Below are 54,892 nucleotides of genomic sequence, written 5' to 3' on the forward strand. Positions count from 1 at the left end.
CCGTTTCACGGATATTGACGGAAAGCAGATCGAAGCCAGCGCCTATTCCCCCCTCGATGTCCTCAGCCTCGGCGTTGCCACCGGCGCGCACTCCATCCGCTTCGACATGGCGTATGGCGAATCGGCCAGCCGCCGCCGGGGCGAGCCCTTTTCCACCGAGATCGTCATTGAAATCAGTGGCGAATTGAACACCGGCGAGCAGACAACAGCCCGCCTCGATATCGTCCATCCGCAGGGCCAGGCGCCCCTCACCGCCCTGCATGTGGCATTGGCAGTCGAGCGCCTGCTTGGCCTTTCCAGCGGGGAAAAGGTGGCGCCGGGGCTGTATTTCCTCGACGGGCTGATGGAGCCGGATTATGTGGTGGCGCGGATGCAGGAGTTCGGCGCGGTGTTCCGCCGCACCGATGCGGAAAACCATCTGTGGGTTTCCGGGGAGAAGCGGCATATCGCTCGCGCATGAGCGGAAAAGGAATGCTAAGGAGGTCCGCGCGCGTTTGACCGTGCGCGGAATCACCACCGGTCTGGAGAAGCAATGAAGGTCGACATCGACATGGGAGCGGCGCCCGCAGGCGCAAAAGCCATGCTCGACCTGGAAGAGCTTCTGGCCACGCGCCTGCTGGTGCAGGGCAATTCCGGTTCGGGCAAATCCCATCTGCTGCGCCGGCTGCTCGAACAGAGCGCCCAGTGGGTGCAGCAATGCGTCATCGATCCGGAAGGCGACTTTGTCACCCTTGCCGACAAATACGGCCATGTGGTCGTCGACGGCGCCCGCACCGAGAATGAATTGACCCGCATTGCCGCGCGCATCCGCCAGCACCGGGTGTCCGTGGTGCTCGATCTCGAAGGCCTCGATGTCGAACAGCAGATGCGCTGCGCCGCGGCGTTTCTCGGTGGCCTGTTCGATGCCGAGCGCGACTACTGGTATCCCATGCTTGTCGTGGTCGACGAGGCGCAGCTCTTTGCCCCGGCGGTTGCCGGCGAGGTGTCCGACGAGGCGCGCAAATTGTCGCTCGGGGCCATGACCAACCTGATGTGCCGCGGGCGCAAACGCGGACTTGCCGGAGTCATCGCCACGCAGCGGCTGGCCAAGCTGGCCAAGAACGTTGCCGCTGAAGCCTCCAACTTCCTGATGGGCCGCACCTTCCTCGATATCGACATGGCCCGCGCGTCCGACCTGCTCGGCATGGAGCGTCGGCAGGCCGAACAGTTCCGCGATCTGGCGCGCGGACACTTCGTTGCCCTTGGCCCCGCGCTGTCGCGCCGCCCGCTGCCCGTCACCATCGGCCCGGTCGAAACCTCCGCCCGCTCATCCAGCCCGAAGCTGACCCCGCTGCCGCAGCAGGCCGACGATGCGCATGAGCTGATCTTCACGCCGGCGCCTGAAGAGCGGCGCCCGGTCGTGCGGCGCGCGCCCACGCCGCCACCACCCACCCCAACGGCCGACATCCTGGCACAGTTGACCCAAGCCAAGGCAATGGCCGAAGCGGAAGCACCCGCCCTGACGCTGTTCCCGGAAATCGATGAAGCCGAACGCAGCGCGCTGATCGATGCGGTCATGCAGGAAATGCTGGGCGATCCGGATGCCGGTTTCCGCACCGACGCGGTGCTCTATCAGGATTTTCTGGTCCGCTGCCGCATCCGCCGCGTCCCCGGCGACGCGCTGTCGCTGCCAGCCTTCCGCCGCAAGCTGGCTGTCGCCCGCGCCGGTATCGATGGCGAAACCGCACAGAGCGAGCCCTGGCAGCAGGCGCTGGAACTGTCCAAGAGCCTGCCCGACGATGTGCAGGGTGTGTTCTTCATTGTCGCGCAGGCGGCGGTCACCGGCAATCCCTGCCCGTCCGATGCAACGCTCGCCCGCGCCTATGGCACCCATTCCGCCCGGCGCGCCCGGCGTCTCCTGACCTATTTCGAGGAGCAGGGACTGGTGGTGGTCCGCACCGATTTTGCCGGAAACCGCGTCGTCGCCTTCCCCGATCTCGGCTGCGAGACAATGGCGGGCGATCCCAACGGTCCCGATGACGGCGCACAGGAGCAGCACGCCGCCGAATGATCAGCCGATATCGGCGAGCAGCGGTGCGAGATCGCCCAGGTGCTCGATCTGGCGGAAGCGCGGCTCCGCCACCGGCGCATCCACATGTTCGAGCACCCAGGTGAGCGCATGCGGGACATAGATGCCCCAGCCGCCGGCCTGAATGGCCGGAACCACATCCGATTTCAGCGAATTGCCGATCATCATGCTGTGCTGCGGGCCATCGCCATGGCGGCTGAAAATCCGCTCATAGGTGGCCCGGTCCTTGCTGCTGACGATCTCAACCGCATCAAAAAAATCGCCAAGGCCCGATTGCGCCAGCTTGCGCTCCTGATCGAAGAGGTCACCCTTGGTGATCAGGACCAGCCGGTAGCGCCCGGCCAATTGCTCCAGCGTGTCCTGCACATGCGGCAGGGTTTCGATGGGATGACGCAGCATGTCCCGCCCCGCCGCCAGGATTTCGCCGAGAACCGATGACGGTATCTTGCCATCCGTCACCTCCAGCGCCGTCTCGACCAGCGACAGGGTGAAACCCTTGATGCCGAAGCCATAGAGATCGAGATTGCGCCGCTCCACCTCCAGAAGCCGGTCCGACAGGTCAGGCACATCCGTGTGGGGAGCAAGCAGCGTCTCGAAATGCTTTTCCGACAGCCGGAAGAACTGTTCGTTTTCCCAGAGCGTATCGTCTGCGTCAAAACCGATGGTAGTGAGGGAGGACATTCTCGAACTCTCATGCATGTCTCAATGGTGGTGCCAACTGTGTAGCGCCAGCCGCCGGCAAAATCCACCGGCCTGCGGCATGGTATTGCCTTGTTTCGCCACAAATCAAACCCCACCTGCGGCGGACTGCAAACCGGAGCACCAGCCTGTTGACCCAAGCCAAACCGCGACGACGCGCCCTGTTCATCGTCAATCCCAATGCGCGCAGCGGCCGGAAGCCGATCGATCCCATCCGCAAGGCATTGGAAACCGGTGGACTGACGCTTGTCGATGCGGCACCGGACAAGGACGAATCCATCTCCGACGTGATCAGGCGCATGCAGGATGCCTGCGATCTGGTGATCATCGGCGGCGGTGATGGCACGCTGAACGCCGCCGCTGCCGGTCTTGTCGAGACCGGCCTGCCGCTGGGTGTCCTGCCATTGGGCACGGCCAATGATTTCGCCCGGACGATCGGCCTGCCGCCCGTCCCGCTCAAGGCGGCGGAACTGATCCTTTCCAGCGAACCGCGTCCCATTGATCTGGGCGAAGTCAACGGCAACCTGTTCTTCAATGTCGCCAGCATCGGCTTCAGCGCCGAACTGGCCGCGGAATTGACGGAAAAGGCCAAGAAGCGCTGGGGCAAGCTCGGCTATGCCATTGTTGCCGCCCGCCTCCTCGCCCGCTCCCGGCTGTTCACCGCCTATGTCGAGCATGACGGCTCGGTCGAAACAATCCGGACAATGCAGGTTTCCGTCGGCAATGGCCGCCACTATGGCGGCGGCATGACCGTGGAGGAAACCGCGACCGCCGACGACGGGCGGCTGGATTTCTACAGCCTGGAGGTGGATCACTGGTGGCGGCTGCTCGGCCTCCTGCCCAGCCTGCGCAAAGGCACCCACGGCCGCTGGGACGATGTGCGGGCCTTCCAGACCACGCAAGTCACCATCAAAACAAGCAAACCGCGCCCCGTGAACACCGACGGCGACCTTACCACCTGGACACCGGCGCATTTCCGCATCCGGGAGAAGGCAATCCGGGTCTTTGCGCCGCAAACAGACCAAATGTAAACGCGCAGCCATCCCAGTCTTTCATCCGGAATTGCTCTGTGCTTTATGCTCATCAGTGGAATGCGTGACGAATGGGGGCTGGGTGAACGCGCTTTGTAAGATCGCTCTGGGTGCATCTCTCGCCATGCTGACCGCATCGATCGTGCTTGCGGCCGATAACCCGTCCGTACCGGCACCGCCGCAGCCGCCCGCCCCGACCGTCAGCCAGATATGCGCCGCCATCGCCACCCAGGCCGACGGCCACGGCGTGCCGCGCGACTTCTTTGCCCGCCTGATCTGGAAGGAAAGCCGCTTCGATGACCAGGCGGAAAGCCCGGTCGGCGCGCAAGGCATCGCCCAGTTCATGCCGGGCACCGCCCGGGAGCGGCAGCTGGCCAATCCCTTCGATTTCGCCCAGGCGCTTCCGGCATCGGCGGCGCTGCTCAAGGACCTGCGCGCCACCTTCGGCAATTGGGGACTGGCAGCGGCCGCCTACAATGCCGGACCGACACGCGTGGCGAAATGGCTGTCGAGCGGCGGCTTTCTGCCACTCGAAACCGAGGACTATGTGCTTGATATCACGGGGCGTCCGGCCGATGACTTTGCGGCGGGCGCGGAGATCGGCGCTGCGCCGCTCAATGTCAAACTGGGCTTCGATGCCGCCTGCCGCCAATTGCCGGTTGTCCGTTCGGCGACGATCTCGATGGCCCAGATCAAGCCGAAACCCTGGGGCATCCAGATTGCCGGAAACTTCCGCCGCTCGGCCGCCGTGAACCAGATGGAACGGTTGCGCCGCGCCTTTCCTGCCATCCTGAACCAGCACGAGCCGGTCATCAGCCGCTATCGCACGCCGATGGGTCGGCGCGGCATCTATGCCGTGCGCATCGGCGCCGATACGCGCGGCGAAGCCAATGCCATCTGCGCCAAGCTGCATGGCGCGGGCGGCGCATGTATTGTTCTGCGCAACCGTTAGGGCCAGACGTCAATATTTGACCATTTGGACAGTTTTATGCGGCATCACTACCACGTACAACCTCGAATTGCGGTGGCCGGCGCGGTTAATACATGGGTTGCAGGCAACGATTTTGCGCGGCGAAGTATGTCGGCTGCACAGCTGTTCGATATAGTCGCCTAAACGATGGAAAAACTTTTGCTTGCCAAAAAACACTTATTCTAGCAGTCTCAAAGCGTTCGGGCATCTGCGAACACTGGAAGACTGGAAGAACGGCGCGCCGGAACCGCAAGAATACCGGGTCGGGGGAAATCCCGGCAATGATCGGCTCCTTTCCTGAATTCGAGAACTGCCTGCATGATTTACGCCGGATGTATCTTACAAAAGGCGGCACTACCAATCCCGCAAGCCCGGAGGGGAACGCGGTAAGTAAGGAAAAGGAACGGAGCATGGCACAGACCGGTACGGTCAAATTCTTCAACAGTGAAAAAGGCTTTGGCTTTATCAAACCGGATGACGGCGCAGCGGACATTTTTGTCCATATCTCCGCTGTTCAGGCATCCGGCCTCACAGGTCTCGCAGACAATCAGAAGGTTTCCTTCGATACCGAGCCTGACCGTCGTGGCAAGGGCCCCAAGGCCGTCAACATCACGGTTACGGAATAATTCAGGCGGCGCAAGCCGCTTCGGGACCCCCGGACACGCCCGGGGGTTTTCCCTGAAAGTCCACCTCCCCGGTCGCGGCGATGGCTGCGCGTCCGCAAAGCGGATGCTTTGCGTGGAAATCCCCCCCCCCAATATCCGATTTCGGCACCCTTCGCTCGTTCCTTGCCATGGATTTGCTGATATTATGATGTCGATGTGCTTTTCCCGCATGGGATGCAGGGAACGAAAGTGCCCGCTTTCCGTTCAGCTTGCATTCATTCTGGAACGTTTAAAACACACATCACGGCTGGCGCCCCCACTGAAAGTCCAGCCCAACACGATCAGGCGGTTCCAAAAGTTCCGCCAAGGATGCTTCAAAGGAGGCACAGATGTTTAAAGGTATGAAGATTGCCATTCTTGCGACGGCAGCTTTTGCAACGATCGCCGTTCCGCTTGCTTCGTCAGCATCGGCTGATGATTGGGGCTGGCGCCGTCATCATCATCGCGGCGGCGGCGATGCGCTCGCAGCCGGCGCCATTGGCCTTGCCGCAGGTGCGCTCATCGGCGGCGCGCTCGCCCAGCCACGCGAACCCGACGTGATCTATCGCGACTACGATGATCGTCCCGTCTATCGCGCCGCGCCGGTTCGCGTCTATCGCGAAGTGCGCCCGGTCTATTATGGCAGCGCCCAGCCGTGGTCACGCGCCTGGTATCGCTATTGCGCCGACCGCTACCGCTCCTTCAATCCAGAAACCGGTACGTTCCGCGGCTATGACGGACGTGCATATTTCTGCAACGCCAACTGATCGCTGATCAGCCGGATTGAAAAAAGGCCGCCGGATCGCTCCGGCGGGCTTTTTGTCAGGTCAGGAACGGATTGGTGCGGCGCTCTTCGCCGAAACGGCCGCCGGGGCCATGCCCGCAGATGAAGCCGATATCGTCGCCAAGCGGAAACAGCTTGTTCTTGATCGAGTTGACCAGGGTCTCGTGGTCGCCACCCGGCAAATCCGTGCGGCCGACCGAGCCGTTGAACAGGACATCGCCGACATGGGCGAACTTGGCGGCCCGGTTGTAGTAAACCACGTGCCCCGGCGCATGGCCCGGACAATGCAGCACCTCGAACACATGCGACCCGAAGGACACCGTATCGCCATCCGCAAGCCAGCGGTCCGGCGTGCAGTTGCGCACGCCGCTGCCCTGGATGCCGTACTGGACCGCCTTCTCCTCCATAGAATCCAGAAGGAATTTATCCGCCTCGTGCGGACCAATGATATCGACGCCGAGCGCCTCCTTCATATCCATGGCCCCTGCCGCATGATCAATATGGCCATGGGTGATCCAGATGGCGTCGATGGTGATGCCGTTGGAGCGGATGGCATGGAGCACCTGATCATTGTCACCGCCCGGATCGATCAGGACGCCATGCTTGTCATCGCTGTCGAAGAGGATCGTGCAGTTCTGCTGAAAGGCCGTCACGGGGATGATACCGGCCTGCAATTGTCCCATTTTGTTCCAACCCTATGCTTTCGGAAATCTCGTACATCAGGCTTTAGCCCAAATAAAAAGGGCGGCCAATGGGACCGCCCTTGAAAATCGCTTGCATCCTGTGATGATCAGGACTTGGCCAGCGCGTTCTTGATCGCACCAACGATTGCAGTGAGGATAAGACCGCCAACACCGCCACCGGCAACATTGCCGATGATTGAGCCGAGATCCAATCCCGACGATGATGCTGCGTTTGCCACGAGCTGGGCACCACCGGCGCCAAGGTATTGCGTCAAGTAGCCACCCACTAGTCCACCAACGCCGCCGGCAATCGTGTTGCCAGTCGGGCCAAGAGTCAGGTTCTTGAGAATACCGCCGACAACATTGCCGCCGACAGCCCCTGAGATCAGTTGGATGATGAGAGGAAGAAGTGCACCCATAATTGACACCCCGTCAACGTTTCGCGCCAGACTCATGCCTGACACTGGCATGTTGACTAAGTTTTGGGCAATGTCAAACCGGTTGATGCCTCAATAAAGAGGTATCAACCGGTTGTTTTCGTTAGCAAGCTTGCAGTATCGGGCTGAGCGCGCCTTATTTGCGCTCTGATACTGCGAGTTATTCCGCTGCTGCTTTCTTCGGTGTTACTTCGGCGGCGTAATCGTTCATCAGGTTGATCGCGATCTCGCCAACGGTGAAGCGGTATGGCCCGACCTCCGAAACCGGCGTCACTTCCGCAGCCGTCCCGGTCAGGAAGCACTGTTCGAAACCTTCCAGTTCTTCCGGCATGATCGCCCGTTCGACAACCTCATAGCCGCGGCGCTTGGCCAGCTCGATGACCGTGCGGCGGGTGATGCCGTCGAGGAAGCAATCCGGCTTCGGCGTGTGAATGACACCGTCCTTGACGAAGAACACGTTGGCGCCGGTGGCTTCGGCCACCTGGCCGCGCCAGTCGAGCATCAGCGCGTCCGCATAGCCCTTGGCTTCGGCAGCATGCTTGGAGATCGTGCAGATCATGTACAGGCCGGCGGCCTTGGACTTGGACGGGGCCGTCTTCGGATCCGGGCGGCGATATTCCGCCATATCCAGACGGATCCCCTTGAGCTTCTGCGCCGGGTCGAAATAGCTTGGCCACTGCCAGATGGCGATGGCCACGTTGATCCTGTTGTTCTGGGCCGAAACGCCCATCGACTCGCTGCCGCGCCAGGCGATCGGGCGCACATAGGCATCCTGAAAGCCCTGCTTGGCAAGAAGCTTGCGGCAGGCATCGTTCAGTTCTTCGACCGAATAGGGAATGGTGAAGCCAAGAATACGCGCCGATTCGTGCAGACGCTCCGTGTGTTCGTTGAGCTTGAAGATTTCGCCGCCATAGGCGCGCTCACCTTCAAAGACCGAGCTTGCATAGTGCAGGCCATGAGTCAGCACGTGAACCTTAGCATCTGCCCAGCGAACGAATTCGCCATTCATCCAGATGTAACCTTCAAGCTGATCAAATGGTACGGATGCCATGTTTTCCTCCAGGCGTTTGATTCCTGATCGTTTGACGGGTTTGAGACGACGCCAATTGTTCCCGTTTCACAATTGGTGAACCTTGGCTCCCGACAGCGCCGCGCGTTCTTCTTGAACGCGCAAAGGACGCTGTCCATTTCGAATTCACGCCTGATCCCCCGATGAAAATCGTGCCGATTTTCGGGACCATGCGTGGCAGCAATAGGCGTTTCGATGAGGAAAAATGTCCCGGAAACACTTATTGGCTTTTCGTTTCATTCAAAATGCGGCCAACAGCTTGCCAAAAATTATCAGCAGTCTAAAATTAAGTCAACAAGACTGACATATTATTCGGCGACACATGAATGAGAGCGGGAGCCCTGCATGAAACCTTATACACCGGATCGGCATATTGAGACAGCCCTGACCAAGGCGGATGCGCGCGAACTCGACCTCATCGAGCTGTTTTTCTTTGCCTACCGTGACTTCACCGCCGACCCGGATCTGATTCTGGAAAAGCTGACTTTCGGCCGCGCCCATCACCGGGTTCTCTACTTCATCAACCGTAAGCCGGGCATGACCGTTGCGGAACTGCTGGATGTGCTGCAAATCACCAAGCAGAGTCTCGCCCGTGTTCTCAAGCAGCTGATCGACACGGGCCATGTCGTGCAGATACCCGGCCCGCGCGACCGGCGGCAGCGCGAACTCTATCCCACCATGAAGGGCAGAGAACTCGCGCTTGAGCTTGCCGCACCGCAATCACGCCGCATTGGCAGTGCATTGGAGCAAATCGGTCTGGCTGACCGGGCCGTGATCGAACATTTCCTCAAAGCGATGGTCAATCCAGGCCAAAGGCAACAGATCGACAGTCTGCCACAGGCAGGTTAGTTTATGCCGGATAGGGACGTCCGGGGACCAAGGGCGGGCGCCAATGCCCGGAGAGAGAAGGAATGATTTTGGTGAGTGAAGAACTTCCGCTTTCAGACGATGCGCCGCACCTGCTCATTGTCGACGATGACACCCGGATTCGAAACTTGCTGTCGCAATATCTGACCGGCAGCGGCTTTCGCATTACGGTGGCTGCCAATGCGGACGAGGCCAGGCGCAAGCTTGCCGGCATTGACTACGATCTGCTGATCCTCGATGTGATGATGCCGGGTGAAAGCGGCGTGGCCCTCACCCAGTCCCTGCGCCAGGAAAAGAGCGTTCCCATCCTGATGCTCACGGCCCTGTCGGAAACCGACAGCCGCATCAGCGGTCTCGAAGCCGGTGCGGATGATTATCTGCCGAAACCCTTCGATCCGCGCGAACTGATCCTGCGCATCAACAATATCCTGCGCCGCGGCGCCCCGGCATCGCAGGCCAAGATCGAGCAGATCGTTTTCGGCCCCTATACCTTCGTCATCGCCAAGCGCGAGTTGAAGCGTTCGGGCGAACTGATCCGGCTGACCGACCGCGAGCAGGATATCATGGCGATCTTTGCGGCCCGTGCCGGTGAAACCGTGCCCCGGCATGAGCTGACCGGCCAGGAAGGCGATGTCGGCGAACGGACGATCGACGTGCAGATCAACCGGCTGCGCCGCAAGATAGAAAATGATCCGGCCAATCCGGTTTGGTTGCAGACGGTGCGCGGCGTCGGCTATAAATTGAGCGTGGAGTAAACGTCCCGATCCGCGGGATCAGGACGCAATAACCAATGCGCGAGTGGGCACCGATCATATGGCACAAACGGACAGTGCAAAACGCGCATTGGCAGTCAGGCAGCGGCATTGGCGCCGCCGCCGCAGCACGCTGCTCGGCCCCTGGCGGAAGTTTTCCCGCTGGCTGGCGCAGTGGATGCCGAAACGGCTCTATGCCCGCTCGCTGATCATTATCATCGCACCCATGGTGTTGCTGCAGTCGGTCATCGCCTTCGTGTTCATGGAGCGCTACTGGCAGACGGTCACCCAGCGCCTGTCGACGGCCGTGGTGCGCGACATCTCCGGCATCATCGACCTGATGGACTCCTATCCGCAGGACCCCGGCTATGAAAACCTCATCCGCATTGCGCGCGAGAGATTGTCGCTCAACATCTCCATCCTGCCGCCCGACCCCTTGCCTGCACCCGGTCCGAAGCCGTTTTTTTCCATTCTTGACGAACCGCTGAGCGCCGAGATCACCAAGCAGATCAACCGGCCGTTCTGGATCGACACAATAGGCGATTCCGATCTCGTCGAAATCCGCATCCAGCTGGAAGGCAAGGTCCTGCGGGTCTTTGCCCGCCGCAGCCAGGCCTATGCCTCCAACACGCTGATTCTCCTGGTCTGGATGTCCGGCTCGGCGCTGGTGCTGCTGGCCATCGCCATCCTGTTCCTGCGCAACCAGATCAAGCCGATCCAGCAGCTGGCCGCGGCCGCCGACAGTTTCGGCAAGGGCCGGGCGACACCGCCCGATTTCAAGCCGCGCGGCGCGGAGGAAGTCCGGCGGGCGGGCGCGGCCTTCATCGTCATGCGCGAGCGCATCGAACGCCAGATCGAGCAGCGCACCACCATGCTGAGCGGCGTCAGTCACGACCTGCGGACAATCCTCACCCGCTTCAAGCTGCAGCTTGCGCTGGTCGGCCACAAGGTCGATACCGAAGCGATGGAGCAGGACATCGAGGACATGCAGTCCATGCTTGAGGGCTATCTCGCCTTCGCCCGCAGCGAGGCGGAGGAAGAAACCGGCACCTTCAACCTGGAACGCCTCTTCACCAAACTGAAAGAGGAAGGCACCCTGCTGGAGCGCGGCTTCAAGTCCAGCATTCGCGGCGAACCGGAGATTCAGGTCCGGCCCAATGCCTTCTCGCGCCTGATCTCCAACCTGGTATCGAACTCGTTCCGCTACGCCAAGAATGTCGTCGTCACCGCCGATCACCGCGACGGCTGGCTGAGCATCACCATCGACGATGACGGCTCCGGCATCCCCAAGGAGATGCGCGATGAGGTGTTCAAGCCATTCTTCCGGCTGGATGAGGCGCGCAATCAGGATGCCAGCGGCACCGGCCTCGGGCTTGCCATCGCGCTTGACATTGCCCGCAGCCATGGCGGCGATATCACCCTGGACGAAAGCCCCATGGGCGGCCTGCGCGCCGTCGTGCGTATTCCCGCCTGATCGTCAGGCGGCCCGGTTGCCGATCGGCGTCACGCAGGAGGTTTCGGCGGTTGCCTGGACACCGCGCAAATACAGCGCGCAGGTGGTGCGCAGCATCGAGGCGAAATTCGGAATCTCGCCATTGGCCTGCAGGGCCTCATCGTAAAGCGTCGAGATGAAGCGCGGCGTCGTCATGTTCTGGCTGACGGCGATCTCGTCCAGAAGCTTCCAGAACGTGACTTCCAGCTGGATGCTGGTGGAATGCCCGGCAATGCGCACAGAACGGTTGATCTGCCGGTAGCCTTCCGGATCCTGTTCTGCAAATACCTTACACATCCAACGAACCTCCCTTTTCTGCTTCGCCCTCGGCCATCCCCTTGATGCGCTTCATCCCGGCAGGTGAAATTTTGCGCACCGGATCGGTTGCCGGCGAAAATTATTCCGCTCTTCCGGCGGTGTGGTAGCCGATTGCCACCCATTCTGTTTTCCCGGGTCCATAATCGCCGACATGTCCTGCAACTGCAACCAAAGTTTTGCCGCGGGGCGCAACGTCAAAGGAGGTCTTTTTGGCAAAAGCCATCCATTCCATGATCCGCGTGCTCGATGAGGACAGGTCCGTATCATTCTATCAACAGGCATTCGGCCTCGAAGTCGCCGACCGGCTGGATTTCGACAGTTTCACGCTCGTCTATCTGAGGAACAGCGAAACGGCATTCGAGCTCGAACTGACAATCAACAAGGGCCGCACCGAACCCTACAATCTCGGTGACGGCTACGGCCATCTCGCGGTCAGCGTCGCTGATCTCGACGCCCAGCACACCCGGCTGAAAGATCTCGATTTCAAAATCCGTGACATTGTCGAATTCAAGCGTGAGGGCGCGCTGCTGGCCCGGTTCTTTTTCGTCGAAGACCCGGACGGCTACAAGATTGAAGTCCTGCAACGACAGGGCCGGTTTGTCTGAAACCGGCTGAACGGCGTTGGAGGACGCCATCAGCCAGCAAGGGCGCGCTCGGGGGAGAGCGCCGATAGCAAGCAAGGGAGGAAATCCATGGTAACGATATTCAACCGCAAGGCCGCGGAGCCGGGCAAATCCGGCAGCGCCACGCAGGCAGGCCTGTCACGGCGTGAACTGCTCAAACGGGGCGGCATGGCCAGCCTCGGCGCTCTGCTGGTCATCAGCGGCAATTCCATCATCCATCCGCAGCAGGCCTGGGGCCTCGAGACATCCAATCTCAAGCCCGAGACCATGGCGACGCTGATCCAACTGGCGCGCGATATCTACCCGCATGACAACATTCCGGACCGCTTCTACGCCATTGCCGTCAAACCCTACGACGCCAAGGCAGGGTCCGATCCCAAGCAGAAGGAGCTGATAGAAACCGGCATCGCCGACCTCGACAAGCGGGCCGGCAAAGGCGGCTATCTCGGTCTCGACTGGGAAGAGCACCGGTTGAAACTGCTGCGCCAGATCGAGGACACGCCGTTCTTCCAGACAATTCGAGGTGGTCTTGTCACCGGGCTCTACAACCAGAAGGAGCTGTGGCCGCTCTTTGGTTATGAAGGCGAATCCTACTCGAAGGGCGGCTATATCGCCCGCGGCTTCAGCGACATCGAGTGGCTTTGAGCCGTCTCGGCCATCGCACATTGTTCTTCAGCCTATCGGGAGGAAACCATGGCTGCACCTTATGATCTCAAGGACGACCACGTTGTCGTCATCATCGGTTCCGGCGCCGGCGGCGGTACGCTTGGCAACGAACTCGCGCAGAAGGGCATCGACGTCGTCATACTCGAAGCCGGCGCCCGGCACGAATATGAAGACTTCATCAATGACGAATGGGACAGTTTCGGCCAGCTTGCCTGGGTCGACAAACGCAGCACATCCGGCGACTGGCGGGTCGCCAAGGATTTTCCCAACCTTCCCGCGTGGATCGTCAAGTCGGTTGGCGGCACCACCACCCATTGGGCCGGTGCCTCGCTGCGTTTGCAGGAGCACGAGTTCCGCACGCTGAGCCATTACGGCAAGCTCGAGGGCGCCAACCTGCTCGACTGGCCTCTCACCCTGAAGGAGCTCGAGCCCTATTACGCCAAGGCCGAGGACAAGATGGGCGTGACCCGCACCAATGGCATTGCCGGCCTGCCGGGCAACAACAACTTCAAGGTGCTGAAGGCCGGAGCCGACAAGCTCGGCTACAAGGAATGCCACACCGGCAACATGGCGATCAACTCCGCCGAGCGGGATGACCGCATGGCGTGCCAGCAGACAGGGTTCTGTTTCCAGGGATGCAAATGGGGCGCCAAATGGTCGACGCTCTATACGGAAATCCCCAAGGGGGAAGCCACCGGCAGGCTGGAAGTGCGCCCCAATGCGATGGTGCAGAAGATCGAGCACGACAAGAGCGGCAAGGTGACCGGCGTGCTCTATGTCGACAAGGACGGCAAGCAGCATGTGCAGAAGGCCCGCATCGTTGCCGTTGCCGGCAATTCGATCGAGAGTCCGCGCCTGCTGCTGAATTCCGCCTCGACGATGTTCCCGGATGGACTGGCGAACTCCTCCGGCCAGGTCGGGCGCAACTACATGCGCCACACCACCGGCTCGGTCTACGGCATCTTCGAAAAGCCCGTGCACATGTATCGCGGCACCACCATGGCCGGTATCATCCGCGACGAGGCACGGCATGACCCGGCGCGCGGCTTTGTCGGCGGCTATGAAATGGAAACGCTGTCGCTCGGCCTGCCCTTCATGGCAGCGTTTCTCGATCCGGGCGGCTGGGGCCGTTCCTTCACCTCGGCGCTTGATGAATATGCCAACATGGCCGGCCTGTGGATCGTCGGCGAGGACATGCCGCACGAGAACAACCGCATCACCCTGCACAAGGAGGAGAAGGACCAGTACGGCCTGCCCATTGCCAATGTGAACTTCAGCGACCACCCCAACGACACCGCGATGCGCAACCATGCCTACAAACAGGGTCAGGCCCTTTACAAGGCCGTCGGCGCAACCCGCACCCTGCCGACACCGCCCTACCCGTCAACCCACAATCTGGGCACCAACCGCATGAGCGAGAAGCCGAAGGATGGCGTGGTCAACAAGTTCGGCCAGAGCCACGACATCAAGAATCTCTTCGTCTCCGACGGCAGCCAGTTCACCTCGGGCGGGGCGGAAAACCCGACATTGACGATTGTCACGCTTGCCATCCGGCAGGCGGACTACATCGCCAAGGAGATGGCGGCGAAGACGATCTAGATTGGATCATCGCGTGAAGTAGAAGCACACTGCCAATGGCGTAATTTCTCTTGCGGAATTGCGCCATTGGCGTATTATTGATCATGAAAATCGTCCGCACCAAACGCTATCTCAAAGATTTGAAACGGCTTGGCGTCTCCGATGCGGAAATCAGCAAGCTGGAGCATGCAATCGCTCTGGACCCTTTTTCAGGCGATGTCATACAAGGCTTGGAAGGGTTGCGGAAAATACGCTTTGCGCTTGGCAACAAGGGAAAAAGCGGAGGTGGCCGCGCCATTTACTATGTGATGGTGACGGATGATCTGGCGATCATGCTCTTTGCCTACCGAAAATCAGAACAGGCCGACCTCACGCCCGATCAGCGCAAGGCAGCACTGACAATGCTCAGGGAACTCAGGGATGACCAGTAAAAAGAGCGAATTTGGCGACGGCCTCCTGGAGGGACTGCAAGAGGCTCTCGCATGGAAGCGCGGTGAGGTCGCGCTTGAGACCATCAATATCGATCCCATGCCGCCGGAACGGATCAAGGAAATTCGCAAGCGCTATGCCAAATCGACCAAGGATTTCGAGCGCCGTTTTGGCATTCCGGCTGCAACCATGAACAACTGGGAGCAAGGGCGCCGCAAGCCCGATCCGGCAGGACGATTGCTTTTGAAAGTCATCGAGGAGTCGCCGGACGCGGTGGAGAAAGCCCTGCGCGCAGCCTAGAACAGCTTGCCGCCGTTCGGCACCGGCTTGCTGATGGCGGCCAGAACAACGCCGCCCTCCTCGTCCGGGAAACCCAGTGTCAGCACTTCCGACATGAACGGGCCGATCTGGCGCGGCGGGAAGTTGACCACCGCCATCACCTGGCGGCCTTTCAGCTCGTCCAGCGTATGGTGCTTGGTGATCTGCGCGGAGGACTTCTTCACCCCGATTTCCGGGCCGAAATCGATCTTGAGCTTGAAGGCCGGCTTGCGCGCTTCCGGGAAGGTTTCCGCCTCGACGATCGTACCGACGCGGATATCCACTTTCTCAAAATCATCAAAACTGATGGTCATCACATTCAACTCAAACAAACCGACATGCTGCAGGTCAGGCAGAACCGACCGTCTCGAACAGAATGCTATCGAGCGATTCCCGTGCTGTCGAGCCCGACCAGACAACAAACTGGAATGCCTGGAAATAGGTCTCGCAGGCATCCAGCGCACTGGACAGAAGCACTTCCACCTGTTTGCTCGTCGGTTCCGCACCGCCGGACAGAAGCAGCGACTGGCGGTACATCACCGCGCCTTCCTGGCGCCACAGATCAAAATGCCCCATCAGCAGCTGTTCGTTGATCAGCGACAGCAAGCGCATCACTTCATTGACGCGCGGTTCGCTGACCGCGATGTCAAAGGCGCAGGCCAGATGCAGCGCCTCGAAATCTTCCATCCACGAGAAGGAAATCTGGTAATCGGTCCAGTTGCCCTCGACCGTAATGGCAATCTCGTCATCCCCGGTGCGCTCGAAAGCCCATTCATTGGCATGGGCCACATGTTCAATCACATCGACCGGATGCAAATCACGCGCAATCTCTATTTCCAGAAGGCTCATCGCCATTACCTGCTCAATCGAATCTCATCTGACGCTGCGGGAGCACAGCGCACCCACCCAAAGGACACCTAACGCTTGAAAACTCACCGGCAGGCAGTACGCACCAGCCGGACCACGGATATGAACTTGTTACCCGCTGCATGACCATTGAAACGAATCATGCTGTAATTTCAGTGTATTGATGCTGAGTCCGAGCGCCAGTCCCCTTTTGGCCAAATGGCGCGAATGGGTGTGGACAGATGTTATGAAAATGATTCACGACCAGCCTTTAACTGACTCTAAGAAAACGATTTTCGGCGATTTCCACCTGTTGATAATTTCTTAAGATTTATTTTGAGGACAGCCCGAATATGCCGGATAAATCACCGCGAAACGGCGCCCGGGCGCCCCGCAGAGAGTGTCCGTGATTCCGAAGCGGTCAAAAATGCAAAAGGCCCACTGCCCGGACACGGGCAATGGGCCTGCAAAAATGCGATTCTTTTGACGGTCAGTCCTTCTTGGCGCGCGTGCCGGACGCTGCTGCCTTTGCCGGTTTGGCCGCATCGGCGGCGGGCTTTTCCTTATGGCCGACGAGCGCTTCCAGCGCTTCGATACGGGCGAGCAGCGCCGTGTTTTCGGCACGGGCGCGGATGGCCATTTCGCGCACCGCTTCGAAGTCCTCGCGCTGCACCACATCCATGGTGTTGAGCAGCCGTTCAGCCTGCCCACGGAAAGCGGTTTCGACTTCGCGGCGGACGCCCTGCGCTGCACCGGCAGCGTCGGTCACGAGCTTGGCCAGTTCATCAAGAACGCGGTTTGATCCATTGGTCATGGCAGATACCTCTGTTGCTTTCCCCATCAAATAATCGCCGCGGCAGGCGATTGCAAGCGAAGGTCATAATTGCACAAATGTTACCGGACAGGCGGCTTGACGCTGTTCCTGCCCTCGCGCATGGTCCGCGCCGATGAACCTGATGATGACGGAGTGCCTATTGTGAGCGAAATACTTGTCCCGACGATGGCCGCGATCGCATTTCCCAATATCGATCCGGTGATCTTTTCCATCGGGCCGTTCTCCGTTCATTGGTATGGCCTCGGCTATGTCGTCGGCATTCTCTTCGCCTGGTGGTATGGCAAAAAACTCATCAGCAAGCCGCGCCTGTGGGCCAACAACACGCCGCCGATGAAGCCCAACGATCTCGACGACTTCGTCCTGTGGGCTGCGCTCGGCGTGGTTCTGGGCGGACGCATCGGCTATATCCTGTTCTACGATCTGGCCCGCTACATCAGCCACCCCTTCGACATCTTCAAGGTGTGGGAAGGCGGCATGTCCTTCCATGGCGGGTTGATCGGCACCACGCTGGCGATGATTCTGTTTGCCCGCTCGCGCAAGATCAAGGTGTTCAGCATGATCGACACCATCGCCGCGGGCGTTCCCGTCGGCCTCGGGCTGGTCCGTGTTGCCAATTTCATCAATGGCGAACTCTGGGGCCGCATCACCGATGTGCCCTGGGGCATGATCTTCCCGACGGGAGGCCCGTTCGTCCGCCATCCGAGCCAGTTGTACGAGGCGGCGCTGGAAGGCATCGTCCTGTTTGCCACGCTGGCGCTGCTGATCTTTTACGGCCGCAAGCTGAAGAGCCCGCGCTTTATCGGCGGCGCCTTCATCACCGGCTATGGCCTGTCGCGCATCTTTGTCGAGTTCTTCCGCGAGCCGGATGCCCAGCTCGGCTACCTCTATGGCGGCTGGCTGACGATGGGCATGATCCTGTCCGTTCCCATGGTGCTCGTCGGCCTGTGGGCACTGCTGACCGCCCGCAACCCGGAAGTTTCCACCGGACGATGACACTGAAACAACGCATCATCCGGCAGATCGGGCTGACAGGCCCGGTCAGCGTTGCCGACTACATGGCGATGTGCCTGTTCGATCCGGATGCCGGCTATTACACGACGCGCGAACCATTCGGCCGCGAGGGTGATTTCATCACCGCCCCGGAAGTCAGCCAGATGTTCGGCGAGCTTGCCGGCGTCTGGTGCGTCAGCGCCTGGCAGGCGATGGGATCGCCCGCCGCATTCATCCTGTGCGAGATGGGCCCCGGACGCGGCACGCTGATGCAGGACGTGCTGCGGACGGCGTTAAAGCTTGCCCCGGATTTTATCGCGGCGGCACAGATCCGCATGGTCGAGATCAGCCCGCGCCTCGCGCAGATCCAGAAAGAGACACTCGCCGCCTCCGGTCTTGAAATCCAATGGCATGCGCAGTTCGGCGATTTGCCATCCGGTCCGCTGGTTCTCCTGGCCAATGAGCTGTTCGATGCCATTCCGGTCCGCCAGTACGTCAAATCGGGCGGGCGTTTCGTCGACCGCATCGTCACCGTGGACGACGGCGGCAACCTGGCATTTGCGGCGGGAAGCGGATCGATCGATACGGCGCTCTTGCCCGCCGGACACAGCACGGCACCCGATGGCAGCATTGTCGAATTTGCCCCGGCACGCAGCGCGCTGATGCAGGACATCGCCGAACGCCTGCACCGCGCGCGCGGCGCGGCGCTGCTCTTCGATTACGGCCATCTGCACCAGGGTTTCGGCGATACGCTGCAGGCGCTGCGCAGCCATAAGCCTGTTGACGTGCTGGACACGCCGGGTGAAGCCGACCTGACAAGCCATGTGGATTTTGCCATGCTGGCAAAGGCCGCGCGTTCTGAAGGCTGCACGGCAAATGCCATGACGCAGGGAGATTTTCTCATCGCGATGGGCTTGCTCGACCGCGCCGGCGCCCTCGGCCGCGGCAAGCCGGCAGCGTTCCAGGAGCAGATCCGCGCCGATGTCGAGCGGTTGGCAGGCCCCGATCAGATGGGCACGCTGTTCAAGGTGCTTTGCATCGCGGACTCCGCCACACATTTGTTTCCATTCGAATCCATATGACGGAAGCAATTGACTTCGCGTCGATGCTCCACCACCATCCGCAGCCTTGAGAAAGAGCAATCCGGCATGATCACGTCTGAAAAACCAGTAGCGCTGCACGCTTCCCTGCTGGGGTCTCCCGAGAAAGATCGAATCGCTCACGGGTTCTTCACCCGTATCGGCGGCGTTTCCACAGGTATCTACGCCGGATTGAACGTCGGCAGCGGCTCCAACGACAACCAGGACCATGTCCGGGAAAACCGCAGGCGCGTGGCCAGCGCACTGGGAGCCGACCTCTCCCATCTCGTCACCGTGCATCAGGTGCATTCGCCCGATGTCATCACGGTTACGGCGCCGCTCACCGGCGAGCGGCCCAAGGCCGACGCCATGGTGACTGCGACACCCGGCCTTGTCATCGGCGCGCTGTCGGCCGATTGCGGCCCGATCCTGTTTGCCGACCGCGATGCGAAAGTCATCGGCGCGGCCCATGCGGGCTGGCGCGGCGCCCTTGGCGGCGTACTGGAAAACACCATCGACGCGATGATTGCGCTCGGTGCGAAACGCGACAACATCCAGGCGGTGCTGGGACCAACGATAGGCCCCGACAATTACGAAGTCGGCGCGGAATTCTATGATCAGTTCACCGGAACCGACCCGTCCTACACCCATTTTTTCCGCGACTCCGCCAAGGAAAACCACAAGATGTTCGATCTCTGGGCTTTCATCACCATGCGGTTGCGCAATGCCGGGGTGAACGCCGCCGCGCTGGAGAAATGCACCTATGCCGAGGAAGACCAGTTTTTCTCCTACCGGCGCACCACCCATCGCAAGGAACCGGACTATGGTCGCCAGATCTCGGCGATCACCATTCTAGAGGAACAATGATGGCCCTTCATTTCGAGCCCGAGGAATTTGCGGCACGCCGCGACCGCCTGATGATGGTGATGGCCGAGCAGAAGCTGGATGCCATTCTGCTCTTCGCGCAGGAGAGCATGTACTGGCTGACCGGCTATGACACGTTCGGCTTCTGCTTCTTCCAGTGTCTCGTCGTCAAGTCCGATGGCAGCCAGGTGCTGATGACCCGCTCGGCCGATTTGCGCCAGGCGCGCCAGACCTCGAACATCGAAAACATCGTGATCTGGGCCGACCGCGACAATGCCAATCCGGCAGCGGATTTGCGCGAACTCCTCAACGATCTCGACCTGCTCGGCAAACGCATCGGCGTCGAATACCAGACCCACGGCCTGACCGCCGCCAATGGCCGCAAGCTCGATGAGCAACTGGCCGCCTTTGGCCAGATCGTCGACGCATCCGGTCTTGTCGACAGGCTGCGCGTGCTGAAAAGCCCCGCTGAAATCGCCTATAGCCGCAAGGCGGCCGAACTTGGCGACGAGGCGCTGGATGCAGCGTTGAAGCTCATCAAGGCCGGTGCCGACGAAGGCGATATCCTCGCGGCGATGCAGGGCGCCATCTTTGCTGGCGGCGGCGATTACCCGGCCAACGAATTCATCATCGGTTCGGGCGAAGATGCACTGCTGTGCCGGTACAAGGCCGGGCGGCGCAAGCTCACGAAAAACGATCAGCTCACGCTGGAATGGGCCGGTGTCTATCGCCACTACCACGCGGCAATGATGCGCACCGTGCTGACCGGCAAGGCGTCGAAACGCCATCTGGAGCTCTATGACGCGGCCCGCGAGGCGCTCGAGGCGGTTGAAGAGGCGATGACTCCGGCATCAACTTTCGGTGATGTCTTTGACGCGCATTCCCGGGTGATGGAGGCCCATGACCTGACGCGGCACCGGCTCAATGCCTGCGGCTATTCGCAAGGCGCGCGCTTCACACCCTCATGGATGGACATGCCGATGTTCTATGCCGGCAATCCGGAGCGGATACAGCCCGACATGACGCTTTTTGCCCATATGATCATCATGGATTCCGACAGCGGTACGGCCATGACATTGGGACGGACCTACCTCACGACCAATGGCGCTGCCGAGCCACTTTCGCGCCAACCTCTTGACTTGATCGTAAAATAAAACTTTTGTCAGCTTTCGTTTTTTTCGAGATGGCACAACTATGGCTCATGATGGGGTTAGACCAAAGATGATGTCTCGCAAATCACTGACCTATACCTGTGCGGCGCTGGCGGCTCTTGGCCTCAGTGCCTGCAACAGCGCCGAATCGCCGATGGGCGTGACAAAGAAAGACCTTCCGGCAGCGCAAGGCACAGCTGCAGCGCCGGGAACGGTCACGCCGGGCACAACGCCGGCAACGGTGACCACCGCGACACCGACGGCCACGGCGCCAGGGACACCGGCAGCAACGCCGCAACCGGGAACTGCCACGCCCGCAGGCACCGCCGTTGCATCGGGCGCCGCGCAGCCGGGTGTGTCCCGCACGGCAAAACTGCGTTTCGCCCCGATCGTCGGCGCGCCGATTGCCGCCGCCACACCCTTGTCGCAACGGCTCTCGGCGCTGGCCAAGGCCAAGGGCATCGTTCTGGGTACGGCCGCCGATACCGACAACACGCATATCATGAAGGGCTACTTCTCCGCCCTGCCCGACGGCAACCAGACGACGATCATCTATGTCTGGGACGTGCTTGACCCTGCGGGAACCCGGCTTCACCGTATTCAGGGACAGGAAATCGTCCCCGGCAACGGAACCGACCCTTGGAGCACCGTGCCTCCGAAGGTGATGGAATCAATCGCCGACAAGGCAATCGACGGCTATCTGAAATGGGTATCCGGCGCCAAGACGTGACATATTTACGCGTTTGACGCGATATTAGCGAGGAACTGTGCATGAATCTGCCCTGCCCGCTTGCAATGTGCGTCAGGCACAGTAAAAGGCCCGGCATATCCTTCACTTGGCTGGCACCGGGGAAAATACGGGCATGAAACTATTCGCGGGCAATTCCAATCGCGTTCTCGCTGAATCTGTCGCCAAATATCTCAATATTCCGCTTGGAAAGGCCAGCGTCCGGCGCTTCGCCGACGAGGAGATATTTGTCGAGATCCAGGAAAACGTGCGCGGCGAAGATGTCTTCGTCATGCAGTCGACCTCCTTCCCGGCCAACGATCACCTGATGGAACTGCTCATCATGATCGATGCCTTCCGCCGGTCCTCGGCAAAGCGCATCACCGCAGTCCTTCCCTATTTCGGCTATGCCCGCCAGGACCGCAAGCCCGGTCCGCGCACCCCGATCTCCGCCAAGCTGGTTGCCAATCTGATCACCGAAGCCGGTGCAAACCGCGTGCTGACGCTCGATCTGCACGCCGGCCAGATCCAGGGCTTCTTCGATATCCCGACCGACAATCTCTATGCCGTTCCGGTCATCGCCCGCGATGTCCGCGCTCATTACGGCACATCGAACGTCATGGTCGTCTCGCCCGACGTCGGCGGTGTGGTGCGTGCCCGTTCGCTGGCCAAGCGCATCGACGCGCAGCTTGCCATCGTCGACAAGCGCCGCGACCGTCCCGGTGAATCGGAAGTCATGAACGTTATCGGTGAAGTCACCGGCAAGGATTGCCTGCTGTTCGACGATATCGTCGATTCCGGCGGCACATTGTGCAACGCGGCCGAAGCACTTCTTGCCAAGGGTGCCACCAGCGTCACCGCCTATATCACCCACGGCGTGCTTTCCGGCGGTGCTGTCGCCCGTATTGCCGGCTCGAAGCTGAAGGAACTGGTGATCACCGACTCCATCCAGCCGACACCGGCCATCGAAGCGGCGCACAATATCCGTGTCCTGTCGATTTCCGATCTGATCGGTGAAGCGGTTTCGCGCACAGCCTCGGAAGAATCGGTTTCCAGCCTGTTCGATTAGAGCCGGAGCGCAATTCCGGCCAGCGCTGCCAGTCCCAGAACAACAAGCATGTTGAAGCGCAGCGCAATCAGTGCGACTGCCGCTCCCGACGCTATGGCTGCCGCCGCCCAGTCAAAGGCGGCGAGGTTCAGTACCGGCAGATGCAGCGGGCCAAACAGCCTCTCCTGAAACGCACCAAACAGCACGTGCAGGCCGAACCGTACGGCAAGATTGGCGATGACACCGACGACGGCGGCGGTGATCGCCGCCAGCGAGGCTTTCAGCCAGCCGACATGGCGCAGCCGCTCGACAAAGGGCGCACCGGCAAAAATCCAGAGAAAACATGGTGCGAAGGTGAACCACAGCGCCGTCAGCCCGCCAAGCAGCCCGCCGGTGAGCGGATCGAAGCCGGACAGGCGCGCGCCGCCGACGAAACCGACAAAGGCCAGCACCAGGATGAGCGGTCCGGGCGTGGTTTCAGCCAGCCCCAGCCCGGTGAGCATTTCGTCAGGCTTCAGCCAGCCATAATAATCCACCGCCTGCTGCGCCACATAAGCCAGTACCGCATAGGCGCCGCCGAAGGTGACGACGGCCATCTTGGAGAAGAAGGCTGCTTCGGCGGCAAAGACGTTGCTTTGCCCCAACCCGGCCAGCAAGAGCGCAAGCGGCCCCAGCCAGAGCATGGTCCACACCAGGGCGGACTGGAAAGCGCCGCGCGCCGCGGGTTCGGCAATGGTTCTGTCCGGCAATGACGGGGACACTCTATTGGTCAGGCGATAGCGCGCAAAGCCGAAAAGCCCGGCGATCAGGATGACCAGCGGGAACGGCATCTTGATGAAGGCAATGGCGACAAATGCGCAAACGGCGATGCCATAGGCGGGATAGTCGGTCAGAGCGCGCTTGCCGACCTTGATCAGGGCCTCGAGCACAATCGCCAGCACGGCCGCTTTCAGACCGAACAGCAGCCCTTCGACGACGGGCACCTGCCCGAAACTGACATAGAGCGCCGACAGCGCCAGCATCACGCACGCGCCCGGCAGGATAAACAGAAGCCCGGCGACAACACCGCCCCTCACCCCGTGAAACAGCCAGCCGAGATAGGTGGCAAGCTGCATCGCTTCGGGACCGGGCAGCAGCATGCAGAAATTCAGCGCATGCAGGAAGCGTTCCTCACTGATCCACTGCTTTTCATCGACCAGCACGCGGTGCATCATCGCGATCTGTCCGGCCGGACCGCCGAAGGACAGAAGGCCGATCTTGCCGAAGGTATAAAACGCGTCGCGCGCCTCGATTTTTTGCTGTTCCAGCGCTATTGTCCCGGCCATCGCCCGTCCCTGTTCCGTTGTCCCGCCCTAAACAGCGCCCATGACGGTGGAATGACAGACTTTCCCGGCATACCGGTCAAGCAACAAACTTGCACATGGCGTCTCTTTCCGTTATAGAGCCGCCATCCGCGTAGACACCCTTGGAGGCAACGCGGAATGGGGCGGTCATTTCATCCGGTTCCGGATGGCCATGCGACCGCTTCATGTTTTTTGGGCTTTCTTTGCAGACAACCCGGAAAACACTCCAGATTTGAACCTCGAAAGGAAATGCCATGAGCGAAGCATACGAGCTCAAGGCCGAGGCGCGCGAACGGGTTGGTAAGGGGTCCTCCCGGGAAATTCGCCGCAACGGTAAAGTGCCAGCAGTCATCTATGGTGACAAGCAGGCACCAATCTCGATTACCCTCGACTACAAGACACTCTACTACAAGATTCACGGCGGCGGCTTCAAGACGACGATCGCGAACATCCAGCTGGATGGCAAGACCATTCAGGTCCTTCCCAAGGACTTCCAGCTCGATCCGGTCAGCGACAAGCCAGTGCATGTTGACTTCCTGCGCGTGTCGGCAAAGTCGGTTGTGAACGTGAACGTCCCTGTTCACTTCCTCAACGAAGAACTGTCCCCAGGCATCAAGCGCGGCGGCGTTCTCAACATCGTTCGTCACGATGTCGAACTGCATGCCCCGGCAAATGCAATTCCGGATGCGATCGAAATCGATCTGACCGGCCTGCAGATCGGTGACTCGATCCACATTTCCGCTGTTACACTGCCGAAGGGCGTAACATCGGTTATCCACGATCGTGACTTCACCATTGCCACGATTGCCGCTCCGGCTGTTCTCGCTGCAGAAGACGAGACCGTTGAGGCAGCAGCCGAGACCACTGAAACGGCAGAAAAAGACGGCGAGTAATCGTCTCTATTGGGAGCTATGGCACCGTGCTGCTCATCGCAGGTCTTGGCAATCCCGGCTCCCAATATGCTGCAAACCGGCATAATATCGGTTTCATGGCGGCGGATGAAATACACCGTCGCCATCGTTTTTCTCCCTGGACCAAGAAGTTCCAGGCCCTGATCGCCGACGGCACGATTGACGGCGAAAAGGTCATTCTGATCAAACCCCAGACGTTCATGAATCTGTCCGGCCAGTCCGTTGGCGAGGCCATGCGCTTCTACAAGCCGGCGCTGGGCGATCTCGTCGTCATCTATGACGAACTGGATCTGCCGCCGGGCAAGCTGCGCGTGAAGACGGGCGGCGGTTCGGGCGGGCACAACGGCATCAAGTCCATCGATGCCCATTGCGGCAAGGACTACCGGCGCATTCGTGTCGGGATCGGTCATCCCGGCGTCAAGGAGATGGTGACACACCATGTCCTCGGCAATTTTTCCAAGGCGGACGGGGAATGGGTCGAACCCATTCTCGGGGCAATCGCCGACAATACGGGTTTGCTCGTCAACAAGGACGATGCCGGGTTCATGAACCGTGTGGCGCTCGCCACCGGCAGCGGCCACAGGAGCGAACCGAATCCGGTTGCAAAACCGGCGGGTCAAAGCCATATCCGGCAGGCACGTCCGGCCAAGCCGAACGTCAACATTCCAAAAACCGGCCCGATGGCCGACATGCTGAACAAGCTCTTCGGCAAGAAAGAATAAGGATCGCAGATTATGGGTTTCAAATGCGGCATCGTTGGCTTGCCCAATGTCGGCAAATCGACGCTTTTCAACGCCTTGACCAAGACAGCTGCCGCACAGGCTGCGAACTATCCGTTCTGCACCATCGAGCCGAACACCGGCGAAGTGGCCGTGCCTGATCCGCGCCTGCAGGCCATCGCCAAGATCGGCAAATCGGCCAACATCGTTCCGACCCGTATCAGCTTTGTCGATATCGCCGGCCTCGTGCGCGGCGCATCCAAGGGTGAAGGCCTCGGCAACCAGTTCCTTGCCAACATCCGCGAAGTCGACGCCGTGGTGCACGTCCTGCGCTGCTTTGAAGATGATGACATCACCCACGTCGAAGGCCGGATCGACCCCGTCTCCGACGCGGAAACCGTCGAGACGGAACTGATGCTTTCGGACCTTGACAGTCTTGAACGCCGCATCGTGCAGTTCCGCAAGCGCGCCAGCGTCAAGGACAAGGAAGCCCTCACTGTTCTTCCCGTCATGGAGCAGGCGCTCTCCCTGCTGCAGGGCGGCAAGCCGGTCCGCTTCATGCTGAACGGCATTGCGCCTGACGACCTCCTCATTCTGCAGGGCCTCAATCTCCTGACCTCAAAGCCCGTGCTCTACGTCTGCAACGTCGCCGAAAGCGATGCGGCTACCGGCAACGAACACACGGAAGCCGTCGAGGAAATGGCAACGGCCCAGGGCGCCGAGACGGTGACGATCTCCGCTGCCATCGAAGCCGAGGTTGCACAGTTGCCCGATGAAGAGGCCAAGGAATATCTGGACGCGATGAACCTGGACGAGCCCGGTCTCGATCGCCTGATCCGTGCGGGTTACAAGCTGCTGCACCTGATCACCTATTTCACCGTGGGACCGAAGGAAGCCCGCGCCTGGACCGTTGAACGCGGATCCAAGGCACCGCAGGCCGCCGGCGTCATCCACACGGATTTCGAGCGCGGCTTCATCCGCGCGCAGACCATCGCCTATAATGACTATGTCACCCTCGGCGGCGAAGTCGCCGCCAAGGAAGCCGGCAAGGCGCGCGACGAAGGCAAGGAATATGTGGTGCAGGACGGCGATATCATGCTGTTCCGTTTCAATACCTAGAATCGAGACTCGTTAGTCTGACACCACTGTGGTGCGTGGTTCGACAAGCTCACCATGCGGGAGGGTGAGGATTGCAGGGAGCTGTATCCTGCAATGCCTCCCATGAGTTTGCAGTCAAACCACATCCCTCATGGTGAGCTTGTCGAACCACGCACAATGCAGATGCAATCGGCCTCTTGAACCAAATGCGCTCATGCCTATTATGGTGGCATGAGCGACTACACCCCCCGATATGCCTATGAGGATTTCACGGTCGGCAGCGAATGGCTGCTCCCCGCGAAATCCGTCGAAGCCGGTGAAATCATCGATTTCGCCACCCAGTTCGATCCCCAGCCCTTCCATCTGGACGAGGCTGCCGGAAAGGCCAGCATCCTTGGCGGCCTTGCCGCCTCCGGCTGGCACACGGTTTCCATGTTCATGCGCATGATGTGTGATGCCTATCTCCTCGATTCCACATCGCAGGGTGCGCCGGGCATCGACTACGCCAAGTGGAAAAAGCCGGTTCTTGCCGGGGATACGCTGACCGGCAAGAGCACGGTCATCGAACGGCGCGTATCCAAATCCAAGCCGGACCTCGGTTTCATCGTGCTGCACCACGCCATCTCCAACCAGCATGGCGAAGTGGTCTGCGAACTGCAGAACACCGGCATGTTCACATTGCGGGAGCCCGCCGCAGCATGAGCGCAGCCCTCACCGCCCTTATCGGGATCGAACGCGATCTCGGCACGCACACATTCACCGCCGAAGAGATCGTCACCTTTGCCAGGAAGTACGATCCGCAGCGTTTCCACGTCGATCCGGAAGCCGCCAAGAAGAGCAATTTCGGGGCACTGTGCGCCTCCGGCTGGCACACGACGGCCATTTGGATGCGGCTGAATGTCGAGGACATGAAACGCCAGATCAAGGCGGCCATGGAGCGGGGCGAAACGCCGCCGCAATTCGGCCCCTCGCCCGGCTTTGAAAACCTGAAATGGCTGAAGCCTGTTTATGCCGGGGACACGATCCGCTTCACCCGGACGCTGAACGGTTTTCGCGCGCTGCAATCCCGCCCCGGCTGGGCGATGATGCAGATGTCGTCCGCGGCCTATAACCAGGACGAGCAGAAGGTCCTGGAGTTCAACAGCGCCGCGTTGATTGGATTGGCCTAGTACAGGGCCGCAGAAGGCCCTCAGTGGCCTTCATAGGCGACGAGCGTGCGCACGTTGACGCCGAGCGCTTCGAGCTTCCTGCGCCCGCCCAGATCAGGCAGATCGATGATGAAGCAGGCGCTGACAATATCGGCACCCATCTGCTGCAACAGTTTCACCGCAGCTTCAGCCGTGCCACCCGTTGCGATCAGGTCATCGACGAGAATGACCTTCTCGCCCGGCACGATGGCATCCCGGTGCATCTCCATTTCATCAACGCCATATTCCAGGCTGTAGGCAATGCGCACCGTGTCATGCGGCAGCTTGCCCTTCTTGCGGATCGGCACGAAACCGGAGGACAGCTGGTGCGCCATGGCGCCGCCGATGATGAAGCCGCGCGCTTCCACGCCGGCAACCTTGTCGACCTTGCCGCCCGCATAGGGATGGACCAGTTCGTCGACGGCCCGGCGAAAGGCGCGTGCATCGCCAAGCAGGGTCGTGATGTCGCGAAACATGACGCCGGGTTTGGGATAATCGGGGATATTCCGAATGGCATTCACCAGCGTCTGCTTCAGCGTTGAATCCATGTCGTCACTCCTTTGTGCCTGCAAGGCGCACAGCGGTGCAGTTTAATAGACCACCACCGCAAAAGAAAAGGGCGCAAGGCGCCCTTTCCGGATCAGATATAGTCAGAGCCGATCAATGTTCGATGTCGGCCCAGATACGGCGCTTGGCGACGTAGAGGAGACCCGCAAACAGAACAAGGAAGATCATGACGCGGAAGCCGGTCTTCTTGCGGTCTTCCAGGTGCGGTTCAGCGGCCCACATCAGGAATGCCGATACGTCCTTCGAATACTGCGCCAGTGTCTGCGGCGAACCGTCATCATAGGTCACCTGGCCATCCTGCAACGGCTGGGCCATGGCCAATGACTTGGCGGCAATGAAGTAAGGGTTGTAGTGCGTTCCCTCGGGGATCTTCATGCCTTCCGGCGGTGTTTCGCCGAAGCCGGTCAGCAGCGCGTGAATATAGTCCGGTCCGCCTTCCTGATACTGTCCCCAGAAGATGTCGATCAGGAACTGCGGGAAGCCGCGCTCGACGGCACGGGCCTTGGCGATCAGCGAGAAGTCGGGCGGAGCGGCACCATTGTTGGCGGCAGCCGCTGCCTGTTCATTGGCGAACGGCGCCGGGAAATGATCAGCCGGAATAGCCTTGCGGGTGAACATCTCACCTTCCGCATTGGGGCCGTCCTTCACTTCATATTCCGCGGCGAATGCCTTGACCTGCGCTTCGCTGTAACCGAGTTCCGAAAGCGAACGGAAAGCCACCAGCTTCATCGAATGGCAGGCGGAGCAGACTTCCTTGTAGATCTTCAGACCGCGCTGAAGCTGCTGCTTGTCGTAGGTGCCGAAGGGGCCGGCGAAGGACCACTTCATCTGTTCCGGATGCTTGATCGGGAAGTGCGTCGGCTCAGCAGCATTGTGGGCTGCTTCTTCCGCAAATGCACCGCCGCCGAAAGCCAGCATGGTACCGAGACCGGCAGCTGCGAGACCGAGGAGGATTTTTTTCATCGGAGAGTCCTTCACGTTTCTCAGCCTTTGGTTTCCGGAGCTGCCGCAACACCCGCGGGCTGACCGCCGCTCTTGGTCTTGGCAAGCACAGCTTCGGTAATCGAGTTTGGTATGCGGCGCGGCGTTTCGATCAGGCCGAGCAACGGCATGATGATGATGAAGAAGCCGAAGTAGAAGGCTGTGCCGAGCTGCGAAAGGATCGTGTAGATGCCTTCGGCAGGACGCGAACCGAGCCAGCCCAGCATGATGGCATTGGCAACGAAGATCCAGAAGAACAGCTTGTACCAGGGACGATAGACGGCCGAACGCACCTTCGATGTATCGAGCCATGGCACGATGAACAGGATCGCGATCGAACCGAACATGGTCAGAACGCCGCCGAGCTTCGAGTTGATCGGTCCGATGTTGAAGGTGATGGCGCGCAGCATCGCGTAGAACGGCAGGAAGTACCATTCAGGAACGATGTGGGCTGGCGTCTTCAGCGAGTCAGCCGGGATATAATTGTCCGGATGGCCCATGTAGTTCGGCATGTAGAAGACGAAGTAGGCAAAGAGGATCAGGAAGAGCGACAGCGCAAATGCATCCTTGATGGTTGCATAGGGTGTGAACGCCACCGTGTCCGTCTTCGACTTGACTTCAATACCGGTCGGGTTGGTCTGGCCGGTCACGTGCAGGGCCCAGACGTGCAGGATAACAACACCGGCAATCATGAAGGGCAGCAGGTAATGCAGCGAGAAGAAGCGGTTGAGGGTCGGATTGTCCACGGCAAAACCGCCGAGCAGCAGCTGCTGGATCGGGTCGCCGATGATCGGAAACGCCGTGAAGAAGCCGGTGATGACGGTTGCACCCCAGAAGGACATCTGGCCCCAGGGCAGGACGTAGCCCATGAAGGCGGTCGCCATCATCAGGAGAAGGATGATCACGCCGAGAATCCACAACAGCTCGCGCGGCGCCTTGTAGGAACCGTAGTAGAGCCCGCGGAAAATATGCACCCAGACCGCAAGGAAGAACATCGATGCGCCGTTGGAATGCAGGTAGCGCAGCAGCCAGCCCGAATTCACGTCGCGCATAATCTTTTCAACGGAGTTGAATGCCAGTCCCGTCTCAGCCGCATAATGCATGGCCAGAACGACACCGGTGATGATCTGCGCCACCAGCATGATCGCCAGAATGCCACCGAAGGCATAGGCGTAGTTGAGATTGCGCGGAACAGGATAAGCAACGAATGAATCATAGATCAGACGCGGCAACGGAAGTCGCGCATCGACCCATTTTTCGATACCTGTGTTCGGCGTATAGGATGAATGTCCACCGCTCATGTCGTGTCTCCCCCTGGAACCTTAGCCGATCTTGATGACGGTGTCGGAAATGAATGAAAGTGGCGGGACGGGCAGGTTTTCCGGTGCGGGACCGGAACGGATGCGCCCGGCAGTATCGTATTGCGAGCCGTGGCATGGGCAGAACCAGCCGCCGAAATCCCCCTGCTGCCCGAGCGGAATGCAACCCAGATGGGTGCACACGCCGATCATGACCAGCCAGTTTTCCTTGCCTTTGCCTGCACCGCGATCCGCATCGGTCGCCTGGGCATCGCTCGGCAGATTGGCGTTGCGCGCAATCGGATCCTTGAGCTGGCTCAGCTGGACGTTTTTGGCATCCTCGATTTCCTTCGGCGTACGATTGCGAATGAAAACGGGTTTACCGCGCCATTTGACCGTCAGGGACATGCCCGGTGTCAGCGCTGAAACATCAACTTCGATGGACGAGACTGCCAGCGTGGATGCGTCCGGTCTCATCTGGTCGATGAAGGGCCATGCAAAGGCTCCCGCTCCGACCACACCGGCCATACCTGTCGCAATATAGAGGAAGTCACGCCGTGTCGGCTCGGTCGTATCGTGTGCGCTCACGGGGCCTGTTCCTTTCCGAATAACAACGCAGCAGGAGAGTCCACTTTGTCACCACAATACACGACTGGCCCATAGAATGAGCCTCGCGGATTCCCCAGCATATTGCGTGGTTTCTAAGCATGTCGCATGAGCTTGTCCAGCCTGACAGAGCCACAAGGGCAGGATGTCGCAGGGATAAGTCGCCACACCTTTTCCACTCTTTGGCCATGAATCTGTTTGCATTTTCGCAGCGGCCTCACAGGCGCCCGATAAAGCCGCCGGATTGGCGCGCCCAAAGTCCGGCGTAGAGCCCGTTGGCGGCGATCAGCGCGTCGTGACTGCCGCTCTCGACAATGCGTCCGCCATCCATGACCACAAGCCGGTCGAGCGCAGCGATGGTCGACAGGCGGTGCGCGATGGCGATGACGGTTTTGCCGCGCATCAGCCGGTAGAGATTGTCCTGTATCGCCGCTTCCACTTCCGAATCGAGCGCCGACGTCGCCTCGTCGAGAATGAGAATCGGTGCGTCCTTCAGCATGACCCGCGCGATGGCGATGCGCTGCCGCTGGCCGCCGGACAGCTTGACGCCGCGCTCGCCCACATGGGCATCGAAGCCCCGCCTGCCCTTGGGATCGGTCAAGGCGGCAATGAAGGTGTCGGCCTGCGCATTCTCCACGGCCTGCCGCATCAGTTCATCGGATGCCTCGGGACGGCCATACAGGATGTTGTCGCGCACGGAGCGATGCAGCAGCGAGGTGTCTTGCGTTACCATGCCGATATGCGCGCGCAGCGAGTCCTGCGTTACCTCCACAATGTCCTGCCCGTCGATCAGAATGCGCCCGGCCTGCACGTCGTAGAAGCGCAGGAGCAGGTTGACCAGGGTGGACTTGCCCGCACCGGAACGTCCGACAAGCCCGACCTTTTCGCCGGGAAGAATGTTCAGCGACAGATTGTCGAAGACCGGCTTCGAGCGGTCATAGTGAAACTGCACATTGTCGAAACGGATGGCGCCGGCAGGTACCGCAAGCTGTGCTGCACCGGGTTTGTCGACAACGGTGACCGGCCGCGCCAGCAGTTCCATCGAATTCTGGATGGTACCGTAATTGCGCAAAAGGCCGTTGAGGTTGGCCATGGTCCGCCCCAAAAGCATGCTCAACCGCAGGACAAGGCCGAGGGTGAAGGCGATGGCACCGGGCGATATTTCCGACTTCAACCACAGATCGATGGAAACAATCGCCACGGCGCAGATCATCACACCGCTGGTTGCGCCGAGCGCAATGCGGATGCCGCTCAGGCCGCGCGTCAGCGGAATGATGGCATCGAGCCAGCGCTGCATGCCCTGCCGCATATAGGCGTCGTCGCGTTCCGCGCTGCCGAACAGCTTGAGCGTCTGGATATTGCTGTAACCATCGACCAGCCGGCCGGTGACAACGGAACTCGCTTCGGCGGTTTCCGCCGCAGCCCGGCGCACGCGCGGCAGGAAATAGCGGGCGATCAGGCTGAACGCGGCGAGCCAGACGATGACGATCGTCGCCAGCCGCCAGTCAAGGTCGCCGATCAGCGCGATGGTGGTGACGCTGTAGACGATGCAGATCCAGATGGCCTGCAGAAGCGTCATCATGAAATCGCCGACCGCCTGCCCGGTCGCCCAGACCTTGGTGACGATGCGGCCGGAAAAGTCGTTCTGAAAGAAGGCGAGGCTCTGGCGATAGGTGTGCAGGTGCGCCTGCCAGCGCACCAGATTGAAGAAACCCGGCACGACGGTCTGCTCCTCGACCAACGCCGACAGCGTCAGGATGATCGTCCGGGCGATCAGGACACCCGCCAGCATCAGCAGGAGCGGCGTGCCGTGATCCTGCATCAGGCCTTGCCAGCCCTTTGCCGGGTTGACCGATGCCAGAATATCGACGAGCCCGCCGAGAAACCAGAACAGGCCCGCTTCCGTCAGCGCGACCAGCCCGCCCAGCACCAGCACCGCGAAGAACGCGGCCTTGGCCTGCCGCACATAGAACCAGATGAACGGGAACGGCCGCGACGGGACATGATCCGCCGGCGGTGCGGCGTAAGGATCGATCCAGCTTTCGAACAGACGGAAGATATTTCTCATGCGGTGCACATCGGATCAGCAGCCTTTCAGGGTCAGACGTGCAGCGCGCGACTGAAAGAATACTCTTGAGCGAGTCCCCTCACCGGTCAAATTAAAGTTCATTCAGATATTTCCCGGCAAAGAAAAATGCTCCCCGGCGAAACCGGGAAGCATTGGTGCAGCGGGACTGTTGAAGGCAGCTATTCCGCCGCTTCCTGCTCGTCATCCAGCCCGAGGAATCCGCCGGACTGCCGGGCCCAGAGGTTGGCGTAGATGCCGTCGGCGGCAATCAATTCCTCATGGCTGCCGCTTTCCACGATCCTGCCCTTGTCCATCACCACGAGACGGTCGAGCGCCGCAATGGTGGACAGGCGGTGCGCGATGGCAATGACCGTCTTCCCCTGCATCAGCCGGTAAAGATTGTCCTGGATGGCCGCTTCCACTTCCGAATCAAGCGCGGAGGTCGCTTCGTCCATGATGAGAATCGGCGCGTCCTTGAGCATGACCCGGGCAATGGCGATACGCTGGCGCTGGCCGCCCGAGAGCTTGACGCCCCGCTCGCCCACATGCGCATCGAACCCACGCCGTCCCTTGGGATCGGACGCCGCCTCGATGAACGCCTCCGCCTGCGCATTCTGCACGGCCTGGCGCATCAGCTCTTCCGAAGCATCGGGCCTGCCATACAGCACGTTGTCGCGGATGGAGCGGTGCAGCAGCGAGGTATCCTGCGTGATCATGCCGATATGCTCGCGCAGCGAGTCCTGCTTCACCTTGGCGATATCCTGGCCATCGATGGTGATACGGCCGCTCTCCAGATCGTAGAACCGCAGGAGCAGGTTGACGAGCGTCGACTTGCCCGCACCCGACCGTCCGACCAGCCCGATCTTTTCGCCAGGACGGATGTCGAGGGACAGCCTGTCGATGACGCCCGCACCCTTGCCGTAGTGGAAACCGATAGCCTCGAAGCGGATCGCACCGGCGCTGACGGCCAGTTCCGGCGCATTGGGAACATCCGTGACAAGGCGCGGCAGCGAGATGGAGGTAATGCCGTCTTCCACCGTTCCGATATTCTCGAACAGCGCCGACATTTCCCACATGATCCATTGCGACATGCCGTTGAGACGCAGCACAAGGCCGATACCCACGGCCACGGCGCCAACGGAAATGGCCGAACCGAGCCACAGCCAGATCGCGATGCTGCTCACCGAGAACAACAGGAGGCAGTTCATCGCATAGAGCGTGACATGGAATCCCGTCACCATGCGCATCTGCGTATAGGCGGTGGACAGGAACTCCTCCATTCCCTCGCGGGCATAGTTCTCTTCCCGCTTGGAATGGGAGAAGAGCTTGACCGTGGCGATGTTCGTGTAGCTGTCGACGATACGGCCCGTCATCGACGAGCGCGAATCCGCCTGCGCCTTGGACGCCACCTGCAGCTTCGGGATGAAATACCACATCAGCCCGACATAGGCAGCCAGCCAGATCAGGAACGGTATCATGAGACGCAGATCCGCAGCGGCGGCGATGATCAGCGTGCCGCTGAAATAGACGATCACATAGTTCAGGACGTCGAGCAGCTTCATCACCGCTTCGCGCACGGCGAGCGATGTCTGCATCAGCTTGGTGGAAATCCGCCCGGCAAACTCGTCCTGGAAGAACGTCATGGACTGACGGACGACATAGCGATGCACCATCCAGCGGATGCGCATGGGGTAATTGCTCAGCAGGGTCTGGTGAATGACCAGCGAGTCGAGCAGCACGATGCCGGGCATGACGATCAGCACGACGCCGGCAAGCAATGCGAGCTTCCAGCCTTCCTGCGCAATGAAGGTTTCGCGCGACTGGTTGGACAGCCAGTCGACGACATTGCCCATGAAGGCATACATCGACACTTCAAGGACGGCGATCGACGCCGTGCACACCGCCATGACGGCGAGCCACGGCCAGACGCCGCGCGTGTAGTGCAAACAGAATGCAACCAGTGTCTTGGGTGGCTCACTGGGCTCGGCGGATGGAAACGCCTCAAGCCTTTTTTCAAACCAGCGAAACATTATCAAACCTCTTTCGGGCGACGGTCTCGGCATGACATGCGAGACGAAAATGATTCCGACGCAGCGTGGCGGTTACTGCGCTTGGGTTGCCGGAGCATGATGGAAACAGAGAAAAACAAACATGCAAACGCCAACCATGGGACGATTGCGACTTGTGTCAGGGAAGAAAACTACGCGGAAAGAACAGACACAAGACCGCCAACGACACCGGGCACGGCTTCATCGGGAGAAGCCATCCGGTTTGGAAGAAGTCGGAAAAATTCAGTCATCGACACCTCCAAAGTTTGTGTTGGCAAAGTTAGCGTTGCGGTCGAAACCCTATACCTATTATGAACGGAAAAAGCGAGAGCCTATTCTCAGGAAATACATAAGCCTGAGCGAAATATTGCCAACGGAGCCCACCGGTTGTGATTGAAAACAAACCCGACCTGCGCATCGCGCTCTACCAGCCGGATATTCCGGGCAATACCGGCACGATCCTGCGCATGGCCGCCTGTTTCGGGATCGGGGTCGATCTCATCGAGCCCGCGGGCTTCGATGTATCCGACCGGTCGCTCAAACGCGCCGGGATGGATTACCTCGAACAGGCCGCGCTCACCCGCCATGCCGACTGGCAGCACTTCCAGAACTGGCGCCAGGGCGAACAGCGCCGCCTGCTGCTGTTTTCCACCAAGGCGGCCGTGCCCTACACGCAATTCACCTTTCGACAGGGCGACATCCTGCTGCTTGGACGCGAATCGGCCGGCGTGCCGGATGAGGTGCACCAGTCGGCCGATGCCAGATTGATCATCCCGATGGTGCCGGGGGCGCGGTCACTCAACCTCGCGCTGTCCGCGGCCATCGCCACCGGTGAAGCCTTGCGGCAGTTCTCGCTGCCCGCATGAAAAACGCCGGCCATTTCTGACCGGCGTCCTCATTCACCTGACAGGAAGCTTACTTGACTTCAGCTGCCTTGCCGTCTTCCCACTTGTAGAGAACGAAGGTCGGCGTCGTCAGATCGCCGGTCTTTGCATAGGTCAGGTCGCCGACGACGGTCGAAACCGGTGCGCCGGAATGCAGTGCTGCAGCAACCGCTGCCGGATCGGCGGAGCCGGCCTTTTCAATGCCGGCCTTGATGACCTGCAGCGCCGCATAGGCATTGAGCGTGAAGGCTTCAGCCGGAATGTTCTTGGCCTTCAAAGCTTCCATGATCTTCGCAGCGGACGGGTTCTTTGTCGGATCGGCACTGTTGGTGAACAGCGTACCGGCAGCGGCAGCGCCGCCAATGGCCCAATATTCCGTGTTCGACAGGCCTTCGGCACCGATGATCTGGGCCTTGATGCCCTGATCCGCCAGCTGGCGGGCAATCAGGCCGCCTTCCGGATGGTAACCGCCGAAATAGATCACGTCGGCTTTTTCCGACTTCAGGCGGGTGATGAGCGCGCTGTAGTCCTTTTCACCGGCATTGATGCCCTGATCGACAACTTCCTTGACGCCGCCCTTGTTGAGCGTTGCCTTCAGATTGTTGGCCAGACCCGTGCCATAGGTGTTCTTGTCATAGACAACCGCGACGCGCTTGTCCTTGTAGTGCTTGAGAATGTACTGGGCAGCGACTTCGGCCTGCTGGTCATCGCGGCCGCAGGTGCGGAACACGGTGTCCAGGCCACGCGTCGTCAGATCAGGCGTGGTGGACGTTGGGGTGATCATCAGGATGCCGTTTTCAGCCAGCACATCGGAAACCGGCATCGAAACGCCTGACGTAACCGGACCGACCACGAACTTGATGCCTTCGCCGACCACCTGGTTGGCAACCGACACACCCTGCTTCGGCTCACCGGCATCATCGAAAAGCTTGATGACGATCTTCTCGCCCTTGATGCCGCCTTCGGCATTGATGGCTTCCGCAGCCGCTGCAACACCGTTCTTCACCTGCATGCCATAGGCAGCCACAGGGCCGGTTACAGGCGCGATGTTGCCGATGACGATGTCAGCACGGGCGAATGAAGTCATCGCCATGACAGCCGTCAACGCCACGCCAGAGATCAACGATAAGCGCATAGTGTCCTCCTTGAATTTTTTATTGCGCGGATTGCGCGGCCGGAAGATTCTCCGGCGCTGCAAAAAGTTCTACTGTCTTTATGGCAGGCTGTCAGCCACGATTCATGACAATCCTGAATCCATCATTGAAATAATTTGATGCCATTTATGAAGAAAAGTGTTCGGTTGTTGACAATTCACGCCGGTTTTTCCTGGAAATTCGAGATTTCCGCGCGCGCATCGGTCTTTTCAGCCGATTTTAGTCGGCATTGGGCAAACGGCGCATGGTGAATTCGATGATGTCGCCAGGCCGTTCGTACCAGCTTTCGATTTCCGTCCAGTAAGCCGCTTTCGGGTATTGGTCGAACCACTCCTTCGCCTTCTCCCGGGCGGCAAGACGCGGCAGGCGGAAGCTCTCGCGGATGAATGCACCACGCTGCCGGGGGGCTTCGCCCCGGCTTTCCTTCAGCTGCTTGCGCAAGCCGTCGAGCGGCGGCTTGGGAAAGTGTGTCCTGGGTACTTTGGAGACCATTTTGCATCCCTTCCTGAACCCTGTACGGCAGAGAGTAGATCAAACCCCGCCCTGAAAACGAGTCATTTTTTTGGGATAGCCCAAACACCACCTTCCTTTGCCGCGCCCCGGATGTGATAAAGTACACAGCAAGAAGGAATCGCTAATATGGACCGCCCGGATATTCCCGCCATCCTGCCCGAAGCACTTGAAGACAAGAAGACAGCCGCCACCGCGTGGTTTGCCGAATTGCGCGACAAGATCTGCGCCAGTTTCGAGCAGCTCGAGGATGATCTGGAAGGGCCACTCTCCGACCGGCCGGCGGGCCGTTTCGTGCAGACGCCATGGCAGCGCGACGAAGGCAATGGCGGCGGTGGGATCATGTCCATCATGCATGGCCGGGTCTTCGAGAAGGTCGGGGTTCACACCTCCACCGTCCATGGCGAATTTTCCCAGGAATTCCGCAAGCAGATACCCGGTGCGGATGAAGATCCGCGCTTCTGGGCCTCGGGCATCTCGCTGATTGCCCATCCGCAGAACCCGTTCGTCCCGGCGGTGCACATGAACACGCGCATGGTTGTCACCACCCGCCAGTGGTTCGGCGGCGGCGCTGATCTGACGCCCGTTCTCGACCGCAAACGGACACAGGAAGACCCGGATACCGCCGCCTTCCACAAGGCGATGAAATTCGTCTGCGACAAGCATGCGGCAGTCGCCAGCCACGAGAAATTCAAGGACTGGTGCGACGAGTATTTTTATCTGCCGCACCGCAAGGAGCCGCGCGGCACGGGCGGCATTTTCTATGACTGGCTGCATTCTTCCGACGAAAATGGCGGCTGGGATGCCGACTTTGCCTTCACCCGCGACGTCGGCCGGGCCTTTTCGGTGGTCTACCCCTATCTCGTCCGGCAGAATTTCAACCGGGACTGGAGTTCCGAAGACCGGCAGGAACAGCTGGTCCGGCGCGGACGCTACGTTGAATTCAACCTGCTCTACGACCGCGGCACGATCTTCGGCCTGAAGACCGGCGGCAACGTGGATTCGATCCTTTCGTCCATGCCGCCAACGGTCAAATGGCCGTGATGTGATTTTTTCAGGGATCAATACCGGCTTTCATGCGTTATGGTGCTGCCGGTACGGTATCTGAAGCCGTATCTCGATGGAGAGGGCTCGCGTCACGCCGGGCCCACAACAGGGAGAAAAGGCCATGAAAGAACTTCATTGCATCGTTCCCGGTTGCCAGTGGCATACCCGTCACGACACCGAAGCCGAGATCATCCGCCGCGCCACCGAGCACCTTCGCGAAACCCACGGCGAAACGGCCATCCGCGAAGCCATGCTCGAAACGATCAAGGCCAATATCCAGCCTGAAAAGGGCAAGGCTGCCTAGACAGGCTTTCCTGTCAGGTCGGGAATTCTGGCAAGCAGCGCATCACGGTCCAGCGTAAAGCCCGAGTCAATCCAGGCATCCTCGAGCGCGCGTTGCAGCTTGCCCACATCGGGGCCCTTTTCCAGACCGGCAGCGATGAGGTCGCCGCCGGAAATGGGGAATTTGGGCTTCTCGTACCGCCCGGCAAATTCCAGCAGTTTTGACAGATGACCGGCACGCATCATGGCGGCATTGTCGTTGAGCGCCTCCATGCGCGCTGAAACCAGCGCAAGGCGCAGGCGGTCCATCATGCCCTGCCGGTCGCTGCGATAAAGCCGCTTGGCAAAACCCGCCTCGGAAATTTCGGCATTGGGCAGGACGGCACCAGCCCAGGCTTCCAGCCGCTCGCGCTCCTGATTGGAAAGCTTCAGGCGCACCGCCATGGCATGGATGCGCTCCGCATCGGGCGGGATCATGCTGGCAAGGCGCAGCAGCGGATCAGCCGACCAGTCAAGTTCCTTTTCCGTTTTGACGAGACCATGGATCGCATCGATGCCCCATTTCTCGCTCTCCGGCAGAACCGCCGTCAGCACGCCCGCCTGACGCATCCACAGCAGGGCGCGCGAAGGATCCGGCGCCGCCAGCATCTTCTTCAGCTCCGACCAGATGCGCTCCGCCGACAGCTGCGCCAGCCCGTCCTTCAGGCGGGCGCAGGCCTTCAAACCTTCGCTCTCGGGACGGCCATGGCCATACCAGGCAAAAAACCGGAAGAAGCGCAGGATGCGCAGGTAATCCTCGCGGATGCGCTGCTCCGCATCGCCGATGAAGCGCAGGGTCCGGCTTTCAATATCGGCAAGACCGCCGACCAGATCGACGATCGTACCATCCGCTTCGACGTAGAGCGCATTGATGGTGAAATCGCGCCGGTCCGCATCGACCTGCCAGTCGCGGCCGAAGGCAACGGCTGCGTGGCGCCCGTCGGTCTCGACATCGGCGCGCAACGTGGTCACCTCGAACGGCCGCTTGTCGGCGACAACGGTCACCGTGCCATGGCTGATACCGGTCGGCACGGTCTTGAACCCCGCCGCCTGCGCCCGGTGAATCGTTTCATCCGGCACACAGGTGGTTGCGATATCGAGATCGGACACCTCTTGCCCGAGAAGCGCATTGCGCACCGCGCCGCCGACAATGCGCGCGCCCTCGCCATCGGCAGAAAGGGCGGCGAGCAGCCTTTGCAAAGCCTCGTTCTTCAGCCATGGGGCCTTGCCGGCAATCGATACTGTCATGCTCAAGAATAGAGCCTTTCATAAAGTGTGCGGATGATGCCCGCCGTAACGCCCCAGATGAAGCGGTCGCCGAACGGCATCGTATAATAGAAACGTTCCTTGTCCTGCCATATCCGGCTTTCCCTGCGGTGGTTGGCAGGATTCATCAGAAAGGACAATGGCACTTCGAACACATCGGCGACCTCATCCGGATTGGGCGTCAGGTCGAATGGCGGATGAACGAGCCCGAGCACCGGGGTGATGGAATAGCCCGTCGTGGTGAGATAGCGCGGCAGACGGCCGAGCAGCTCGACATGCCGCCCTTCCAGGCCGATCTCCTCATGCGCTTCCCGCAGCGCCGCCTTTTCCGGCTGGAAATCGTCTTCCGGATCGATGGCGCCGCCGGGAAATGCCACCTGACCCGAATGCTTGCGCATGTTGGCATTGCGCAGGGTGAGAATGACGCCCGCTTCATCCCCATGATCGACGATGGGGATCAGCACCGCCGCCTCGCGCAGTTTGGTCGCCGCGATCAGGGCATCGAGGTCGGGATTGAGCAGGTGGTCGCCATGATCGACGCTCAGCGTCTCATGGCCCTTCGCCGCGACGCGCTGCGCAAAGGCCCGGGCGGAAAAGCCGTCATCCCTCAATACTGTCTGGTTCATAGGCTTTGCTCTTCCAGCTCGCCCGACGGCATGATCGGAAAGACCGTACCGCCGGAACGCACGGCAAACATGGATTTGCCGCCGACGACGATATCTTCGCCATGGCTGACCAGTTCGTACATGACCGGGCGGGCCAGCAGCGCTTCCAGCCGTCCGCGCACCAGCACATAGGGCTTAAGCCCGCCATTGGCCGGATCGATGACAAAGCGCAAGGGATTGGCGGCATTTGCCTCGACGATATCACCCACATTGGTGCGGAAGGTCATGACCTGATCGGCGCCCTCGCCGGATACATTGAGCTCGACACCAAGGAAGGGCGCATCCTCGACGCGGATACCGACTTTCTCGACGGGCGTGACCAGATAGGTCTTGCCATCGGCATCCCGGCGCAGGACCGTGGAGAACAGCCGGACCAGCGGTGCGCGGCCGATGGGTGTTCCCATGTAGAACCAGGTGCCATCAGCCTTGATCTCCATATCGAGATCGCCGCAGAAGTCGGGGTTCCACTTTTCCACCGGCGGCAGGCCCTTGCCTTGCGCCGCGGCGCGCGAAATCAGCGCTTCAAGCCCTGCCGCATCGCGCAACGTGCCCTCTGACTGTGCCATACCAAGACCTTTTTGTTCATTCGTCACGAAATAGTCACCGTTAAACCGCTTGTCTGCATGTCATAGTGATCTAGACTCATTTAAGTGTGAAGCTGACCATAAACCAGCTCCGCAGGCCAGAGACGAGGTAAACCATGACAATCATCAAAACCGGGGAACCGTCCGATCCGAAGGCCATGATAGCAGAGGCCGAAAAGGCTTTGGCGGATATCTCCAGGGTACGCGCTGCCGTCGGCACTGTCATCTTCGGCCAGGAAAGCGTGATCGAGCGCACGCTCGTCGCGCTGCTTGCCGGCGGCCATGCCCTTCTCGTCGGTGTTCCCGGCCTTGCCAAGACCAAGCTGGTCGAAACCCTCGGTACCGTGCTCGGCCTCGACGAGCGCCGTGTGCAGTTCACGCCCGACCTGATGCCGTCGGACATTATCGGCTCGGAAGTCATGGAACAGGACGACCATGGCAAGCGCTCGTTCCGCTATGTCAAAGGCCCGATCTTCGCGCAGCTGCTGATGGCCGACGAAATCAACCGCGCCTCGCCGCGCACCCAGTCGGCCCTGCTGCAGTCCATGCAGGAATACCATGTGACCGTTGCCGGTGAACGGCACGACCTGCCATCGCCGTTCCACGTGCTGGCGACACAAAATCCGCTGGAGCAGGAAGGCACCTATCCCCTGCCCGAGGCGCAGCTTGACCGCTTCCTCATGCAGATCGATATCCTTTATCCGGAGCTGGAGGCGGAGCGCCGCGTCCTTCTCGAAACCACCGGCACCTCGGAAGCCCGGGCGGCCAAGACCATCACTGCCGAGCGCCTGCGCGAAATGCAGCAGCTGATCCGCAGGATTCCCGTGGCGGAAGGCGTTGTCGAAGCCATCCTCAAGCTCGTGCGTTCGGCCCGCCCCGGTGCGGACAACGATATCGCGCAAAGATTCATCGCCTGGGGCCCCGGCCCCCGTGCCAGCCAGGCGCTGATGCTGTGCGCCCGCGCCCGCGCGCTCTATGACGGGCGTCTCGCGCCGTCGATTGACGATGTCCGGGCGCTGGCCGAGCCGGTTCTGCAGCACCGCATGGCACTGACCTTCGCCGCCCGCGCCGACGGCATGAACGTGCGCGAGGTCATCGCCAATCTGACCAAGGCCGCACTCTGATGGCAGCCATCGGCGCGCAGGTCCAGAAGACCGCGACACGCGAGGCGCTGGCGCGTGCACGCCAGCGCGCCGCGCTGTTGCCCGATCTTCTGGTCGAAGCCCGCCGCATTGCCAACACCACGAATACCGGCTGGCATGGCCGCCGCAAGAGCGGCGTCGGCGAGACGTTCTGGCAGTTCCGCCCCTACACGGACGGCGAAGCCATCGCGCGCATCGACTGGCGCCGTTCGGCGCGCGATGACCGCACCTATGTCAGGGATCAGGAATGGGAAGCCGCCCATACGGTCTGGCTGTGGGCGGATTCCTCGGCCTCCATGCTCTACAAATCGGATATGGCGCAGGTATCGAAGGAATCGCGCGCGCTCGTACTCATCCTGGCATTGGCCGAACTTTTGTCGCGCAGCGGCGAGCGCATCGCCTTCCCCGACGTGACCGATCCGACCTCCGCCGCCAATGGCGCGGAGCGATTGGCGGTTGCGCTGTCGCATGTGGCCGATCTGCCGAAGCAGCCGGATTTCAGCAAGGTCCGGCGCTTTTCCGATGTGGTGCTGGTCAGTGATTTTCTCGAACCGGTCAACGAGACGCTTGCCCTGCTTGAGCAGATTGCCCAGCGCGGCGCCCGCGCGCATCTGGTTGAAATCTACGATCCGGCCGAAGCGGATTTCCCCTACAAGCGGCGCACGGAATTCGTCGATCCGGAATCCGGCGCGATGCTGACCGTCGGCCGGGCGCAGGACTATGCCGAAGAATACAAGCGCCTGTTCCTTGCCCGGCGTGAAACACTCAGCGCCTATTGCCGCCGAATCGGCTGGAGTTACACGGCCAACCGCACCGACCGCCTTGCCTCCGAAGCGCTGGTTTCCGTGCACCTGAACATGACCGCCGACGCCGGGTATCAGAGGACGGGCCTATGATGGGTGCCTTTCCCCTTGCCCTCGGCGCACCGGCAATTCTGCTGGGACTTCTGGCCCTGCCCGTCATCTGGTGGCTGCTGCGGGCGACGCCGCCGCGGCCGGTCCGCGAATCCTTCCCGCCGCTGAAAATTCTGGCCCAGATCCTCAAGAAAGAGGAAACGCCGGACCGCAGCCCGTGGTGGCTGACGCTGCTGCGGCTTGTGCTGGCAGCGCTTGTCATTCTCGCGCTCGCCGAACCCGTATGGAATCCGCGCGCCGAGACTTTGAGCGGCAAGGAGCCGGTCGCCATCGTGCTCGACAATGGCTGGTCTTCCAATGAAGAATGGACCGCGCGCAAGGAAACCGCAGAACGGCTCATCGCCGATGCCAATGCCTCCGGCGCGCTGATCTATATCCTAGGTACGGCCGAGAAACTGAATGCCGATGTCGGTCCGTTCGATGCCGCAACCGCGCTTGAGCGGCTGCGTGCGCTGAATGTCCGGCCGATTCCCGTCAACCGCAGCGCTGCCTTCGACCGGCTGAAGGCCGTCCTTGCCAATGTCAAAGGCGTGCGCGTCGCCTACCTCAACGACGGTGTCGACACCCCGCAGGCGGCGACGGCCATCAAATCCATGGAGGGGAGCGGGATCGCCTCGGTGATCTGGTATCAGCCGTCGATCGCGGCCCTTTCTGCCATCCGGCAGGTGGAGAACAATGCGAACGGGCTCACCGTCCACGCCGTGCGTTCCGATGACAGCCGTGCCTCGGGCGGCATCACCATCGGCGCCTATGATGAAAAAGGCCGCCGCATCGCCGAAACCGGACTGGTTTTCCGGGCCAATGAAGCGACCGGCGAAGCCGTCATCGCGGCGCCCTACGAACTGCGCAACGACTTTCACAGCCTGCGCATCGACAACGCCCCGCATGCGGGCGCCACCTTCCTTGTCGACGACAACAACAAGCGGCGCCGCGTCGCCCTGCTGTCCGGTTCCGAAGCGGATCTGTCGCAGCCCCTGCTGTCGCCGCTCTACTACATTTCGCGCGCGCTTGAGCCCTTCGCCGATCTCCTGCGGCCGCGCAATGCGGAGCTGATCAAGGCCATTCCGGAACTCCTGGAGCAGAAGCCGTCCGTCATCATCATGGCCGATATCGGCAAACTGCCCGGCGAGACCGAACAGGCCATGGTGGACTGGGTTGCCAAGGGCGGGACACTGATCCGCTTTGCCGGGCCGCGCCTTGCGGGCAACAGCGAGCACGACCCGCTTCTGCCGGTCAACCTGCGCAAGGGCGAACGTTCTTTGGGCGGTGCCCTGTCGTGGAAGGAATCCCAGCCGGTTGCCGCGTTCCCGGATACGGGTCCGTTTGCCGGGCTGCCGACGCCGCACGATGTCACCGTCAACCGCCAGGTTCTGGCAGAGCCCGCCATCGACCTCTTCGAGAAGAGCTGGGCCAATCTTGCCGACGGCACGCCGCTGGTGACGGGCGAGACCCGCGGGCGCGGGCAGCTCGTCCTCTTCCACGTCACGCCCGAAGCCACATGGTCGAACCTGCCGATCAGCGGCAGTTTTGTCGACATGCTGCACCGCATCGTCACCCTGTCGCGCAACACCGGACCGTCGCCGCAGGACAATGGCGCTGGGGCTTCCCGCGCCTTTCCGCCCTATCTGACATTGAACGCCGAAGGGGCTTTGACCCCTCCGGGTGCGGATGCCAAGCCGCTTATCCTCAAGCCGGGCGAAACCGGCACCGTGAGCTTTGACAATCCGCCCGGCTTTTACGGCGTCGAGGATTCCATGAGTGCCCTCAACCTTTTCAAGCCGGACAGCGGCATCAAGCCTCTGGTCCGTCCCGAGCTTGCCATTCCCGTAACCACGGCACGCTATGCCGTTGATGAATCGGTGCCGCTGCGTGGCCCGCTCTTCGGGCTCGCCGCCCTGCTGCTGGCGCTCGACGCGCTTGCCATTCTCTGGCTTGGCGGGCATTTGCGCCGCCGTTTCAAGATGGCCGCAGCCGCCTCCCTGGCGATCCTCATCATTCCCGCCATCCTGGCATTCGCCCCCTCTCCGGCCCATGCCCAGCAGAACGACAGCAAACCGGGCGACCAGACGATCCTGGACGCGGTCAACGCCACGCACCTCGCCTATATCATCACCGGGGATCGTGCCGTTGACGATATCAGCAAGGCGGGCCTTTTCGGGCTTTCCAGGGCACTTGCCGACAGCACGGCGCTGGAGCCCGGCGAGCCCATAGGCGTCAACCCCGAAACCGATGAGCTCGCCTTCTTTCCGCTGATCTACTGGCCCGTCGACCCCGCGGCCAAAATGCCGTCGCAGGCCGCGATTGCCAAGATCGACGCCTATATGCAGCAGGGCGGAACCGTTCTGTTCGACACGCGCGATCAGGATGCCGCCGCCATCAGCTTCGACAACAGTTCGACACCGGCCAATGCGCGCCTGCGCGACATTCTTTCCGGCATGAACATACCGGCGCTGGAACCGGTGCCCAATGACCATGTGCTGACCAAGGCCTTCTATATCCTGCAGGATTTTCCCGGCCGGTTCCGCGGCAGCCAGCTGTGGGTGCAGGCCTCGCAGGCACCCGAAGCCAACAAGGACCGCCCGGTGCGGGTCGGCGACGGCGTTTCGCCCATCATGATTACCGGCAATGATCTCGCGGGCGCCTGGGCCGTCAACGGCAGCGGCGCTCCCCTGCTCCCGACCATCCCCAATGATCCGGATCAGCGGGTTCTCGCCTATCGCGCGGGCATCAACATCGTCATGTACATGCTGACCGGCAACTACAAATCCGATCAGGTGCACGTGCCCGATCTCCTGAAGCGGCTGGCGAACTGACATGTATCTCTCCCTCGACTTCCAGCCCCTGCTCTCGACCCCACTCCTGGCATTGCTGCTCCTGCCTTTGCTGGCACTTGCACTGGCAGGCCTGTACCTGCGGCAGCGCGGCAGCGTGATCCGCCTGCTGGCCGTGGCCGCGCTCGCCATGGCCCTGTTCAATCCCGTTGTCATCAACGAGGAACGCGAGCCGCTCAAAAGCGTCGTCGCCGTGATCGCCGACCGCAGCCAAAGCCAGGATATCGGCGACCGCACCGCCGATACAACCGAGGCGCTCAAGCAGGTCCAGGCCGCGCTGGCGCGCCTGCCGCAGTTCGAGGTGCGGACCGTCGAGACCAACCGCGCCAGCGAAACCGACGATGCCACGGCCACGCGGCTGTTCCAGGCCATGAACGGCGCATTCCGCGACGTTCCGCCCTCGCGCATCGGCGGCGCCATCATGATCACCGACGGGCAGATCCACGATATCCCGAACAATGTTGCGGCGCTTGGTTTCAACGCGCCGATCCATGGCCTGATCACCGGCCGTCCGGGCGAGATCGACCGGCGCATCCAGTTTGTCCGGGCACCGCGCTTCGGCATCACCGGCAAACCGCAGCAGATGACCTACAAGGTCACGGCCGCCGGTGAACCCCAAGGCGGCCGGGCGCGCGTCACCGTGCGGGTAAACGGCAACGAGGTGTTGTCGCAGGATGCCATCATCGGCCAGGAAATGCGGCTTGAGGTGACGCTGCCGCGCGCCGGCGTCAATATTGTCGAGCTGGCAGTCGATGCCGTTCCCAACGAGCTGACCGAAATCAACAACCGCGCCGTCGCCATGGTCGATGGCATCCGCGAGAACCTGAAGGTACTGCTGGTTTCCGGCGAGCCGCACAATGGCGAGCGCACATGGCGCAACCTGCTGAAATCCGATGCTTCGGTGGATCTCGTCCACTTCACCATTCTGCGCCCGCCGGAAAAACAGGACAGCACGCCGATCAATGAACTGTCGCTGATCGCCTTCCCGACGCGGGAATTGTTCGTCGAGAAGATCGACCAGTTCGATCTCATCATCTTTGATCGCTATCAGCACCGCGATGTGCTGCCGCTGCTCTATTATGACTACATTAATGACTATGTGCAGAAGGGTGGCGCATTGCTTATTGCCGCCGGTCCCGAATATGCGGGCAATGTCTCCATCGCCAACACGCCGCTCCTGACCATCCTGCCGGCTACGCCGACAGGCGATGTCACCGAAAAAGCTTTCTATCCGCGCCTGAGCGACGACGGCAAACGCCATCCCGTGACGCGCGGCCTTGAAGGCAGCACGCAGGAACCGCCGCAGTGGAGCCGCTGGTTCCGCGTCATCGATGTCAACAAGCCGGATGGCACGGTCGTGATGAATGCCGGCGACAAGCCGTTGCTCGTGCTCAACCGTATCGGCGAAGGCCGGGTCGGCATGTTCCTGTCCGATCAGGGCTGGCTGTGGGCGCGCGGCTTTGAAGGCGGCGGCCCGCATGCCGCACTCTACCGCCGGATTGCGCATTGGCTGATGAAGGAACCGGAACTGGAAGAGGAAGCCCTGACCGCAACGGGCAGTGGCCGCAATCTCGAAATCCGCCGCCAGACGATGAAGAAGACCGCCCAGCAGGCCAGCATCATCACGCCATCCGGCAAGAAACAGGACATCCCGCTCACCGAGACCGAACCCGGCGTGTTCACTGCCTCGGTGCCGACAACGGAAATCGGCCTGTTTCAGGTTGCCAATGGCGATCTGACGACGCTGGCCCATGTCGGGCCGGTCGATGCGCCGGAATTTGCGGACTATATATCGACGACAGCCAAGCTCGACGGCTTCGCCCGCGAAACCGGCGGCGGTGCCCGCCGCCTGCGGGCAACCGCAGACCAGACATCGATTGAAGTGCCCAGCATCGTCGCCTCGCGCAGCTTTGCCAGTGCCAGTGGTGACAACTGGATCGGATTGCGGCCAACCAGTGAAACGGTGCTGAAAAGCGTCAACCGCCTGCCGCTGTTCTCCGGCTTCCTCGGCCTTGCCGCGATGATCCTTGTCCTTGGCAGCATGTGGTACCGCGAAGGCCGGTGAATACCGGCCTACTGACCGTCAATCCCCGCATGCCGCACCCGGCCCTGCACGTCTTTCAGGGCGCGCGGCGTGAGTTCGCAGGCAAGGAACCGCGATGGTTCGACCGGCGCGGGCATCTCGATCTGATGCCCGACAATGGGGCGGAAACCGAATGGCGCATAATAGGGCTCGTCGCCCACCAGAATGACCAGCTTGTGTCCGGCGAGCCGGGCGGCTTCCATGGACATGCGCATGAGCGCCGCGCCAATGCCCTGCTTCTTCCAGGCGGGCCGGACCGCCAGCGGACCGAGCAGCATCGCCGGTGTCTTGCCGATCAGGATGGGCGTCAACCGCACCGACCCCACGACATGCGCGCCGTTCAGCGCGACAAAGGACAGGGTGCGGTCATGCGGACCGCCTTCGCGGATGCGATAGGCGGCACGGGTGAAACGGCCAGGGCCGAATGCTTCCTTGTTGATGTCTTCGATGGCAGCGTCATGCACCGGTTCTTCCGGCGCGTAGGTCACGACATGGGTCAGCATGCTGGGTATCTTCATAAAGGAGTAGACAATGGCCTTTGGCCAACACAGGAAAGTCCGCCGCGCTGTTCAAGCGCCGGTTCGGGTTTCATCGTCGGATGAAGAGGAATCCTGTCACAAAATGTCTCCTTTTTTTCCGCGTAGCATCTCAGCCGCCCGCCGTAAACCGATTTTCGTGCGCCCATGGCAAAAAGTGACACTCTGTTCACCTGGACCGGGGTGGTTTGGACGGCATTTGTGTCTAGGTATAGGCAATCGGCAATAAACGCAGTTACCGTTGCACGCAGGTTTGCGAGCCAAGGAGTATGAAATGGGTCTTCTGATTGACGGCAAGTGGCACGACCAGTGGTACGACACCAAGGACAGCGGCGGGCGCTTCATCCGTTCGGAGTCGCAGTTCCGCAACTGGGTGACGGCGGATGGCTCTGCCGGTCCTTCCGGCAAGGGTGGCTTCAAGGCCGAGGCCGGGCGCTATCACCTCTATGTTTCCTATGCCTGCCCCTGGGCGCACCGCACGCTGATCTTTCGCGCATTGAAGAAGCTCGAGGATGTCATTTCCGTATCGGTGGTCGATCACTTCATGGGCGCCGAAGGCTGGACCTTCCATGCCGTGGATGGGGCCACACCGGATCATCTGTTCGGTTCGAAACGGCTTCACGAAATCTACACGCGCGCCGACCCGTCCTATTCCGGCCGCGTGACGGTGCCTGTTCTGTGGGACAAGCAGCAGAACACCATTGTTTCGAACGAGTCCTCCGAAATCATCCGCATGCTCAACACGGCGTTCGATGCCTTTGGCGATGCCTCACAGGATTTCTACCCCGAAGCCCTGCGTGGCGAGATCGACGCCGTCAATGCGCTGGTCTATCCCAATATCAACAATGGCGTGTACCGCGCTGGCTTTGCCACCACGCAGGAAGCCTACGGGGAAGCGTTCGACCAGCTGTTTGCCACGCTCGACCAGCTGGAAGAGCGGCTCGGCAGGCAGCGCTATCTCGCGGGCAATCGGGTCACCGAGGCGGACTGGCGGCTGTTCACCACCCTGCTGCGCTTCGATCCGGTTTATGTCGGGCATTTCAAATGCAACCGGCAGCGCATTGCCGACTATCCGAACCTGTCCAACTATACCCGCGATCTCTATCAGGTGCCTGATGTGGCCGGGACCGTGAACATGCTGCACATCAAGGCGCATTATTACGGCAGCCACAAAACCATCAACCCGACGGGCATCATCCCCAAGGGGCCGCAGCTGGATTTTGCCGCGCCCCATGACCGCGACCGGTTCTGAACTCACCAGGTGAGCGATATCTCGGCGCCGCCGAGAATTTCGGCAAGCCGCCGCCGCGTCGCGGCGGTGGTACCTTCCGGCAGGGCGTCGAGCCGGAAAAATCCGGCCTCGGCGATTTCGCGGTCCGGCACGCGCGGTGCGGTCTGCCGGAATGAACGGCAGACATAGAGCGCGACATGATCGCGCTTTGAAGCATGCGCGTTGTGATAGATGGCAAAAAGCTGCGGCCTGGCCGTCAGTTCGATATTGCCTTCTTCCATCAACTCTTTCGCCAGCGTGTGCTCGATCGTATGGCCGGTTTCCACGCCGCCGCCGGGAAACTGCCAGCCGGGCACATAGGTATGCCTGATGAGAAAAACCGACCGCGCCGCTTCGTCGAGGATCACGCCACGCGCGCCCAACGTCATCGGGCGCCGCAGGAGAAAATAGGTGTGAAACAGGCGATGCCGCCATTTCACGCTTTTGTCAGCCATTTCACCGGTCCTAGAGCCTTTCCTGCTTAAATAGAATCGTTCTGCCGGAGGGAATTTGGTTCAAGGTCGAGGGATTTGGCGAGACCGATGTCTTTCCATCGGGCGAAGCCGAAGCCCGATGGCATTGGGCCAAATTCACCCGGCCCTTCGGGTTTCCGGCTGGCGGACACCCACTTTGTCAGGCAGCAACGTCCGATGGATAAACATCGGCCTCGCTACCTTCCTAGTGGATTGTCTCGCCATCCGGGAAACAGAACTGGTTCTATTTAAACAGGAAAGGCTCTAAATGGGAACCCAGTAACGATACAAAGGTTCTAACACTGGATTCCTACGCTACACTCTCTTAAAGCTGAAATAATGTTCCGTCTTGCACATATCTCCGACATCCACCTGTCGCCCCTGCCCGCGCCGAGCCTGCGCGAGCTCGTGTCAAAACGCATCACCGGCTATATCAACTGGCGGTCCAACCGCAAGGGCTCGATGACCGGCGGTACGCTCGATACCCTGGTTGCCGATCTGAAGGCGCAGGCGCCGGACCATCTGGCGGTGACGGGTGATCTCGTCAACCTGGCGCTGGATGAGGAACTGGAGACCGCCGAACGCTGGCTGAAAACCCTGGGCAATCCGCATGACGTGTCCGTTGTCCCCGGCAATCACGATGCCTATGTGCCTGGCGCTTTGAGAAAAACCCGGCGCTACTGGGCACCATGGATGCTGGGCGACCGCGAGGCAGCCGAACAGCGCCCGGTTGAATTCCCTTACCTGCGGGTTCGCGGCGATGTCGCCCTGATCGGGGTGTCATCGGCGCGCGCCACCGCACCGTTCATGGCGACCGGCGATCTGCGCGACCGGCAGGCACGCCGCCTCGGCGAAATCCTCGATGAAACCGGCAAGCGCGGCCTGTTCCGGGTGATCATGATCCATCACCCGCCGGTGCGCGGCGCAGCGCCGTCGCACAAGCGGCTGCTTGGCATCGGGCTGTTCCAGCGGACCGTGCGGCGGCACGGCGCGGAACTTGTCCTGCATGGCCATACGCATCTGGCGACACGCTACGCAATCGACGGCCCTGGCTGGAAGATACCCGTTGTTTGCGTGCCTTCCGCCAGCCAAAGCTTCGGCGGCCACAAGCCGGCGGCCCGTTTCAACATCTTTGCCATCGCGAAGACGGCGTCCGGCTGGTCATGCCGTATGACGGAGCGCGGCATCGTCGACGCCGCCATGACCATCGGGACGATAGCCGAGCACGAGCTTCACGTCGGCGCTGTTTCCGCGCCCGCCTGAGCGTCAGAAATAGGGTGAAAGCCGGTCCCAGAAAAAGGCGAGCAGTGCGCCAGCACCCGCGAAAGCACCGATCAGCAGCCAGATGACCGCATTGACGAAATCATTCGCCATCGAGCGGTGCTGGCGAAGCGTGACCGCCGGTGCCGCCGCCGATTGCGGGGTGGGCTCGGCCGGGCCGGATGGCGCAGCAACAGCCGCAGAGCGCAGGCTGACCCGTTCACCCTCCATCATGCGCTGCCGTTCGACGATCCGCTCGGCAATGTAGGTGGTGACCGCGTCGGAGATCGGCTTCACCTCGGGCGACTCCGCCAGAACGCTCCGCCCAAGCCTTGTATCCCTGACAAAGCGATAGGTGCGCCTGTCCCGCCCCATCATCACATGCGCGGTGGCATCGATCCACAGGCGCGGCTGCAAGCCGGTGGAAATGGCAAAATCCCACTGCTCGTCATCGGCGGGGACTTCGTCGAAGACCGGCTGCAGATCCTGCGCCAGGATTTCGATCCGGGCGAGATCCGCTTCCTTCATGTCGATGACGACATCGCCGCGGTCGGCCGCTGCCACCTGCGCACCGCGGATGGCATCGCCGAGCCTGCGCCTGGCATCCATCGGGCTGATCTTGTCGTGCATCTCACTCATAGGCGTTTCCGGCAAGTGGGGTTAAGGCATCATTAACAATATGCGTCCGTCGTTGCATCACAAACTTGTCCGAATTCAGCCTGTGCGCACAGTTGTTGAAATGAGACGAAAAACCTCTCCCGGAATCTCCTCGACCAGCATATGTCCGGCCCCGTCAAAACGATGTATCGAGAACCGCGGCGGCAGCCCTTCCGATTGATACACCGGCAAGACATTGTCCAGCCGCCCCCATGCGACGGTGACCGGCATGGCGAAAGCCTGCAGGAAATCTCTTGGAATGGTCCCCTGCAAACCGTCTTTCATCATGCGCGCGAGAATGGCATCGAGCCGTTCGATCTGTCCCGGCTTTCGGCGCAGGTCCACGTCGCGCCGGATCATCTCTTCGGGAACAGGATTGCGCCAGCCGAACATGCCTTCCAACGCCAGCTGAAGCGCGTCATGTGTTCGGGCCGCCGCATAATGCCGAAGCAGCCGGCCATTGATATCGGGACCGAAGCCGCCCGGGGCCAGCAAAGTCAGCGAGGCCACTTTTTCAGCGGCAAAGACGGCAACCAGCGCGGCGGTGGCGCCGCCCATGGAGTGGCCGACCAGATGAACCCTTGGAATATCGCGTCTGTTGAGGCCCTCAACAACCGCCTGCGCGAAATGGCGGGCGGTTACCGCATCGGGGTAATCCAGCGACGCGCCATGGCCGGGCAGATCGAATGCAAGGGTCGGATGATCAGCGGAAATCGCCGTTTGCACCGTATGCCAGCCGGCGGCGGTTCCGCCAAACCCGTGCAGGAAGACGACGGGTATTCCCTTCCCCTCACCCATCTCGATTGCGTGCAACTGGTGCATGAAACGCTCCCAACAGAAAAAGGCCGCTTCGCAGCGGCCTTTTTGAGGTATCCGGCTTATTTGCCGATGATGCGGTTGGCCGCCGAGACAATGCCCTCAAGCGAGGCGGCAACAATGCTCTTGTTGATGCCGGCACCGAAAATCTTGCCGTTGGGATGCTCGATTTCCATGTAGCTGATAGCCGCTGCATCGGAACCGTGCTGGAGCGAATGTTCGGAATAATTGACGACCGAGAGCTTGAAACCGAGATAGTGCGACAGGGCATCAATGAAGCCGTCGACCGGGCCCGTCCCCCTGCCCTCGATCCGCTTTGTCTCGCCGCGATCGGTGATCTCGGCCGAGAGGATGCGCATGCCCTTGTGCTCCGTATCGGGATAGGTGTGGTGATCCACGAATTTCAGGCGGGCATCCGGCTGATCGACATAAAGCTCGATGAACCGTTCATAGATCCGCTTGGACGGCATTTCCTTGCCCTCTTCATCGGTGATCTGCTGGATGTCTTCGCGGAACTCCACCTGCATGCCGCGCGGCAGGTTCAAGCCGTAGTCAGCCTGAAGAATATAGGCGATGCCGCCCTTGCCGGACTGGGAATTGATGCGGATGATCGCCTCGTAGCTGCGGCCGACGTCCTGCGGATCGATGGGCAGATAAGGCACTTCCCACAGGGTCTTGTTGGCCT

The 54,892-nt window shown here is 60.9% G+C and carries 59 protein-coding genes (2 of these 59 cut by a window edge); 34 read left to right on the forward strand and 25 right to left on the reverse strand.

Annotated features, from left to right (window positions below; all coding sequences use genetic code 11):
* Window positions 1–460: the 3' end of a Rossmann-fold NAD(P)-binding domain-containing protein gene (locus tag AC1Q5O_RS10275; protein ID WP_492562751.1), read on the forward strand. It extends 605 nt beyond the left edge of the window; 460 of the gene's 1,065 nt are visible here — the last part of the coding sequence; the start codon falls outside the window, past its left edge; its stop codon occupies window positions 458–460.
* A gap of 72 nt (window positions 461–532) precedes the next feature.
* Window positions 533–2,050 (forward strand): helicase HerA domain-containing protein, encoded by a 1,518-nt coding sequence (locus AC1Q5O_RS10280; RefSeq protein ID WP_472460663.1) that lies wholly within the window; start codon window positions 533–535, stop codon window positions 2,048–2,050.
* On the opposite strand, the gene AC1Q5O_RS10285 is transcribed toward AC1Q5O_RS10280, so the two are convergent.
* A complete protein-coding gene (locus AC1Q5O_RS10285; RefSeq protein ID WP_492562754.1) occupies window positions 2,051–2,749 on the reverse strand; it encodes an HAD family hydrolase in 699 nt (232 codons plus the stop codon).
* 149 nt (window positions 2,750–2,898) lie between these two features.
* Between AC1Q5O_RS10285 and AC1Q5O_RS10290 the strand changes: the two genes are divergently transcribed.
* The 4 genes from AC1Q5O_RS10290 (at window position 2,899) to AC1Q5O_RS10305 (ending at window position 6,179) form a co-directional block, all read left to right on the forward strand.
* A complete protein-coding gene (locus AC1Q5O_RS10290; protein ID WP_492562756.1) occupies window positions 2,899–3,798 on the forward strand; it encodes a lipid kinase in 900 nt (299 codons plus the stop codon).
* A gap of 124 nt (window positions 3,799–3,922) precedes the next feature.
* On the forward strand, window positions 3,923–4,750 hold the full coding sequence (locus tag AC1Q5O_RS10295) for a transglycosylase SLT domain-containing protein (protein WP_472462457.1): 828 nt from the start codon (window positions 3,923–3,925) through the stop codon (window positions 4,748–4,750).
* 428 nt (window positions 4,751–5,178) lie between these two features.
* Window positions 5,179–5,394: a cold-shock protein gene (locus tag AC1Q5O_RS10300; RefSeq protein ID WP_105732051.1), complete on the forward strand. Its 216-nt coding sequence runs from the start codon at window positions 5,179–5,181 to the stop codon at window positions 5,392–5,394.
* Window positions 5,395–5,762: 368 nt separating this feature from the next.
* Complete coding sequence (locus tag AC1Q5O_RS10305; RefSeq protein WP_223612596.1) at window positions 5,763–6,179, forward strand: BA14K family protein; 417 nt, start codon at window positions 5,763–5,765, stop codon at window positions 6,177–6,179.
* A 55-nt stretch (window positions 6,180–6,234) separates the two neighbouring features.
* Here the strand turns inward: AC1Q5O_RS10305 and AC1Q5O_RS10310 are convergent, their stop codons facing one another.
* From AC1Q5O_RS10310 to AC1Q5O_RS10320, 3 genes are all read right to left on the reverse strand, one after another.
* Window positions 6,235–6,879 carry an MBL fold metallo-hydrolase gene (locus AC1Q5O_RS10310; protein WP_492562757.1) on the reverse strand — a complete coding sequence of 215 codons (645 nt, stop codon included), beginning with the start codon at window positions 6,877–6,879 and terminating at the stop codon, window positions 6,235–6,237.
* 107 nt (window positions 6,880–6,986) lie between these two features.
* A complete protein-coding gene (locus AC1Q5O_RS10315) occupies window positions 6,987–7,298 on the reverse strand; it encodes a hypothetical protein (protein ID WP_472460661.1) in 312 nt (103 codons plus the stop codon).
* A 178-nt stretch (window positions 7,299–7,476) separates the two neighbouring features.
* Complete coding sequence (locus AC1Q5O_RS10320) at window positions 7,477–8,367, reverse strand: branched-chain amino acid aminotransferase (RefSeq protein WP_464661336.1); 891 nt, start codon at window positions 8,365–8,367, stop codon at window positions 7,477–7,479.
* 363 nt (window positions 8,368–8,730) lie between these two features.
* Between AC1Q5O_RS10320 and AC1Q5O_RS10325 the strand changes: the two genes are divergently transcribed.
* From AC1Q5O_RS10325 to AC1Q5O_RS10335, 3 genes are all read left to right on the forward strand, one after another.
* Window positions 8,731–9,234 (forward strand): MarR family winged helix-turn-helix transcriptional regulator, encoded by a 504-nt coding sequence (locus AC1Q5O_RS10325; RefSeq protein WP_403183865.1) that lies wholly within the window; start codon window positions 8,731–8,733, stop codon window positions 9,232–9,234.
* Between the two features lie 62 nt (window positions 9,235–9,296).
* Entirely contained in the window at window positions 9,297–10,007 is a 711-nt protein-coding gene (locus tag AC1Q5O_RS10330; protein ID WP_223612591.1) for a response regulator, read from the forward strand.
* Between the two features lie 175 nt (window positions 10,008–10,182).
* Entirely contained in the window at window positions 10,183–11,478 is a 1,296-nt protein-coding gene (locus AC1Q5O_RS10335; protein ID WP_492563146.1) for a sensor histidine kinase, read from the forward strand.
* Window positions 11,479–11,481: 3 nt separating this feature from the next.
* Here the strand turns inward: AC1Q5O_RS10335 and AC1Q5O_RS10340 are convergent, their stop codons facing one another.
* Window positions 11,482–11,793, reverse strand: a complete 312-nt coding sequence (locus AC1Q5O_RS10340; RefSeq protein WP_223612590.1) for a ribbon-helix-helix domain-containing protein — start codon at window positions 11,791–11,793, stop codon at window positions 11,482–11,484.
* A 230-nt stretch (window positions 11,794–12,023) separates the two neighbouring features.
* Here AC1Q5O_RS10340 and AC1Q5O_RS10345 point away from each other — a divergent pair, with 230 nt between their 5' ends.
* From AC1Q5O_RS10345 to AC1Q5O_RS10365, 5 genes are all read left to right on the forward strand, one after another.
* On the forward strand, window positions 12,024–12,419 hold the full coding sequence (locus AC1Q5O_RS10345) for a VOC family protein (protein ID WP_492562759.1): 396 nt from the start codon (window positions 12,024–12,026) through the stop codon (window positions 12,417–12,419).
* A gap of 87 nt (window positions 12,420–12,506) precedes the next feature.
* Window positions 12,507–13,082 (forward strand): gluconate 2-dehydrogenase subunit 3 family protein, encoded by a 576-nt coding sequence (locus tag AC1Q5O_RS10350; protein ID WP_492562760.1) that lies wholly within the window; start codon window positions 12,507–12,509, stop codon window positions 13,080–13,082.
* Window positions 13,083–13,130: 48 nt separating this feature from the next.
* Window positions 13,131–14,702: a GMC family oxidoreductase gene (locus tag AC1Q5O_RS10355; RefSeq protein ID WP_492562762.1), complete on the forward strand. Its 1,572-nt coding sequence runs from the start codon at window positions 13,131–13,133 to the stop codon at window positions 14,700–14,702.
* 83 nt (window positions 14,703–14,785) lie between these two features.
* On the forward strand, window positions 14,786–15,112 hold the full coding sequence (locus tag AC1Q5O_RS10360; protein ID WP_492562764.1) for a type II toxin-antitoxin system RelE/ParE family toxin: 327 nt from the start codon (window positions 14,786–14,788) through the stop codon (window positions 15,110–15,112).
* Window positions 15,102–15,410 (forward strand): helix-turn-helix domain-containing protein, encoded by a 309-nt coding sequence (locus AC1Q5O_RS10365; RefSeq protein WP_463013280.1) that lies wholly within the window; start codon window positions 15,102–15,104, stop codon window positions 15,408–15,410. Before AC1Q5O_RS10360 ends, AC1Q5O_RS10365 begins: the two co-directional genes overlap by 11 nt.
* Here the strand turns inward: AC1Q5O_RS10365 and AC1Q5O_RS10370 are convergent.
* The 3 genes from AC1Q5O_RS10370 to AC1Q5O_RS10380 form a co-directional block, all read right to left on the reverse strand.
* Entirely contained in the window at window positions 15,407–15,742 is a 336-nt protein-coding gene (locus AC1Q5O_RS10370) for a tRNA-binding protein (protein WP_223612586.1), read from the reverse strand. The genes AC1Q5O_RS10365 and AC1Q5O_RS10370 overlap by 4 nt on opposite strands.
* Before the next feature lie 34 nt (window positions 15,743–15,776).
* Complete coding sequence (locus AC1Q5O_RS10375; RefSeq protein WP_091877999.1) at window positions 15,777–16,277, reverse strand: type III secretion system chaperone family protein; 501 nt, start codon at window positions 16,275–16,277, stop codon at window positions 15,777–15,779.
* Between the two features lie 487 nt (window positions 16,278–16,764).
* The gene (locus AC1Q5O_RS10380) at window positions 16,765–17,088 is read right to left on the reverse strand and encodes an accessory factor UbiK family protein (RefSeq protein ID WP_346304959.1); all 324 of its coding nucleotides are present in this window, start codon (window positions 17,086–17,088) and stop codon (window positions 16,765–16,767) included.
* A gap of 162 nt (window positions 17,089–17,250) precedes the next feature.
* Between AC1Q5O_RS10380 and lgt the strand changes: the two genes are divergently transcribed.
* The 6 genes from lgt (at window position 17,251) to AC1Q5O_RS10410 (ending at window position 22,989) form a co-directional block, all read left to right on the forward strand.
* Entirely contained in the window at window positions 17,251–18,102 is an 852-nt protein-coding gene (lgt, locus tag AC1Q5O_RS10385; protein WP_492562769.1) for a prolipoprotein diacylglyceryl transferase, read from the forward strand.
* Window positions 18,099–19,181 (forward strand): class I SAM-dependent methyltransferase, encoded by a 1,083-nt coding sequence (locus AC1Q5O_RS10390; protein ID WP_492562771.1) that lies wholly within the window; start codon window positions 18,099–18,101, stop codon window positions 19,179–19,181. Before lgt ends, AC1Q5O_RS10390 begins: the two co-directional genes overlap by 4 nt.
* Window positions 19,182–19,247: 66 nt before the next feature.
* Entirely contained in the window at window positions 19,248–20,045 is a 798-nt protein-coding gene (pgeF, locus tag AC1Q5O_RS10395) for a peptidoglycan editing factor PgeF (RefSeq protein ID WP_492562773.1), read from the forward strand.
* Window positions 20,045–21,196, forward strand: a complete 1,152-nt coding sequence (locus tag AC1Q5O_RS10400; protein WP_464663327.1) for a M24 family metallopeptidase — start codon at window positions 20,045–20,047, stop codon at window positions 21,194–21,196. Before pgeF ends, AC1Q5O_RS10400 begins: the two co-directional genes overlap by 1 nt.
* Before the next feature lie 70 nt (window positions 21,197–21,266).
* Window positions 21,267–21,923, forward strand: coding sequence for a hypothetical protein (locus AC1Q5O_RS10405; RefSeq protein ID WP_492562775.1), 657 nt, complete (start codon window positions 21,267–21,269; stop codon window positions 21,921–21,923).
* A gap of 133 nt (window positions 21,924–22,056) precedes the next feature.
* Entirely contained in the window at window positions 22,057–22,989 is a 933-nt protein-coding gene (locus AC1Q5O_RS10410) for a ribose-phosphate pyrophosphokinase (RefSeq protein WP_223612579.1), read from the forward strand.
* On the opposite strand, the gene chrA is transcribed toward AC1Q5O_RS10410, so the two are convergent.
* Window positions 22,986–24,293 (reverse strand): chromate efflux transporter, encoded by a 1,308-nt coding sequence (gene chrA, locus AC1Q5O_RS10415; RefSeq protein WP_492562778.1) that lies wholly within the window; start codon window positions 24,291–24,293, stop codon window positions 22,986–22,988. The two genes, AC1Q5O_RS10410 and chrA, sit on opposite strands and share 4 nt — an antisense overlap.
* A 272-nt stretch (window positions 24,294–24,565) precedes the next feature.
* Here chrA and AC1Q5O_RS10420 point away from each other — a divergent pair, with 272 nt between their 5' ends.
* The 5 genes from AC1Q5O_RS10420 (at window position 24,566) to AC1Q5O_RS10440 (ending at window position 28,208) form a co-directional block, all read left to right on the forward strand.
* Window positions 24,566–25,204 (forward strand): 50S ribosomal protein L25/general stress protein Ctc, encoded by a 639-nt coding sequence (locus tag AC1Q5O_RS10420; protein ID WP_223612577.1) that lies wholly within the window; start codon window positions 24,566–24,568, stop codon window positions 25,202–25,204.
* Between the two features lie 26 nt (window positions 25,205–25,230).
* On the forward strand, window positions 25,231–25,944 hold the full coding sequence (pth, locus tag AC1Q5O_RS10425) for an aminoacyl-tRNA hydrolase (RefSeq protein WP_492562781.1): 714 nt from the start codon (window positions 25,231–25,233) through the stop codon (window positions 25,942–25,944).
* Between the two features lie 12 nt (window positions 25,945–25,956).
* Complete coding sequence (gene ychF, locus AC1Q5O_RS10430; RefSeq protein WP_288192688.1) at window positions 25,957–27,060, forward strand: redox-regulated ATPase YchF; 1,104 nt, start codon at window positions 25,957–25,959, stop codon at window positions 27,058–27,060.
* Window positions 27,061–27,270: 210 nt separating this feature from the next.
* Window positions 27,271–27,741 (forward strand): MaoC family dehydratase, encoded by a 471-nt coding sequence (locus tag AC1Q5O_RS10435; protein WP_464661345.1) that lies wholly within the window; start codon window positions 27,271–27,273, stop codon window positions 27,739–27,741.
* A complete protein-coding gene (locus AC1Q5O_RS10440; RefSeq protein ID WP_492562784.1) occupies window positions 27,738–28,208 on the forward strand; it encodes a MaoC family dehydratase in 471 nt (156 codons plus the stop codon). Before AC1Q5O_RS10435 ends, AC1Q5O_RS10440 begins: the two co-directional genes overlap by 4 nt.
* A 20-nt stretch (window positions 28,209–28,228) precedes the next feature.
* Here the strand turns inward: AC1Q5O_RS10440 and AC1Q5O_RS10445 are convergent, their stop codons facing one another.
* From AC1Q5O_RS10445 to AC1Q5O_RS10470, 6 genes are all read right to left on the reverse strand, one after another.
* On the reverse strand, window positions 28,229–28,774 hold the full coding sequence (locus tag AC1Q5O_RS10445) for an adenine phosphoribosyltransferase (RefSeq protein WP_464661347.1): 546 nt from the start codon (window positions 28,772–28,774) through the stop codon (window positions 28,229–28,231).
* Window positions 28,775–28,886: 112 nt separating this feature from the next.
* Complete coding sequence (locus AC1Q5O_RS10450) at window positions 28,887–29,756, reverse strand: cytochrome c1 (protein ID WP_105732028.1); 870 nt, start codon at window positions 29,754–29,756, stop codon at window positions 28,887–28,889.
* 20 nt (window positions 29,757–29,776) lie between these two features.
* Window positions 29,777–31,075 (reverse strand): cytochrome b, encoded by a 1,299-nt coding sequence (locus AC1Q5O_RS10455; protein ID WP_346306282.1) that lies wholly within the window; start codon window positions 31,073–31,075, stop codon window positions 29,777–29,779.
* 21 nt (window positions 31,076–31,096) lie between these two features.
* On the reverse strand, window positions 31,097–31,660 hold the full coding sequence (gene petA, locus AC1Q5O_RS10460) for a ubiquinol-cytochrome c reductase iron-sulfur subunit (RefSeq protein ID WP_105732026.1): 564 nt from the start codon (window positions 31,658–31,660) through the stop codon (window positions 31,097–31,099).
* 235 nt (window positions 31,661–31,895) lie between these two features.
* Window positions 31,896–33,746 carry an ABC transporter ATP-binding protein gene (locus AC1Q5O_RS10465; protein ID WP_492562786.1) on the reverse strand — a complete coding sequence of 617 codons (1,851 nt, stop codon included), beginning with the start codon at window positions 33,744–33,746 and terminating at the stop codon, window positions 31,896–31,898.
* A 179-nt stretch (window positions 33,747–33,925) separates the two neighbouring features.
* Complete coding sequence (locus AC1Q5O_RS10470) at window positions 33,926–35,776, reverse strand: ABC transporter ATP-binding protein (RefSeq protein ID WP_492562788.1); 1,851 nt, start codon at window positions 35,774–35,776, stop codon at window positions 33,926–33,928.
* 410 nt (window positions 35,777–36,186) lie between these two features.
* On the opposite strand from AC1Q5O_RS10470, the gene AC1Q5O_RS10475 reads away from it, so the two are divergent.
* Window positions 36,187–36,660, forward strand: a complete 474-nt coding sequence (locus AC1Q5O_RS10475) for a tRNA (cytidine(34)-2'-O)-methyltransferase (protein ID WP_346306284.1) — start codon at window positions 36,187–36,189, stop codon at window positions 36,658–36,660.
* Window positions 36,661–36,709: 49 nt separating this feature from the next.
* Here the strand turns inward: AC1Q5O_RS10475 and AC1Q5O_RS10480 are convergent, their stop codons facing one another.
* Both AC1Q5O_RS10480 and AC1Q5O_RS10485 read right to left on the reverse strand, forming a co-directional pair.
* Entirely contained in the window at window positions 36,710–37,813 is a 1,104-nt protein-coding gene (locus AC1Q5O_RS10480; RefSeq protein WP_288192683.1) for an ABC transporter substrate-binding protein, read from the reverse strand.
* Between the two features lie 238 nt (window positions 37,814–38,051).
* Window positions 38,052–38,324 (reverse strand): hypothetical protein, encoded by a 273-nt coding sequence (locus AC1Q5O_RS10485; protein WP_223612567.1) that lies wholly within the window; start codon window positions 38,322–38,324, stop codon window positions 38,052–38,054.
* 147 nt (window positions 38,325–38,471) lie between these two features.
* On the opposite strand from AC1Q5O_RS10485, the gene hemF reads away from it, so the two are divergent.
* A complete protein-coding gene (gene hemF, locus AC1Q5O_RS10490) occupies window positions 38,472–39,386 on the forward strand; it encodes an oxygen-dependent coproporphyrinogen oxidase (RefSeq protein WP_223612566.1) in 915 nt (304 codons plus the stop codon).
* Window positions 39,387–39,510: 124 nt separating this feature from the next.
* Window positions 39,511–39,693, forward strand: coding sequence for a DUF1059 domain-containing protein (locus AC1Q5O_RS10495; protein WP_105732019.1), 183 nt, complete (start codon window positions 39,511–39,513; stop codon window positions 39,691–39,693).
* Here the strand turns inward: AC1Q5O_RS10495 and AC1Q5O_RS10500 are convergent.
* The 3 genes from AC1Q5O_RS10500 to AC1Q5O_RS10510 are packed head-to-tail and all read right to left on the reverse strand — an operon-like array spanning window position 39,690 to window position 42,207.
* Window positions 39,690–40,958 (reverse strand): CCA tRNA nucleotidyltransferase, encoded by a 1,269-nt coding sequence (locus AC1Q5O_RS10500; protein WP_492563147.1) that lies wholly within the window; start codon window positions 40,956–40,958, stop codon window positions 39,690–39,692. The genes AC1Q5O_RS10495 and AC1Q5O_RS10500 overlap by 4 nt on opposite strands.
* 2 nt (window positions 40,959–40,960) lie before the next feature.
* Window positions 40,961–41,602: a CoA pyrophosphatase gene (locus tag AC1Q5O_RS10505; RefSeq protein ID WP_403183904.1), complete on the reverse strand. Its 642-nt coding sequence runs from the start codon at window positions 41,600–41,602 to the stop codon at window positions 40,961–40,963.
* Window positions 41,599–42,207: a DUF1285 domain-containing protein gene (locus AC1Q5O_RS10510; protein WP_403183906.1), complete on the reverse strand. Its 609-nt coding sequence runs from the start codon at window positions 42,205–42,207 to the stop codon at window positions 41,599–41,601. Before AC1Q5O_RS10510 ends, AC1Q5O_RS10505 begins: the two co-directional genes overlap by 4 nt.
* 134 nt (window positions 42,208–42,341) lie before the next feature.
* On the opposite strand from AC1Q5O_RS10510, the gene AC1Q5O_RS10515 reads away from it, so the two are divergent.
* Genes AC1Q5O_RS10515 through AC1Q5O_RS10530 form a run of 4 tightly spaced genes read left to right on the forward strand, consistent with a single transcriptional unit; the run spans window position 42,342 to window position 49,177 of the window.
* The gene (locus AC1Q5O_RS10515; protein ID WP_472460647.1) at window positions 42,342–43,349 is read left to right on the forward strand and encodes an AAA family ATPase; all 1,008 of its coding nucleotides are present in this window, start codon (window positions 42,342–42,344) and stop codon (window positions 43,347–43,349) included.
* Window positions 43,349–44,263, forward strand: coding sequence for a DUF58 domain-containing protein (locus AC1Q5O_RS10520; RefSeq protein WP_492562796.1), 915 nt, complete (start codon window positions 43,349–43,351; stop codon window positions 44,261–44,263). Before AC1Q5O_RS10515 ends, AC1Q5O_RS10520 begins: the two co-directional genes overlap by 1 nt.
* Entirely contained in the window at window positions 44,263–47,094 is a 2,832-nt protein-coding gene (locus AC1Q5O_RS10525) for a DUF4159 domain-containing protein (protein WP_492562798.1), read from the forward strand. The genes AC1Q5O_RS10520 and AC1Q5O_RS10525 overlap by 1 nt, the downstream gene beginning before the upstream one ends.
* A gap of 1 nt (window position 47,095) precedes the next feature.
* Window positions 47,096–49,177, forward strand: coding sequence for a hypothetical protein (locus AC1Q5O_RS10530; RefSeq protein WP_492562799.1), 2,082 nt, complete (start codon window positions 47,096–47,098; stop codon window positions 49,175–49,177).
* 8 nt (window positions 49,178–49,185) lie between these two features.
* Here the strand turns inward: AC1Q5O_RS10530 and AC1Q5O_RS10535 are convergent, their stop codons facing one another.
* Entirely contained in the window at window positions 49,186–49,698 is a 513-nt protein-coding gene (locus AC1Q5O_RS10535) for a GNAT family N-acetyltransferase (protein WP_492562800.1), read from the reverse strand.
* Between the two features lie 307 nt (window positions 49,699–50,005).
* On the opposite strand from AC1Q5O_RS10535, the gene AC1Q5O_RS10540 reads away from it, so the two are divergent.
* Window positions 50,006–50,983 (forward strand): glutathione S-transferase family protein, encoded by a 978-nt coding sequence (locus tag AC1Q5O_RS10540; protein WP_223612558.1) that lies wholly within the window; start codon window positions 50,006–50,008, stop codon window positions 50,981–50,983.
* Between the two features lie 2 nt (window positions 50,984–50,985).
* Here AC1Q5O_RS10540 and AC1Q5O_RS10545 read toward each other — a convergent pair whose 3' ends face one another.
* The gene (locus tag AC1Q5O_RS10545) at window positions 50,986–51,456 is read right to left on the reverse strand and encodes an NUDIX domain-containing protein (protein WP_492562802.1); all 471 of its coding nucleotides are present in this window, start codon (window positions 51,454–51,456) and stop codon (window positions 50,986–50,988) included.
* 357 nt (window positions 51,457–51,813) lie between these two features.
* Between AC1Q5O_RS10545 and AC1Q5O_RS10550 the strand changes: the two genes are divergently transcribed.
* A complete protein-coding gene (locus AC1Q5O_RS10550) occupies window positions 51,814–52,737 on the forward strand; it encodes a metallophosphoesterase family protein (RefSeq protein ID WP_298704737.1) in 924 nt (307 codons plus the stop codon).
* A 3-nt stretch (window positions 52,738–52,740) separates the two neighbouring features.
* Here the strand turns inward: AC1Q5O_RS10550 and AC1Q5O_RS10555 are convergent, their stop codons facing one another.
* From AC1Q5O_RS10555 to leuA, 3 genes are all read right to left on the reverse strand, one after another.
* Window positions 52,741–53,373, reverse strand: coding sequence for a hypothetical protein (locus tag AC1Q5O_RS10555; RefSeq protein ID WP_492562805.1), 633 nt, complete (start codon window positions 53,371–53,373; stop codon window positions 52,741–52,743).
* Between the two features lie 75 nt (window positions 53,374–53,448).
* On the reverse strand, window positions 53,449–54,213 hold the full coding sequence (locus AC1Q5O_RS10560; RefSeq protein ID WP_492562807.1) for an alpha/beta fold hydrolase: 765 nt from the start codon (window positions 54,211–54,213) through the stop codon (window positions 53,449–53,451).
* 56 nt (window positions 54,214–54,269) lie between these two features.
* A protein-coding gene (gene leuA / locus AC1Q5O_RS10565) for a 2-isopropylmalate synthase (protein ID WP_492562808.1) crosses the window boundary here: on the reverse strand, window positions 54,270–54,892 show its final stretch. 1,078 nt of this gene lie beyond the right edge of the window; only the last 623 of its 1,701 coding nucleotides appear in the window; its start codon lies beyond the right edge, outside the window — the gene reads right to left on this strand; the stop codon is at window positions 54,270–54,272.

The organism is Phyllobacterium sp. MT110, from assembly GCF_058792715.1.

Excerpts from the sequence above, each read along its gene's own strand:
- AC1Q5O_RS10280 (WP_472460663.1), top strand. The coding sequence starts at position 533 with ATGAAGGTCGACATCGACATGGGAGCGGCGCCCGCAGGCGCAAAAGCC.
- AC1Q5O_RS10285 (WP_492562754.1), bottom strand. The coding sequence starts at position 2,749 with ATGTCCTCCCTCACTACCATCGGTTTTGACGCAGACGATACGCTCTGG.
- AC1Q5O_RS10295 (WP_472462457.1), top strand. The coding sequence starts at position 3,923 with ATGCTGACCGCATCGATCGTGCTTGCGGCCGATAACCCGTCCGTACCG.
- AC1Q5O_RS10300 (WP_105732051.1), top strand. The coding sequence starts at position 5,179 with ATGGCACAGACCGGTACGGTCAAATTCTTCAACAGTGAAAAAGGCTTT.
- AC1Q5O_RS10305 (WP_223612596.1), top strand. The coding sequence starts at position 5,763 with ATGTTTAAAGGTATGAAGATTGCCATTCTTGCGACGGCAGCTTTTGCA.
- AC1Q5O_RS10310 (WP_492562757.1), bottom strand. The coding sequence starts at position 6,879 with ATGGGACAATTGCAGGCCGGTATCATCCCCGTGACGGCCTTTCAGCAG.
- AC1Q5O_RS10315 (WP_472460661.1), bottom strand. The coding sequence starts at position 7,298 with ATGGGTGCACTTCTTCCTCTCATCATCCAACTGATCTCAGGGGCTGTC.
- AC1Q5O_RS10320 (WP_464661336.1), bottom strand. The coding sequence starts at position 8,367 with ATGGCATCCGTACCATTTGATCAGCTTGAAGGTTACATCTGGATGAAT.
- AC1Q5O_RS10325 (WP_403183865.1), top strand. The coding sequence starts at position 8,731 with ATGAAACCTTATACACCGGATCGGCATATTGAGACAGCCCTGACCAAG.
- AC1Q5O_RS10330 (WP_223612591.1), top strand. The coding sequence starts at position 9,297 with ATGATTTTGGTGAGTGAAGAACTTCCGCTTTCAGACGATGCGCCGCAC.
- AC1Q5O_RS10335 (WP_492563146.1), top strand. The coding sequence starts at position 10,183 with ATGCCGAAACGGCTCTATGCCCGCTCGCTGATCATTATCATCGCACCC.
- AC1Q5O_RS10340 (WP_223612590.1), bottom strand. The coding sequence starts at position 11,793 with ATGTGTAAGGTATTTGCAGAACAGGATCCGGAAGGCTACCGGCAGATC.
- AC1Q5O_RS10350 (WP_492562760.1), top strand. The coding sequence starts at position 12,507 with ATGGTAACGATATTCAACCGCAAGGCCGCGGAGCCGGGCAAATCCGGC.
- AC1Q5O_RS10355 (WP_492562762.1), top strand. The coding sequence starts at position 13,131 with ATGGCTGCACCTTATGATCTCAAGGACGACCACGTTGTCGTCATCATC.
- AC1Q5O_RS10360 (WP_492562764.1), top strand. The coding sequence starts at position 14,786 with ATGAAAATCGTCCGCACCAAACGCTATCTCAAAGATTTGAAACGGCTT.
- AC1Q5O_RS10365 (WP_463013280.1), top strand. The coding sequence starts at position 15,102 with ATGACCAGTAAAAAGAGCGAATTTGGCGACGGCCTCCTGGAGGGACTG.
- AC1Q5O_RS10370 (WP_223612586.1), bottom strand. The coding sequence starts at position 15,742 with ATGACCATCAGTTTTGATGATTTTGAGAAAGTGGATATCCGCGTCGGT.
- AC1Q5O_RS10375 (WP_091877999.1), bottom strand. The coding sequence starts at position 16,277 with ATGAGCCTTCTGGAAATAGAGATTGCGCGTGATTTGCATCCGGTCGAT.
- AC1Q5O_RS10380 (WP_346304959.1), bottom strand. The coding sequence starts at position 17,088 with ATGACCAATGGATCAAACCGCGTTCTTGATGAACTGGCCAAGCTCGTG.
- AC1Q5O_RS10390 (WP_492562771.1), top strand. The coding sequence starts at position 18,099 with ATGACACTGAAACAACGCATCATCCGGCAGATCGGGCTGACAGGCCCG.
- pgeF (WP_492562773.1), top strand. The coding sequence starts at position 19,248 with ATGATCACGTCTGAAAAACCAGTAGCGCTGCACGCTTCCCTGCTGGGG.
- AC1Q5O_RS10400 (WP_464663327.1), top strand. The coding sequence starts at position 20,045 with ATGGCCCTTCATTTCGAGCCCGAGGAATTTGCGGCACGCCGCGACCGC.
- AC1Q5O_RS10405 (WP_492562775.1), top strand. The coding sequence starts at position 21,267 with ATGTCTCGCAAATCACTGACCTATACCTGTGCGGCGCTGGCGGCTCTT.
- AC1Q5O_RS10410 (WP_223612579.1), top strand. The coding sequence starts at position 22,057 with ATGAAACTATTCGCGGGCAATTCCAATCGCGTTCTCGCTGAATCTGTC.
- chrA (WP_492562778.1), bottom strand. The coding sequence starts at position 24,293 with ATGGCCGGGACAATAGCGCTGGAACAGCAAAAAATCGAGGCGCGCGAC.
- AC1Q5O_RS10420 (WP_223612577.1), top strand. The coding sequence starts at position 24,566 with ATGAGCGAAGCATACGAGCTCAAGGCCGAGGCGCGCGAACGGGTTGGT.
- ychF (WP_288192688.1), top strand. The coding sequence starts at position 25,957 with ATGGGTTTCAAATGCGGCATCGTTGGCTTGCCCAATGTCGGCAAATCG.
- AC1Q5O_RS10435 (WP_464661345.1), top strand. The coding sequence starts at position 27,271 with ATGAGCGACTACACCCCCCGATATGCCTATGAGGATTTCACGGTCGGC.
- AC1Q5O_RS10440 (WP_492562784.1), top strand. The coding sequence starts at position 27,738 with ATGAGCGCAGCCCTCACCGCCCTTATCGGGATCGAACGCGATCTCGGC.
- AC1Q5O_RS10445 (WP_464661347.1), bottom strand. The coding sequence starts at position 28,774 with ATGGATTCAACGCTGAAGCAGACGCTGGTGAATGCCATTCGGAATATC.
- AC1Q5O_RS10450 (WP_105732028.1), bottom strand. The coding sequence starts at position 29,756 with ATGAAAAAAATCCTCCTCGGTCTCGCAGCTGCCGGTCTCGGTACCATG.
- AC1Q5O_RS10455 (WP_346306282.1), bottom strand. The coding sequence starts at position 31,075 with ATGAGCGGTGGACATTCATCCTATACGCCGAACACAGGTATCGAAAAA.
- AC1Q5O_RS10465 (WP_492562786.1), bottom strand. The coding sequence starts at position 33,746 with ATGAGAAATATCTTCCGTCTGTTCGAAAGCTGGATCGATCCTTACGCC.
- AC1Q5O_RS10470 (WP_492562788.1), bottom strand. The coding sequence starts at position 35,776 with ATGTTTCGCTGGTTTGAAAAAAGGCTTGAGGCGTTTCCATCCGCCGAG.
- AC1Q5O_RS10480 (WP_288192683.1), bottom strand. The coding sequence starts at position 37,813 with ATGCGCTTATCGTTGATCTCTGGCGTGGCGTTGACGGCTGTCATGGCG.
- AC1Q5O_RS10485 (WP_223612567.1), bottom strand. The coding sequence starts at position 38,324 with ATGGTCTCCAAAGTACCCAGGACACACTTTCCCAAGCCGCCGCTCGAC.
- hemF (WP_223612566.1), top strand. The coding sequence starts at position 38,472 with ATGGACCGCCCGGATATTCCCGCCATCCTGCCCGAAGCACTTGAAGAC.
- AC1Q5O_RS10495 (WP_105732019.1), top strand. The coding sequence starts at position 39,511 with ATGAAAGAACTTCATTGCATCGTTCCCGGTTGCCAGTGGCATACCCGT.
- AC1Q5O_RS10500 (WP_492563147.1), bottom strand. The coding sequence starts at position 40,958 with ATGACAGTATCGATTGCCGGCAAGGCCCCATGGCTGAAGAACGAGGCT.
- AC1Q5O_RS10505 (WP_403183904.1), bottom strand. The coding sequence starts at position 41,602 with ATGAACCAGACAGTATTGAGGGATGACGGCTTTTCCGCCCGGGCCTTT.
- AC1Q5O_RS10510 (WP_403183906.1), bottom strand. The coding sequence starts at position 42,207 with ATGGCACAGTCAGAGGGCACGTTGCGCGATGCGGCAGGGCTTGAAGCG.
- AC1Q5O_RS10515 (WP_472460647.1), top strand. The coding sequence starts at position 42,342 with ATGACAATCATCAAAACCGGGGAACCGTCCGATCCGAAGGCCATGATA.
- AC1Q5O_RS10520 (WP_492562796.1), top strand. The coding sequence starts at position 43,349 with ATGGCAGCCATCGGCGCGCAGGTCCAGAAGACCGCGACACGCGAGGCG.
- AC1Q5O_RS10525 (WP_492562798.1), top strand. The coding sequence starts at position 44,263 with ATGGGTGCCTTTCCCCTTGCCCTCGGCGCACCGGCAATTCTGCTGGGA.
- AC1Q5O_RS10530 (WP_492562799.1), top strand. The coding sequence starts at position 47,096 with ATGTATCTCTCCCTCGACTTCCAGCCCCTGCTCTCGACCCCACTCCTG.
- AC1Q5O_RS10535 (WP_492562800.1), bottom strand. The coding sequence starts at position 49,698 with ATGCTGACCCATGTCGTGACCTACGCGCCGGAAGAACCGGTGCATGAC.
- AC1Q5O_RS10540 (WP_223612558.1), top strand. The coding sequence starts at position 50,006 with ATGGGTCTTCTGATTGACGGCAAGTGGCACGACCAGTGGTACGACACC.
- AC1Q5O_RS10545 (WP_492562802.1), bottom strand. The coding sequence starts at position 51,456 with ATGGCTGACAAAAGCGTGAAATGGCGGCATCGCCTGTTTCACACCTAT.
- AC1Q5O_RS10550 (WP_298704737.1), top strand. The coding sequence starts at position 51,814 with ATGTTCCGTCTTGCACATATCTCCGACATCCACCTGTCGCCCCTGCCC.
- AC1Q5O_RS10555 (WP_492562805.1), bottom strand. The coding sequence starts at position 53,373 with ATGAGTGAGATGCACGACAAGATCAGCCCGATGGATGCCAGGCGCAGG.
- AC1Q5O_RS10560 (WP_492562807.1), bottom strand. The coding sequence starts at position 54,213 with ATGCACCAGTTGCACGCAATCGAGATGGGTGAGGGGAAGGGAATACCC.